The organism is Streptomyces sp. GESEQ-35, from assembly GCF_017948485.1.
GTDB lineage: Bacteria > Actinomycetota > Actinomycetes > Streptomycetales > Streptomycetaceae > Streptomyces.
This window is the reverse complement of sequence record NZ_JAFFSX010000002.1, coordinates 629,383-687,053: the sequence shown is the minus strand read 5'-3', so window position 1 is coordinate 687,053 and position 57,671 is coordinate 629,383. Positions and strand designations below refer to the sequence as shown.

Below are 57,671 nucleotides of genomic sequence, written 5' to 3'. Positions count from 1 at the left end.
GTCAGCGGCACGGACGCTGTCCACGCGCAGTTGCTGGGCGAGTTCCTGGAGTTCACCGGTGTTCATGAGGCTCCTTCCGCGGGGTCGTCGGGGCGCTTGACGGGGCCGGGTGGTTCGGGGTGCGCGGAGCTGTGCGGTGCCTCGATCGCCTCGTCCGGCTTCTCGGGCCCGGCCGGTTCCTCCGCCCGGCCCGGCACCCGCGGCAGTTCGGGTGAGGCCGTGTCCAGGGGCACCGACCAGGACCGTACGAGCCCCAGCTGGACGGCCTGGCGCGGCAGTACGGCGTCGAGCAGCCAGTCGGCGGCGACCCGGACGCGGTTGCCGGGCATCGCCGCGAGGTGGTAGCCGCGGGTGACCGCCCCGGCGAGCGGGCCGGCCAGCGGCACGCCGAGGGGGTTGGCCGCGGCCTGCGCGCCGCCCAGGTCGACGACGAACCCCAGGTCGCGGTGGCGGTAGACGCTCCGTTCGCCGATGCCGAGGGATGCCGCGACATTGCGGCCCGCGGTCCTGCCGTGCCGCCAGGCGTGCTGCGCGGTCATCGGTGTGAAGGAGCCGGGCTTGTTCAGGTCGGGCACGGCGGCCGCGTCACCGCAGGCGAACACCTCGGGCCGGCCCGGCACTTGAAGGTACGGGTCGACGATGAGCCGCCCGCGCTCCAGCGGCTGCCCGACACCCTCGACGAGCGGATCGGGCCGCACGCCCACGCACCACACGAGCGTGCGGGTCTCGACGAACTCCCCGTCGGTGAGCAGGACTCCGTCGTGCGTGGCCTCCTTCACCGAGGTCCCCATGCGCACCTCGACGCCCCGCTGCCGCAGTACACGGTCGGCGGTGCGCGAGAGATGCTCGTCCAGTTCGGGCAGGACGCGCGGCGCGATGTCGAGCAGCAGCCAGCGCGGGCGCATCTCGTCCCGCAGCGGATGCCCCCGCACCTGCGCGTCCGTGTAGCGCTGCCCCTGCGCGGCGACTTCGGTGCCGGTGTATCCGGCGCCGACCACGACGAAGGTGCACCGGGCGGCGCAGCTCTTGGGGTCGTCCGCGCCGGCGGCGAGCTCCACCTGCCGGGTCACGTGGTCGCGCAGGTACAGCGCTTCGGGCAGTCCGCGGAAGCCGTGGGCGTGCTCCGCGACGCCGGGGATGGGCAGCAGTTTGTTGACGCTGCCGACGGCGAGCACCAGCCGGTCGTACGGCAGCGTGCCGCTTCCGCCCTCGGGATCGGAGTAGTGCACGGTGCGCGCGTCGAGGTCGACGCCGTCGGCCTCGCCGAGCACCAGCCGTACCCGGGGCAGGGTGCCCGAGAGGGAGACGGTGACCCGGCGCGGCTCCAGGATTCCGGCGGCGACCTGGGGCAGCAGGGGCAGATACAGAAAGTAGTCGGTCGGGTTCAGCAGGGTGATCTCGGCCCGGTTCCGGGTCAGCCGGGACAGCGTGCGGGCCGCCTGATACCCGGCGAATCCGGCTCCGACGATCACGACGCGGGGTCGACTCACGGTTCGCCTCCGGACGCTGTGGCTCGTGCGAGGTCTTCCGCGTCCCCCTGGTCAGCGCCGCCAAACGTCGTGGGCAAGGTCATGGGCCGACTTGGTGGCAGGAGCGAGGAGATCAGGCAAATCGATCTCCTCTCCCCGACCGTCCCAACTAGGCTCGTGAGCATGGACATTCTGGGAGCCACGCTGCGCGTCTGCGTCGACGACCTGGAGACCGCGGTCCCCTTCTACGAACGCCTCGCGGGCGGCACAGCCCTCCGTTTCGAGCGCGGCGGCGTCCAGGTCGCCGCCATCGGCTGCTTCCTGCTGATGAGCGGACCCGAGGCCGAGCTGGAGGTGCTGCGCAAGGTCGCGGCGACGATCGCCGTCGCGGACGTCGACGAGGCCCACAAGGTGCTCACCGAGCTGGGCGCGTACATCGTCGCGGGCCCGGTGACGACGCCGGTGGGCCGCAACATGATCGTGATGCATCCGGACGGCGCGATCTACGAGTACGTGGACCGCCGCTCCTGACGCCTCACTGTGCCGCGGGCGGCCGCATACGGAAGTCGTGGCGGGCCGGGAGAGGCTCGTCGCTGATCCGGGCCCACAACCGCCCGATGCCTTCGTCGCCTTCGCGCAGGTCGGCGACCTCGAAGCCGGCGTCGAAGACGGCGCGGGCCTCCTCACGCCGCCCTTCCGCGAGCAGCAACTGCGCCTCGATCAGCCGGAACCGCCCGCGCGCCCGGGTCTGAGGACGCAGCCGCTCCCACACGGCACGCGCGTGCGTCGTACGGCGCACGGCGATCAGCGCCTCGACGGCCTCACGGCCCAGCGCGGCGGTGGCGGCCGTCCACCGTTCCCCGTCGTCCCGCCGCTCCCGGCACAGGTCGTCGAAGGCCTCCGCATACCGGTCGGCGGCCCTCTCGGGGTTGCCGCTCTCCTGGTCGGCGACAGCGAGGCAGCGCAGCAACGGCCACAGCGACGGGGCGAGTTCCAGCGCCCGCTCCCAGCTGCGCACCGCCTGCGCCCGGTCCCCGGCATGCCACTGGGCGACCCCGAGGTGGTACTCGGCGAGCGGAGTCGCGGGCGCCGTCTCCAGCATGTCCCGCCAGTGCGGCGCGACCAGCGTCTCTCCGGGCGGCTGCACCCGGCGCGGCTCGGGAAAGGCCCCGGCCCGCAGCAACTCCAGCCACGGCGCCTGGGCGTCCCCGAGCGTCCCCTCGTCGAAGGGCGTGCCCGGCAACTTCCACTCCCCGCGCACCACTTCGAGCGCGCCCCAGCCGGATCCGGCGGCCAGCACCTCACCGGGTTCGGTGTCGGCGCACGGCTTCCAGGCGGCGTAGGCGGCGTCGACGTCGGCGCGCGGCAGTACGGCTTCCAGCCGCTCCTCTGCCGCCGGTACCTCCGCAGACGCGCTCAACGGTCCGTACGCCTCCAGCCACGACACCTCGCTCTCCGCCTCCAGCCGCACATGCTCCAACTGGGTGCGCACCAGACCGGCCTGGATCTCGCAGTAGCCGCCCGTGTCCGGCTCGGTGAGCCACTCCTGCCAGCGCCGCCCGCCGCGCCCCGCGCCCCAGACGAACAGCTTGCGCCCGCGCAGCACATCGGTGGACGTCTGCACCAGCCCCTGCCCGTCGGCGTCGAGCGCGGCGATCCACCGCCTGCGCCCGTCGGGCACCTCGTAGAAGTAGTCGGCGGCGTATGTGCTGTTCAGCGGGTACGTCCGGTCGATCCCGTCGTACGACGGCACGGGCACCCAGCGCAGCCTCCGCTCGTATCCGAAGTGCCACGCCTCTTCGGCGGGCGCGAGCACCCTTCGTTCTTCCGGCACGGCGATGTTGGACCACCAGTACGTCGGTACCGGCCGCCGGTGCGGATTGCGGATGCGGACGCCGACGTACAGGAAGTCGGAGCCCTCCGGCAGCCAGAGGTCCACCTGGAAGGGCAGGTCGCGCAGCCGCTCCCACTCCCACAGGCGGAGCATCTCACCGCCGTCGGGGGCGGGAACGCGGGCGGCGTGCAGGGGCGAGCAGGAGAGCGTCGTATGCCCGGTGGCGCCGATGTTCCATTCGACGCCGCCGGAGTACCACGCGCCGTTGAGGGCGAAGTCGGCGGGCTGGAACACCGGGTTGCGGTAGAGGAGTTCGCGTCCCGTCGGCTTGTGGAAGAGGGAGGCGATACGGCCGCCCAGGCCGGGGAAGACGGTGGCCCTGAGCCGGTCGTTCTCGATCACGAGGGCGCCGATGTCGCGGGGTTCGCGCGTCCGGTCGTAGCCGTCCCGCACCCGCACCGGCAGCAGGCTGCGCAGCGGCTCGTATCCGATCTGCCGGGCCATGTCCCGCGGCAGGTCCTCCCGGTCCCGCTCGTCGACGCGGTGCACTTCATCCAGCGGACGAAGTGGCGGAAGGGGGTTGTCCGGGCCCAGGTCGGCTGCGGGCAGGGTCACTACGTCACGTCGGATCGTCGTCACGATCACCATGGAACCCGTACACAGCGGAGCTGGCCAGGGGCGCTACCGGTCAGGATTCCGCAAAGGCGGCCACGAGGGCATCGGCGTGGGCCCGACCGAAACAGGGGGAGGTGCAGCGCCCCAAGGGGCGCGAGGAACTGCGCGACCAGCCACGACGAAGCCGCAGACAGCCGACAACCTATCGGGGCACGACCCCACTCCCGGCACTTCCCGCGGAGCGCTCCGCGGTGATCGCCCACCGCTCGTGGTCCCGCCAGGCCCCGTCGATGTGGAGAAAGTCCGGCGAGAAGCCTTCCAGGCGGAATCCGCAGGCGCGGGCCAGGGCGATGGACGCGGTGTTGGTGGGCTGGACGTTGATCTCGAGCCGGTGCAGCCGCATCCGGCCGAAGGCGTATCCCACCACCAGGTCGAGCCCCTCGCGCATGAGCCCGCGCCCGGCCGCGTGCACGAAGGCGCCGTAGCCGACGGCGCCGCTCAGGAAGGCCCCCTCGACGATGTTGTTGATGTTGATGTATCCGCCGATGGCCCCGCCGTCCTTCTCGCAGACCAGGAAGCCCGCCTTGGTGGGGTCGTCGATCAGCCGGCCCGCGTAGGCGGCGTAGGCCTGTGTGCTGTCCGGCGGGAAGAGCCACGGATGGTGCAGGTCCTTGCTCTCCCGGGCCCGGCCGGCGAACTCGGCGCCGTCCGCATGGGTGAAGTGGCGTATGCCCACACGAGGGCCTTCGGCGAGATAGCGGGATGCGGTGTGCGGCATCCCGTCAGCGTACGACGGGCCCGGTTGCTCAGGGCTTACCTGCGCCGCCTCATGAAATAGGCACCGAACAGTGCGCCGATGATTCCCACGGCGAGCAGCGCCGTCCACAGCGGCATCGTCACCAAGGGGATCAGTAGCCTGATCTCGGTGGATTGGGTGTTCTCGAAAATGAAGATCAGGGCGAGGACGGCGAGCACCAGGACGGTGGTCCGGGCGGGGGTCAGGACCCCGCGCACGCTGCCGCCCCTCCCGCCGACCTTGCCGCCCTTCTCCGATGTCTTCGTACTCATACCACCAGCATGGTCCGCCCCCGGCCTTCACGCACGGTGAGCGCCCACCGTGCGTGAAGCCGGGCCGGTGAGCGCTCGCTCAGCCGCCCGCGACCGGCAGCTCCAGCACCCCTGTGTTCTCCGGTGCGCTGACCACGGTCACCGGCTTGATCCCCCGGTTCCCGAAGTAGGCGTCGTCACTCGCCGCGATCACGAACTGAAGCCGGTGCCCCTTCTCGTACCGGTGCACGATCCCGGGCAGCGTCACGGTGAAACTCTTGGTGACATCGGGGACACGGACCGGCGCGACCAGCCGGTGCACCAGCGTCTTGGTGCCGTCGGGCGCGACGTCGTACAGCTTGGCGAAGAGGACGAGCTTGTCGGCGGCGTTGCCCGAGCCCTGCGTCCGCTCGGCCTTCGGGGAGACCACCTTGAGCGTGGCCTTCGGCGCCCCGACGACGTCGACCGTGCGCGCCAACGGCTCGCTGGTCCAGCCCAGGTAGGTGCCCGGGGTGTCGTACGGCGCCGGATCGGGCAGCCCGATGATCCCGGTCAGCGAGCTCTCCGAATGGCTCGTGGAGATCAGCCAGTTGGTGTACGCACGGCTGCCGCGGGCCACCTTCTTGCGGTTGTCGACGAGCTTGCCGTCGCCGGAGAGGTACAGCTTCCGGCCGATCGCGGGGAGTTGGCCGGCGGTGGCGTAGGTGCCGCCCGGGTCGGTGATCCAGTCGCGGTAGTAGGCGAAGGCGGGTCCGGTGTCGACGTTCTGCTGGTGGAGGTAGCGGTCGAACCAGGCGAGGATGCGCTTGCCGACGTAGGAGGATTCCAGGTTGCCCTGGCTCAGGTTGAGTTCGCCGGACGCCGGGTCGGTGAGCCCGCCGCTGTGCCCCCAGGACTGCCAGATCATCTTGGTGGGTGTGCCCTGCGCCAGAAGCGTCTTGTACGTCGCCGTCGCCTCGTTGAGGTTGAAGAGGCTGTCGGCCTGTCCCTGGACCAGCAGCGTGGGTGCCTTGACGCGGCTGAGGTACGACACCGGGGACACGCTGTGCGCGTAGTCGAGCATCTCTGCGGTCTTGCCGGCCGGGTAGCTGCCGGAGTTGAGCGTACGGATCGTGTCGCAGGCCCTGGTGACGAAGTGCAGACAGGCGAGGGAGTTGATCCGGGACGGGTCGAGGCTGGGCTCCAGCAGTGGCTGGCCCTCGCCTATGAGGTAGAAGCCGTTGGTCCACTGCCATTTGAAGGCGCCGGGGACGCTGCCGCTGCCGACGGTGTTGTTCGGGTCGAGGGAGTAGGCGAGGTTGTTCCAGGTGATCATCGGGACCAGTGCGTCGACCCGGTGGTCGACGGCGGCCGTCGCCAGCTGGATGGCGCCGCCGTAGGAGCCGCCGATCATGCCGACCCGAGGATCGCCGGGGCCGTCCAGGGTCACGAAGTCGGCGTTCGTCCCGTCGTCGGCGGACCGTTTCCCGGCCAGGAAGTCGACGAGTTGCGAGGCGGCGGCTCCGTCGACGGCCGGGTCGTCCAGCGATATCAGGCAGCCGCTGCGGCCGAAGCCGAGCCCGGAGTAGACGAGGGAGACGTATCCGCGCTCGGCGAAGGCCTTGCCGATGGCGTTGGTGGAGCCGTCGTTCTTGCTGCCGCCGAAGCCGTTCGTGGCGACCACGGCGGGCGCGGGGTGGGCGGAGTCCACGCCGGCAGGCCGGTACAGGTCGGCGTCGATGGTGCAGGCGCGGCCGCCTGCCTGGACGGTGAACTTCAGTGCGGTGACCGTGTACTGGCCGGTCGCGGCGGCGGGTGAGGTGAGTGCGAGGGGTGCGGTGAGGGCGGCGCCGAGAGCGAGGACGAGCGGGACGCGGGATCTGGGCACACGTCGGGACACGTAGACCTCCACACTGAGGACAACCCGGGATACCGACCAGTAAGTACTGGCCGGTAATCATGGTGTGACACGTGTCAGGCGCAGGTCAATCGCCGTGACGGGTGGTTTTTGACAGAAGTTCAGTAGCGGCAGCTCAGCGCAGCGCGGATTCTTCAAACGTCAACGTGCCGGTACCGGCGTCGAGTTCGGCGGCCAGGCCGAAGGGGATGGTCAACGCCCCGTCACAGTGGCCGAACCCGAACTCCTCTACGACGGGGACGCCCAGTCGGCCGAGCCGGTCGGCGAAAACGGCGCGCAGTGCGTCGTAGGGACCGCATCCCTGCCACGATCCGAGCGCGACCCCGGTGACGCCGTCGAGCCGGTCCGCGCGCAGGAGTTGGGTCAGCATCCGGTCGATCCGGTACGCCTGCTCGCCGACGTCCTCGATCATCAGCAGCCCGCCACGGGCATCGGTCCGGGCGTGCGGTGTGCCGAGGTCGGACACGAGCAGGCTCAGGCATCCCCCGTAGGTGACGCCCCGGGCCCGCCCGGGAACCAGGGCGCTGCCGCGGGACGCGATGGAGCGGACCGTCTCGGGAGCGAAGAGGGTGGCCTTCAGGTGGTCCTGGGCCCGGGTGTTCTTGATGAAGTCGACGCCCGCGGCCGCGGGCCCGTACAGCGTGACCAGCCCAAGCCGCGTGGCGAACGCCTCGTGCAGCACGGTGATGTCGCTGAAGCCGACGAACACCTTCGGTCCGGCCGCGCGCATCGCGTCCCAGTCCAGCAGGTCGACCATGCGCTGCACGCCGTAGCCGCCGCGGGCGCACAGCACGGCGGCGACGGACGGATCGCACCACGCGTTCTGGAGATCGGCGGCCCGGTGCGCGTCCGTGCCCGCGAGATAGTCGAACTCGCCGTGCCGGTCGAGGACATGGGGTGCGACGACCGGTTCGAGGTCCCAGCCGCGCAGCACGTCGAGTCCGGCCTGAAGTCGCTCCTCCGCCACGGGCCCGCTGGGCGCGACGACGGCCACGCGGGCGCCGGGGGCGAGCCGGGTCGGACGTACCAGCTGCTTCACTTGGTGAGCTCCAGGGTGCGAATGCCGGACGGGTACAGGCCGAAGGCCTGTGCGTACAGGGAGAGTTCGGCCTCCAGGGCGCGGATCATGGTGTCGGCCCGCCGGAAGCCGTGCCCCTCCCCCTCGAAGGTGAGGTACGCGTGCGGCACCCGGCGGCCCTCCATGCGCGCCAGGAAGCGTTCGCACTGCGCGGGCGGACAGATCACGTCGTCCAGGCCCTGCAACAGCAGGAAGGGCGCGGTGATCCGGTCGGCGTGCTCGGCCGGCGACCTCTCCACGTACCGCGCGGGGACTTCGGCGAGCGGCCCCACCAGGCTCTCCAGGTACTGCGATTCGAAGTCGTGGGTCTCCCCCGATCCCCAGCCGGTCAGGTCGAGGATCGGGTAGACGATCGTGCCGCAGGCGTAGACGTCGGTCGTGGCGAGGGACGCGGCGCTGGTCCAGCCGCCCGCGCTGCCGCCGCGCACGGCGAGCCGGTCCCGGTCCGCGGTGCCCTCGTCGGCGAGGGCGAGCGCGACGGCCGCGCAGTCCTCGACGTCGACCACGCCCCACTGCTCACGCAGCCGCTCCCGGTACTCCCGCCCGTACCCGGTCGAGCCGCCGTAGTTGACCTCGGCGACGCCGATGCCGCGCGAGGTGAAGTAGGCGATCGCCAGGTCGAGCACGAGCGGCGCCCTGCTGGTGGGCCCGCCGTGCGCCCAGACGACATACGGCGGCAGCTCGTCGCCGGGCGCGACGCACGCGGGGTGGTGGGGCGGGTAGATGTGCGCGTGGATCTCACGTCCGGCGGGGCCGGTGAAGGTGCGGATCTGCGGCTCGGGGTAGTAGGCGGGGTCGACCGAGTCCTCGTGCGGGGCGCCGATCACCCGGGCCCGGCCCATGCGCGTGTCCAGCTCCACCACCTCGTACGCGGTGCGCGGGCTCGCCCCGACCGCCACGATTCGCTCGCCGTGTGCCGCCAGCGTGGGCGCGAACTCGGTCCAGGGGCCGGCGGCGTCGACGACCTCGCCGGTCTCCGGGTCGAGTACGCCGAGCGCGGTGGCGCCGCGGCCGTGCACGACGGCGATCAGTCCGCTCTCCAACGGGGCGAACCAGCGGTGGCCCAGCTTCCACAGAGGCCCGCCGAACTCCTCCTCGCGCGGGCAGAGGGGCACTCCGTCGCGGTAGAGGTTCCACCAGCCGGTGCGGTCGCTCGCGTACAGCAGGGAGCCGTCGGGTGCCCAGTCCGCCTGGGCGATGGACTCCTCGGGGCCGCCGGCGACCGTGCGAGCCGCGCGGAAGACACCGTCCACCGCGGCGACGACCAGTTCCGTGCCGTCCCACGGCATCCGCGGATGGTCCCAGGCGAGCCAGGCCGCACGCCGCCCGTCCGGCGAGATCCGCGGGCCGGTCACGAACCGGTGCCGGCCGTCGCTGAGTTCGCGGACGGCGCCCCGGTCCTCGGCGGCCGAGCCGTCCAACGGCACCGCGGCGAGCACCCGGCGCACGTCAGTGGGCGCGTCGCCGGTGAACTCCTCCATCACGCACCACACTTCACCGACGTCCAGGCGCACCTGCGGCTCGGCCCAGCGCAGGCCGGCAGGGGTCAGCGGGCGCGGCTCGGCACCCGGCTCGTACCGGTACAGCCGCTGGTCGGCGAAGTTCACGAACACGACGAGCGGTCCGGCGGCACCGGCCCAGGGCTGTCCGCCGTACTCGATGACACGACTGCGCACGTTCCACGGCGGAGGCAGCATCGACTCCTCGGTGCCGTCGGCGCGGCGCCTCACGAGCGTGCGCCGGCCGCCCTCGGTGGGCCGCGGCTCGGTCCACCAGGCCTCGTCGCCGACGAAGCCGACGTACTCGGGATGCCCGTCGTGCGCGGCGGCGAGGGCGGCGTCGATCGGTGACGGCCACGAGCCGTATGCCAGCTCCATGCCGCTAGGCCGTGCGCAGGAAGCGGTCGAGGACACGGACGCCGAAGTGCAGCGCCTCTACGGGGACCCGCTCGTCGACTCCATGGAAGAGGGCCTGGTAGTCGAAGCCCTCGGGGAGCTTCAGCGGGGCGAAGCCGTAGCCGGTGATACCGAGCCGCGAGAACTGCTTGGCGTCCGTGCCGCCGGACATGCAGTACGGCACCACGTGCCCCTCGGGCGCGAACTCCTCGACGGCGGCACGCATCCCGGCGTACGTCGGCGAGTCCACGGGCGACTGGAGGGCCACCTCACGATGGTGGAACTCCCAGTCCACGTCCGGTCCGGTGAGCCGGTCGAGCGTCGCACGGAACTCGTCCTCGGTGCCGGGAAGATACCGCCCGTCGACATACGCGACGGCCTCCCCCGGGATCACGTTGACCTTGTAACCAGCGTCCAGCATCGTCGGGTTGGCGCTGTTGCGTACGGTGGCCTCGACCAGCTTGGCCGCGGGGCCGAGCTTCGCCAGCAGTCCGTCCACGTCGTCGAGGTCGGCCTCGATGCCGTACAGCGCGGCGAGTTCGGTCAGGGCCGCGCCGACGGTCGGGGTCAGCCGGAGGGGCCATTCGTGGTCGCCGATCCGGGCAATGGCGGCGGCAAGGCGCGTCACCGCGTTCTCCCGGTTCACCTTGGAGCCGTGTCCGGCCCGTCCGCGCGCGGTCAGCTTCAGCCAGCCGGTACCGCGCTCACCCGCGGCGACGGGGTAGATCTGGCGCCCGCTGCCGTCATGGAAGGTGAAGGCCCCCGACTCGCTGATGCCTTCCGTGCAGCCCTCGAAGAGTCCCGGGTGCTCGTCGGCGAGGAACCCGGAGCCGTCCTCGGCGCTCGCCTCCTCGTCGGCCGTGAAGGCGATGACGAGGTCCCGCCGGGGCCGTACGCCCTCCCGTGCCCAGGCCCGCACGACCGCGAGGATCATCGCGTCCATGTTCTTCATGTCGACCGCGCCGCGTCCCCACACGACGCCGTCACGGATCTCCCCGGAGAACGGGTGCACGCTCCAGTCGGCGGCTTCGGCGGGCACGACGTCCAGGTGCCCGTGCACGAGCAGCGCGTCGGCGGAAGGGTCCGTGCCCTCGATGCGGGCGACGACGTTCGTACGGCCCCTGGTCCGCTCCAGGAGCGTGGGCTCCAGGCCCGCCCCGGCCAGCTGCTCCGCCGCGTACTCGGCGGCGGGCCGCTCCTGACAGTCGCCGCCCCCTCGGTTGGTGGTGTCGATGCGGATGAGGTCGGAGGTGAACCGGACGACCTCGTCCAGCGCCTGCCGGTCAGCCATACTGCTCCTCCACTGCGGCCGAGACGATCGTGGTGACCGCCTTGAAGGTACGGATCCCCTCATACATGGTGCCGCTGGTGTACGCCACCTTCCGCTCGCCGATCCGGTCCACGCCCGGCACGACGGTCGCGGCCTGCGCCAGATGCTCGGCGTCGAACTCCAGGGCGACGGTGAAAGGGCCCCCTGCGACGGGTTCATGACGGATCGCCAGCGCCGCCGCCTCCTTGGCCGCCGCCCGGATGTCCGCCGCCGTCCTGCCCGGCGTACGGCACACGGCCGCGTACCGCGACACATGGTCCTTGACGGCGACCTTCAGCGCCTCAGGGGCGTACCCGAGCGCGTCCTCGCAGGCCACGTCGTCACCGGTGACGAGGACGACCGGCACGCCGTACTCGGCGACAACATACGCGTTGAGCAGCCCCTCGCTCGCCCGCACGTCGTTCAGCCACACCCCGGTGATGGAGTTGGCGAGGTAGGTGTGCGCGAGGACGCCCTCCATGCCGGCGCCCGCGTGATAGCCGACGAACGCGATGCCGTCCACGTCGTCGTGCTGCACGCCCTCCACCATGGAGAGGGACTTGTGCCGCCCCGTGAGCATCTGCGCGCGCTCGTCGAGTTGCTCCAGCAGCAGATTGCGCATCGTCCAGTGGGCTTCGTTGATCAGCACTTCATCCGCGCCGCCGTCGAAGAAGCCGAGCAAGGCGGCGTTGACATCCGAGGTGAACATCGACCGGCACCGCTCCCACTGCGGTGTCCCCGGCAGCACATCGGCCGGCCAGGTGACGCCCGTGGCGCCCTCCATGTCGGCGCTGATGAGGATCTTCATGCCGCCCCACGCTACGCGCCGGGTTCCCGGGCGGCCAGCAGCAGCACCGTCGTACTCTCCGGCAGTGACGTCCACACCTTCCGCCACGGATGCCGTGCCGGTGGCCATAGAAGCGGCGGCCGTCTTCGCCGTCGTGGGCGTGGGCTGCGCGGTGGTGCTGTGGGCGTCCGCCTACCACTTGGCCGTACGCGGCTGAACCGCCGCCCCGACGCCCGCACCGTCAGGCCGTACGCCCCGCCAACAGCCACTTCGACGGCAGCTCGATCCGGGTGCCGTCGGGTGCGAGCTCCGTGGTGATCAGGGGAAGGTCACCGCTCGCCAGGACCGTGAGCCCGGCCGCGTGCAGATACACGGGCACCGCGTCGTCGGCGACCTCGCCGGGCGCGATGCCGTGCCGGAAGACCGGGGCCAGCTTGGGCGGCGGGCCCGCGGGGCTCTGCGCGAGGCCCATGAGGACGGGCCGGGCGGCTTCGGAGAGTTCGACGAGGAAGGCCCGGCCGCGCTCCCCGACGAGCGTGGCGAGACCGTCGACCAGCGACTGCCGGTCGTCGGGTTCGGCCTGGTGGAGTACGCCTCGCAGATAGACGTTGGCGTCGCCGAGCTCCGCGTGCAGGGCCCCCGCCTCGGTCTTCTCGCAGGCGTCCAGCAGCCGGTACGTCGCCTGCCCGGCGGGATCGGCGCGCCGGGCGTGGTCGAGGGCCGCCTCGGACAGGTCGGCGCCGATGACGTGCGGGAAGCGGTCGGCGAGGAACCGTGTCTGGCTGCCGTTGCCGCAGCCGAGGTCCACCATCGGCAGGTTGGGGTCGGGCAGCTGCGGCTCGAAGATCGCCAGATGGACGCCCACGGTCAGCGTGGGTTCCGCGTCCCAGAACACGGCCCCCTGCTCCTCGGGGGCCTCCTGCCAAAAGCCCTCCCAGGCCTCCCGATACCGACTCGTCACGCTCATGCCCAACTCCCCAGGATGCAACACGGCTGCCCGCCGCAGTTGACGGGCCAGTACGGTGTATCGCGCCCCGGTCATGACGACAAGCGCGTGGCGCATACCTTCACGGCCCATTCGATGGGCGTGCGCTCGCGCACGCCCTAAAGGGGCGCGGGGCTGCATCTATATGCGGCTCCGCCGCGTGGGCGCGACCAGCCACGACGGCGCCGCAGACGCCCCACGACCCAGCGCGGCACTCACCTCACAGCACTCCCAGCGGAGCGTCGTGGCAGTGTCAGCTCGAACCAGACGGTCTTGCCGGCTTTCGTCCGGCTGGTGCCCCACTCCCGGGCGAGCGTGCTGATCACGCGCAGACCGCGTCCGAACTCGTCCCCGGGACCCGTGTTCAGCAGGGTCGGCAGTTCGTGGTCGTCGTCGTCCACCTCGCACAGCAGGGTGTCGCCGCGGACCAGGCGCAGCTCGATCGGACGGCTGTGGGAGTGCCGTACGGCATTGGTGACCAGCTCACTGACCATCAGCGCGGTGAGGTCGGCGAGCCCCGCGAGGCCCCAGTCGTGGAGCTGTTCGCGCACGGCGGCACGCGCCCGGCCGACCTCGAGCGGGTCGAGGGAGAGCCGCCATTCGGCCACGTCGTCCGGCTCGATGCCGTTGAGGCGGGACATCAGCAGCGCCACGTCGTCCTTGCGGCCGCCACGGGTGTTGAGAGCTCGGATGATGGTGTCGCAGGCGTCGTCCATGGACGCGGCCGGGTGGGCGGCCGACTCGCACAGGGTCGCGAGTCCTACGCCGATGTCCTCGCCGCGTACCTCGACCAGGCCGTCGGTGCACATCACCAGCCGGTCGCCCGGCTCCACGCGCACGCGTACCGACTCGAAGGGCACCCCGCCGACGCCGATGGGCGCGCCGGTCGGCAGGTCGAGCAGCTCGCTGCGCCCGTTCTCGGCGCGCACCAGCACCGGCGGGATGTGGCCCGCGTTGGCGAGGTGCAGCTCGCTCGCGATCGGGTCATAGACCGCGTACAGACAGGTCGCGAGGTAGGTGTCGCCGAGGCGCTGGGCGAGGTCGTCGAGGTTGCGCAGCAGCTGGGCGGGCGGCAGGTCGAGGGCGGCCATGGTCTGTACGGCCGTACGCAACTGGCCCATCATCGCGGCGGAGTTGAGGCCGTGGCCCATGACGTCGCCGACGACGAGGGCGGTGCGGGCGCCGGGCAGTTTCACGGAGTCGAACCAGTCGCCGCCGACCCGGCCGAGGAGGGTTCCCGGCAGATAGCGGGTGGCGATGTCGCAGCCCGCCATGCGCGGCGGGATCTGCGGCAGCATGCTGTCCTGGAGGGTCTCGGCGACGCTCTCCTGGTAGGTGTACATGCGCGCGTTGTCGAGCACCAGGCCCGCGCGGGCGGCGAGTTCGGCGCCGGTGACCCGGTCCATGTCGTTGAACTCGACGCGCTCCGGGTGGCGCAGCAGGATCATGAAGCCGAGGACGACATTGCGGGCCTTCAGCGGTACGACCAGCATGGAGCGGCCGGTGATCAGCGGCCGGATGTCGCGCTTCTCGAACTGCGAGGCGATGGCGTGCCCCAACTGCTCGCTGATACGCGGTACGAGGACGGGCTCACCGCTGGTCATGCACTGGAAGAACGGCGTGTGCGCCGGGAACGGCATGGCCTCCCCGACCGGCACGACGTCGTCCCAGCGGCCGGGTTCGTCGGTGTGCTCCAGGGCGACCCGGTGCCACATGGTCGTCGTGTCCGGCACGCCGTCCGGGAACCCCTCGCCGGCGACGACCTGTTCGCGCAGGTAGGTGCCGGCGACGTCGGTGAAGCGGGGCACGACGGCCCGGCTGACCTCGATGATGGTCTTCGCCAGGTCGAGCGAGGTGCCGATGCGGCCGCTGACCTCGTTGAGGAACTCCAGGCGTTCGCGTACGGCGGTGTACTCGAGGTCCTCGCCCTCGTCGGTGATCTCCTGCGGCACGGGCAGGCCTTCGGCCCGCGCCCGCGCGGCCCGCTCGCGGCGTGCCTTGCGCTCGGCCCGCCGGGGCACGCCCCAGTCGGGGGTGACGGGCACCCGGTCGTTCTGGCTGAACTCCAGGACGGGATAGCCCAGTTCAAGGATCTGCGCGACGATCCGGGCGCCCTCGCCGACGCTCATGCTGGGCAGGATCTCGGGAAGTCGGCGGGCGAGTTCCTCGGCGCCGGGGAAGTCGGTGTGCAGGGCGAAGCCGGGGGCGATCCGCTCGAAGACCGCGTCCTCGTCGTCGTGGTGCAGGCCGGCCGCATCGGCCGCCAGGACCAGCAGCTTCTCCCGTCCCGGGCCCACCAGGGGGTACGCCCACCACAGGACGTCGGCCCGGTCGTCCTGGGTCACCGAGAGGCGGGCGCGGCCCGCGGCCGGGTAGGACAGCCGCCCGTCGAGGGAGGACTCGAGATCGGGTCCGAGTCCGTCGTACGCCGCCACGTAGGCCCCGTACGGCGTGACGTCCTCCTCGTCGGGCAGGGCGCCGGAGACGGGGAGCAGGTCGAGCACGGGACGTCCGATCGCGTCCTCCTTGGCGGCGCCGAACAGCCGCCGTGCGCCCCTGCTCCAGTGCGAGACCAGGCCGTCGCGGTCGACCACGACCACGGCCAGGGGGATACGTCCGGCCGCGGCGGACTCCACCGCGGCGTCCACGACTCCGCGGCTGGGAGGTACGTCCCTCTCGGTGCCACGGTCCATGCCCCAGGCCCTCTCTCCCCACGGCTCCGCAAGATCTGTGCCGCCGTGACCACCGTACGGCGGTGACCGCTCACGATGTGCGGCAATACGGGAATTGGTGCCGCGGGGGCGCTCCGGCGCGCACACGCGCGCCGGGGGGTTGGGGGCTCAGTCCTCGTGCCCCAGCTGGAGGTCCCGCTCCGTCCGTCCGCCGCCCGCCATTTGGAGCACGGTGGCGACGGGCGGATATCCGGCGGCGATGACCGTGTACTCGCCGCTCGACAGATCCACGAACCGGAACGTTCCGTCGGATCCGGTCGTCAGCGTGTCCACGACGTTGCCCGCGGCGTCGAGCAGCGTCACGCGCGCGTCCTCGACGGGCCTCCCGCCGCTCGCGCGCACGGTGCCGCGCAGCACGGCCCCGCCGGCGAGTTCGATGTCCTGGCGGGTCTCCCGGGCGGCCTGGACGGTGACGGGCAGCGCGGTGGGCCGGAACGCGGGCGCGCTGGCCGCGAGGGTGTACTCCCCGGCGACCAGCTCGCCGATGACGTACCCGCCCTCGCGTCCGCTGCGGGTGCTGGCCACCACCTCGCCGTGCACGTTGGTCAGCGTGACGGTGGCGTCCCGCACCGGCGTGCCGTCGGCGGTGAGCACGCTCCCGGCGAGCCGTCCGGCGCCGCCGAGGACGACGTCCAGGTCGACGGGCCGTTCGCCGACGGTCACGGAGACGGCCTGCGGCTGGTGGCCGCCCGCCGCGGCGATCAGGACGTACGACCCCGACCCGGGCGTGGAGAGCGCGTACCGCCCGTCCTCGCCGCTCGCGCCCCGTCCGATCTGCTGTCCGGAGACATCGATGAGCGTGAGTGCCGCACGCGGGACGACGGTCCCGTCGGGGTGCTGCACCGTGCCGCAGACCGGGATGCCGGCGGCGTACGGCGAACGGGCGTGCGGGATGGGGGCGTTCACGTACGAGGGCTCCGTCTCGGTGGCGGGGGCGTTGTGGGACACCAGAGGTTTCTCCTTGAGGAAGAAGGCGATCAGCAGGCCCAGGACGAGCACCGGCACCAGGTAGAGGAAGATCCGCGGCATGGCCTCGGCGTAGGCACCGATGTAGGCGTCGCGCAGCTCCGGCGGCAACGCGTGGACGAGCTGCGGGGTGATCGACTCGGGGTCGGGCAGCCCGGCGCCCGCGTGTGCGGGGACGCGCTCGGCCAGGGAGTCGGTGAGCCGGTCCGCGAAGAGCGTGCCGAAGACGGCGGCGCCGACGCTGCCGCCGATCTGCCGGAAGTAGTTGTTGGCGCTGGTCGCGGTGCCGAGGTCGGCGGGGCGCACGGAGTTCTGCACGGCGAGGATCAGGACGGGCATCACCATGCCGATGCCGGCGCCGAGGACGGCCATCGAGATGCTGTAGTGCAGTCGGGGCGTGTCGATGTCGAGCCGGGACAGCAGCCACATGCCGACGACGGAGAGGGCGCCGCCGAGGACCGGGTGGATCTTGTAGCGGCCGGTGTGGCTGATGAGCTGTCCGGAGACGATCGAGGCGATGACGATGCCGCCCATCATGGGCAGCATCAGCAGCCCGGACTCGGTGGCACTCGCCCCGTCGACCATCTGAAGGAAGGTCGGCAGATAGCTGGCCGCGCCGAACAGCGCGACACCGACCACGAGGCCCACCAGGCCGGTGACGTTGAAGACGGAGTCCTTGAACAGCCGCAGGGGGATGAGGGGTTCGGCCGCGAAGTGCTCGGCGACCACGAAGAGCAGCGCGGCGGCCCCCGCGCCCGCGCCGAGGCCGATGATGACCCGGGAGTCCCAGGCGTACTCGGTGCCGCCCCAACTGGTCAGCAGCACAAGGCAGGTGGAGGCCGCCGCCAGCAGCAGGGAGCCGAGGACGTCCAGCCGGGGCTTGACCTGGGGCTTCGGCAGTTTCAGTACGACGGCGACGACGGCCATGGTGACCAGCCCGAAGGGCACGTTGATGTAGAAGCACCAGCGCCAGGAGAGGTGGTCGGTGAAGTAACCGCCCAGCAGCGGGCCCGCGACCGAGGCGAGGCCGAACGCGGCGCCGATCAGGCCCATGTACCGGCCGCGCTGCCGGGGCGGCACGATGTCGGCGATGATCGCCTGCACGCCGATCATGAGTCCGCCCGCGCCGACGCCCTGGACCGCGCGGTAGGCGATCAGCTGGTCCATGGTCTGGGCCCGGCCCGCGAGCGCGGAGCCGACGACGAAGACGACGATCGCGAACTGGAAGACGCTCTTGCGGCCGAGGAGGTCGCCGAGCTTGCCGTAGATCGGCAGTACGACGGTGGAGGTGAGCAGGTAGGCGGTGATCGCCCAGGACATCTTGTCCAGGCCGTGCAGCTCGCCGACGATCTTCGGGAGCGCGGTGGCGACGATCATCTGCTCCAGGGCGGCCAGGAGCAGGGCCAGCATCAGCCCGAAGAAGACCAACCGCACGCGGCGCGGGCCGAGTTCAAGGGCCTGGGCCGGTGGAGGAGCGGGGGTCCGCGGGGGCGCCACAGCCGGTTCGTGCTGCACCAGAGTCGTCCCGCCCACGTACCGCTCCCCTCGTCGCGCTGCTACACAATTCCCGCGTAAAGGCGACAACTAGGAGCAAGCGCGACGAGTTACGGCATCATGCCGGCCGATCAGGAGATCCACTCGAACCGGTGAGGCACCAACGGCCTTTGCAGACCGGCTTCTTGAGTTGCCTCTCGGCACTCGGGCTACTTCTCGACCTCGGTGGCGAGCTTGACGAGCACCGCGTCGTAGATCCGGCCGAGGCCCTTGGGCGCGAAGGTCTTCTCGAAGAAGCCGCCGACACCGCCGGCACCCTTCCAGGTGGTGGTCACGACGACCCGGGAGCTGCCCTCGCCTGCCGGGGTGACCCGCCAGGTGGTGACCATCGTGGAGTTGCGGTCCTTCTCGACGAGTTCACCGTCGGTGGGCTCGCTGACCTCCAGGAGGCAGTCGCGCACGCGCTTGCTGGTGGCCTGGAGCTTCCAGTGCACGAGGGTGCCCTCGCCGTCGCCGCCCTCACGTACCTCGTACTCGCTGAAGTGCTCGGGCAGGAGCTTCGCGCGCGTGCCGCTGTAGTCGGCGAGGGCGTCGAACACCTTCTCCGCGTCCGCCGCGACGACCCGCTCAGTAGTGGCCTCGACCTGCGCCATTGACTTCCTCCATGACCTGGTTCTTCGGGGGCGGGAGCAAGCCAACCACCCCGCTCCCCGGCCGCCCAAATCGGGGTACCCCCGGGCGTCCGAAGCGATCAGAAACTGCCCTTGCACGGTAATTCGAACACGTGTTTCAATCGGGGGGCAGTGCTACCGAGGAGGCGTCATGCGCTGGGAGAACCTCACAGTGAAGTCCGGCGGCAGCCAGACCGACGCCGCGCTGTTCGGCGCGGACTCTGTGGTCACCCGCACCTTCGACACGCCCGAGTTCCGCGGGATCACCTTCCACGAGGTGCGGGCCCGCTCGATCATCAACCGGGTGCCGGGGGTCTCCCGCATGTCCTTCGACTGGACGGTCAACCCCTACCGGGGGTGCACGCACGCGTGCGTCTACTGCTTCGCGCGCAAGACGCACAGCTATCTCGACCTCGACACGGGGATCGACTTCGACTCCCAGATCGTGGTCAAGGTGAACGCCCCGGAGCTGCTGCGCCGCCAGCTCGGCTCACGCCGCTGGCAGGGCGAGCACATCGCGATGGGCACGAACGTCGACTGCTACCAGCGGGCCGAGGGCCGGTACGGCCTGATGCCGGGCATCCTCGCCGCCCTGCGCGACCACGCGAACCCCTTCTCGATCCTGACCAAGGGCACGCTGATCCTGCGCGACCTCGAAGTGCTGAAGCAGGCTTCACAGGTGACGGACGTCGGCATCTCCGTGTCGGTCGGGTTCACCGACCCCGAACTGTGGCGCACGGTCGAGCCGGGCACGCCCGCGCCGGAGCGCCGGCTGGATGTCGTACGGACGCTGAGCGAGCACGGCATCGGGTGCGGGGTCCTGATGGCGCCGGTGCTGCCGTTCCTGAGTGACCACCCGGCCCAACTCCGGGCCACCGTACGGGCGATCGCAGCCGCCGGAGCGACCTCGGTGACGCCGCTGGTGCTGCATCTGCGGCCCGGCGCGCGCGAGTGGTTCATGGCCTGGCTGGGCCATCACCACCCGTATCTGGTGCGCCGATACGAGCGGCTGTACGCGGACGGCGCCTATGCGCCCAAGTGGTACCAGCGCCGGATCACCCGTCAGGTCCATGAACTGGCCCAGGAGTACGGCATCGGTCCCGCGGGCGGGGGCATGCCGCGGCGGATCCGGGAACCGGAGCCGGTGGGGCCGGATCTGTCCGAACCGACCCAACTTTCGCTGATTTGAGAGCGTTCTAGCGCATTCCAAGACCCTATTGGGTCAAGTCTTGCCAGAACGCGTTCTTCCGGGGGCGCTTTCCGGGACGATGCGGCGTGGACCGTGACCCTCGCGGTCCGAAAACCCTCCGTCCTGGGAGGACTCCATGAGAAAACGCGCAGCCGTGCTGTGCGGTGCCGCCGTCGTCGTGGCCGGGACCGTCACGGCCGTCCCCGCCGACGCGAGTGCCTCACGAACCGCTGACACCGCTGCCACCGCTCACGCCGCGAGACTCACGTGGAAGAAGTGCGGCACCACCGACTATCCGACGCTCCAGTGCGCGTCCCTCAAGGTGCCGCTCGACCATGCGAACCCGCACGGGCGGCAGATCACCCTCGCCCTGTCCCGCGTCCCGCACACCGCGAAGAAGTACCAGGGCCCGCTGCTGGTCAACCCCGGCGGCCCCGGCGGCAGCGGTCTGACGCTCGCCGGGTTCGTCGCTTCGTCGCTCCCCAAGGCGGTCGCGGCACAGTACGACGTCATCGGCTTCGACCCGCGCGGGGTGGGCGCGAGCAAGCCCGCCCTCGACTGCCAGCCCGGCTACTTCAACCCCGTGCGCCCGGACTCGGTGCCGAGCACACGGGCGATCGAGAAGGCCAACCTCGTCCGCGCGAAGTCCTTCGCCAAGGCCTGTGGCGAGAAGTACGCGGATGTACTGCCGTACATCAACACGATCAGCGCCGTACAGGACATGGACGCGATCCGCGGCGCCCTGGGCGCGAAGCAGATCAACTACTTCGGCTACTCCTACGGCACCTATCTGGGCGCGGTCTACGGAAAGCTCTACCCGGAGCGGGTACGGCGCCTGGTCCTGGACTCGATCGTCGACCCCACGGGCGTCTGGTACGAGGACAACATCGCCCAGGACTACGCCTTCAACGACCGTCACCAGGCGTTCATGGCGTGGGTCGCCAAGTACGACTCGACGTACAAGCTCGGCACCGACCCGGCCAGGATCGAGGCCAAGTGGTACGCGATGCGGGCCGCGCTGGCCAAGAAGCCGGCCGGCGGCAAGGTGGGCGCCTCCGAACTCGAGGACACCTTCCTCCCGGGCGGCTACTACAACGGCTACTGGCCCTACCTCGCCGAGGCGTTCGCGGCCTACGTGAACGACAAGAACGCCGACCCGTTGGTCGAGGCGTACGAGAACTTCGCCGCGATCGACCCCGCGGGAGACAACGGCTACAGCATCTACACCTCGGTGCAGTGCCGTGACGCCGACTGGCCGGGCGACTGGAACCAGTGGCGCAAGGACAACTGGGCGGTGTACGAGAAGGCGCCGTTCATGACCTGGAACAACGCCTGGTACAACGCGCCGTGCGCATTCTGGCCGACGGACTCGCTGGACCCGGTGAACGTCGCCAACGGCAAGCTGCCGCCGGCGCTGCTGTTCCAGGCGACCGACGACGCCGCCACCCCGTACGAGGGCGGCGCCACGGTCCACCGTCTGCTGCGCGGCTCCAGCCTGGTGGTCGAGCAGGGTGGCGGGAACCACGGCATCTCGCTGAGCGGGAACGCCTGTCTGGACAAGTACCTGGCGGCGTATCTGACCGACGGCACGGTGCCGCGCGGCAGCGGTGAGGCCGACGCGGTGTGCGCCGCGCTGCCCGATCCGGAACCGCTGAGCTCGACGGCGTCGACATCGTCGTCTTCACGCGGCTCGACACTGCACGGCTTGGTCGGCTTCCGCGGCTGAGTACACCGTCGGGGGCGGGGAGTTGTCAGACCCATGGTCCACCATGGACGCATGACCGATCTGACCAGGATTCCCGCCCCCGACGGGGTCGCCGCCGCCGCGCAGTACTCGCACGTCGTCATGGGCACCGGCCGTTTCGTCGCGGTCTCCGGCCAACTCGCCCTGGACGAGGACGGCAAGCTGATCGGCGAGGGCGCCCCGGCCGCCCAGGCCCACCAGATCTTCGAGAACCTCCGCCGCTGCCTGGCCGCCGCCTCCGCCGTACAGGTCGCCTCCCTGGTCCGACCCGAATTCCTGATGGAAATCGAGGCGTTCGCGGTACTCCCCTCGTGACCGACCTGCACATACGGGAGATGGGGCTCACCGACTGCGACCGCGTGGCGGAGATCCGGATCCGTGGCTGGCAGACCGCGTACCGGGGACTGATGCCCCAGTCGTACCTCGACGGGCTGAGCGCCGAAGAGGACGCCGAGCGCCGCCGCACGCGCTTCACGCAGAGCGAGGCCGGTGTGGTGAACCTCGTCGCCGACCGCGCCGGCGAGACCGCGGGCTGGGCCTGCCACGGCCCCTACCGGAACGGTGAAGTCCGCACCGAGGACGTCGAGTTGTACGCGCTCTACGTGGACTCCGAGTCCTTCGGCCACGGCATCGGGCAGGCCCTGCTCCAGGAGTCGGTGCGGCGGTGCGCGGCCGCCGGGCACCGGCGCATGCTTCTCTGGGTCCTCAAGGGCAACGCCCGTGCGCGGCACTTCTACGAGCGGGCGGGGTTTCGCGCGGACGGTGCCGAGGAGTCCTTCGTGGTGGCCGGCGTCGTGGTCCCCGAGGTGCGGTACGCAAGGGAGTTGGCGTGATCTGCTGACCGCTCACCCCTGCTCGGGAATCCGCGTCAGCGCCCGCATCGCCGCTTCCGCGAGTGCCGGATGTGCGAGGGCCTCCTTGAGGACGGGTCTCGCTCGGGTGTCGCCGAGCGCGCCGAGGCCCTCCACGCAGGCGAGGGCGACCTTGCGGTAGGGGTCGTGCGGGCGGAGCCGTCGCTCCAGGGTGGTGATGAGCGCGGGTGCGGACTCGGGTGCGCGCAGCTCGACCAGGAGCCGGACGGGGTGCAGGGCGTAGGCCACGCGCAGTTCGTTGGTGGCCAGGGCCGCGGCCGCCCGGGCCGTACGGGGATCGCCGAGACGGGCGAGGGCGTGCGCGGCCGCGGCGCAACGCTGCGGGTCACGGTGGTTGAGGAGGAGGACAAGAGCCTCGAAAGCCCGGCAGTCACCGGCCAGCCCCAGCCGGAAGGCCGCCAACTCCCTGGCCCACAGCGGCTGCCCCGGCGCGGTGAGGACACCCGCCAGTTCATCGAGGTCCTCGGTCGCCACGACATGCTCGTACGCCGCCGACGCCCCCGACTCCCGCCGTAAGCGCTCCGTGACTGATCGCAACTCTTCGTCCATGAGGCCGAGAGTAGACGGGCCGCCACCGGGCCGGGACCTACATCACAAACTCGGGGGCTGGCGCGCTCGTTACCCGCGAGTTAAGCTCAATCGAGCGAGTTACCACTCGTGGACTTGCTTACGACGGCCTGGTGACGCAGCCGTCGAAGGGGGTCCCTCCCACGCCTTTAAGGCAGTGGGGGCGCTGGTCGGTTCGGTACTTCGCGTACCTCAGTACGACTCGGCTCCGGGACAGAGCCGGTCGATCCGCCGTTCTCCGGGCGTGTGCACGCCCGCGGTGACGGCACCGGGCGTGTGCGCTCGCAGCCCGGCAACACCCGCACTCCTCACCCGGCAACCGGCGTGCGCCTCCTGGCGCACCCGGTCGCGCTCCCAGTCGTCACCCTCATTCCTGGAGTCCCGCGATGGCCACTCCCCTGTCCGACACCCCTCTGTCCCCGCTCAAGACCATTGCCGTCGTCGGCCTCGGCACGATGGGCACCGGCATCGCCGAGGTCCTCGCCAAGGCCGGCCGCGAGGTCGTCGGTATCGACATCAGCGAGGCCGCGGCGGCCCGTTCCGTCGCCGCCCTGGAGTCCTCGACCGCCCGTGCCCTGGAGCGCGGCCGGCTGACCGAGCAGGAGCGCACCGGCATTCTGGCCCGCGTCCGCACCTCCACCGACCTACGGGCCGCGGCCGACGCGGACCTGGTCATCGAGGTGGCTCCGGAGTCGTACGAGATCAAGCAGCAGATCTTCCGCGAGCTGGACGGGATCGTCCGGCCCGAGACGATCCTGGCGACCGGCACCAACGCCCTCTCCGTCACCCGGCTGGCCGCCGACTCGGCCCACCCGGAGCGCGTGCTGGGCCTGCACTTCTTCAACCCGGCCCCGGCCATGCGCTTGGTCGAGGTCGTCTCGTCCGTGCTGACCGCGCCCACCGCCGTCACCGCGGTCACGCACCTGGCCCTGGACCTCGGCAAGGAGCCCGTCGCGGTCGGCGACCGTCCCGGATTCGTCGCGGACGGGCTGCTGTTCGGCTACCTCAACCAGGCCGCCGCGATGTACGAGGCCAAGTACGCCTCCCGCGAGGACATCGACGCCGCGATGAAGCTCGGCTGCGGGCTGCCGATGGGCCCGCTCGCCCTGCTCGACCTGATCGGCATCGACACCGCCCGCACGGTGATGGAAGCCATGTACGCCGCCTCCCACGACCGGCTGCACGCCCCCGCCCCGATCCTCAAGCAGCTGAGCGAGGCGGGCCTGACGGGCCGCAAGACGGGCCGCGGCTTCTACACCTACGAGGCTCCGGGCAGCGCGACCGTCGTGCGGGACGCGCTCACCCCGCCGGCCGGCGGTCCGGACACCCCCGGCCGCCCCGTCCGCTCCGTCGGTGTCGCGGGCTCCGGCACCATGGCGTCCGGTATCGCGGAGGTCTTCGCGAAGGCCGGGTACGAGGTCGTCCTCGCCGCCCGCAGCGAGGAGAAGGCGCAGGTCGCCAAGGCCCGTATCGGCAAGTCGCTTTCGCGGTCTGTCGACAAGGGCCGGATGACCGCGGAGGTGGCCGCGCAGACCCTGGACCGGATCACCGCCGTCGGCTCCTACGACTCCTTCGCCGACGTCGATCTGGCCGTCGAGGCGATCGCCGAGGACCTGGAGATCAAGCAGCAGCTGTTCGCGACGCTGGACAAGGTGTGCAAGCCGGGCGCGGTCCTCGCGACGACGACGTCCTCGCTGCCGGTCGTCGCCTGCGCCCGCGCGACCTCGCGTCCGCAGGACGTGATCGGCATGCACTTCTTCAACCCGGCACCGGCGATGAAGCTGGTCGAGGTGGTCCGTACGGTGTTGACGGCCGAGGACGTCCACTCAACGGTTCACGAGGTCTGCGTCAAGATCAAGAAGCATGCCGTGGACTGTGGCGACCGAGCTGGATTCATCGTCAATGCGTTGCTTTTCCCGTACCTCAACAACGCGATCAAGATGGTGCAGGAGCACTATGCATCTCTTGACGACATTGACGCGGCGATGAAGCTGGGCGGTGGCTACCCCATGGGCCCCTTCGAGCTGCTCGACGTCGTCGGCCTGGATGTCTCGCTGGCCATCGAGAAGGTCCTGCACCGCGAGTTCCGCGACCCGGGGCTCGCGCCGGCACCCCTCCTGGAGCACCTGGTGGCCGCGGGCTGCCTCGGCCGCAAGACGGGCCGCGGCTTCCGCGAATATGCCCGGCGCTGATCGTCCCGGCGACTGGTTCAGGGACGCCGAGGACTGGGGCGGCCTGCTCGATCCCGCCGCGGTTCCCCCGCCCGTCCAGGGCGGGGGAACCGCGGGCGGGACGGGCGGGGGAAACCAGGGCCGGGCGGGCGGGAGAAACCAGGGACATGCGCATCGAGCTGCGCACATGCAGTACGTTCGGGTCATGTCCCAGCCCGCCAAGTCCTCACGTACACCAGCTACGCCCGAAGCGCCGGAGAGTGCAGCAGGCAGCCGCGCGGCCGCCCAGCGGCTCAAGATGCGCCGTGAATTGGCGGCCGCGGCGATGGAGCTGTTCGCGACCAAGGGGTACGAGGCGACCACCGTCGACGAGATCGCGGCGCAGGCCGGGGTCGCCCGACGTACGTTCTTCCGGCACTTCCGCTCCAAGGAAGAGGCGATCTTCCCCGACCACGACGACACGTTGATCCGGGCCGAGGCGGTACTCAACGCCGCCCCGGCGCACGAGCATCCGCTCGACACGGTGTGCCGCGGGATCAAGGAAGTCATGCGGATGTACGCGGCCCGGCCGGAGATCTCGGTCGCCCGCTACAAGCTGACGCGCGAGGTGCCGACGCTGCGCGAGGCGGAGATCGCGTCGGTGGCCCGCTACGAGCGGCTGTTCACCCGCTATCTCCTCGGCCACTTCGACGAGCACGCGCACGACGACGACGCCAACGACGACCCGCTGCTGGCGGAGGTCGCCGCGTCCGCCGTGGTCACCGCGCACAACCATGTGCTGCGGCGCTGGCTGCGGGCCGGGGCCCAGGGAGACGTCGAGGCACAGCTGGACCACGCCTTCGCGATCGTACGGAAGACGTTCGGCACGGGCATCGGGGCGGGGCGCACCACGACCCCGCAGGCGGCCGCGGCGACGGTCTCCACGCAGGGCGAGGTACTGGTGACGGTCGCCCGTACGGACGCTCCGCTGGACGAGGTCATGCGCACCATCGAACAGGCCCTCAAGGAGCGCTGAGCCCCTTCACCACTGTGATGACGGCCACCCCACGGGGTGGCCGTTTTGGCATGTCAGAGCCCTTTTTCGAGCAGATTTCATGGGCCATTCGATCGATCATCGCTCATTTGTTACGTAAAGATTTCACCTGAGAGCAACTTCTGGCACTCAGTGCCTTGCGGGGTGACACGCGGTGTCATACGTTGAATAAGTCCGGGCGGCCGGCGTGCAGAGACCATTCGTACGTCGGCTGTCCCCGCAAGCCTCTCCGGCCTGCGCGCCCGGACGCCTGCGTCACAGGCAACCTCCCGCGCCACAAAGCGCTGCCGAAGCACCACCGCCGAACCGACGGCATTCCTCACCCAACCCTCAGCAGCACCGACGTAACCCTCAGCGTCCCTCCCTCAGGACGCGTATCGCCGGAGGCAACACCGTGACCGTGAAGGACATCCTGGAAGCGATCCAGTCGCCGGACTCGACTCCGGCCGACTTCGCCGCTCTGCCGCTCCCCGAGTCGTACCGTGCGATCACCGTGCACAAGGACGAGACGGAGATGTTCGCCGGGCTCACCACCCGCGACAAGGACCCCCGTAAGTCGATCCACCTGGACGACGTTCCGGTGCCGGAGCTCGGCCCGGGCGAGGCCCTGGTGGCCGTCATGGCCTCCTCGGTCAACTACAACTCGGTCTGGACCTCGATCTTCGAGCCGCTGTCGACCTTCGGGTTCCTGGAGCGCTACGGCAGGCTCAGCGAGCTCACCAAGCGCCACGACCTGCCGTACCACGTCATCGGCTCCGACCTCGCGGGCGTCGTCCTGCGCACCGGCCCGGGCGTGAACGCCTGGCAGCCCGGTGACGAGGTCGTCGCGCACTGTCTCTCCGTCGAGCTGGAGTCCAGCGACGGCCACAACGACACCATGCTCGACCCGGAGCAGCGCATCTGGGGCTTCGAGACCAACTTCGGCGGGCTCGCCGAGATCGCGCTCGTCAAGTCCAACCAGCTGATGCCGAAGCCGGACCACCTGAGCTGGGAGGAGGCCGCCGCTCCGGGGCTCGTGAACTCGACCGCGTACCGGCAGTTGGTCTCCCGCAACGGTGCCGGGATGAAGCAGGGCGACAACGTGCTCATCTGGGGCGCGAGTGGTGGACTCGGCTCGTACGCCACGCAGTTCGCGCTGGCCGGTGGCGCCAACCCGATCTGTGTCGTCTCCAGCGAGCAGAAGGCCGACATCTGCCGGGCCATGGGCGCCGAGGCGATCATCGACCGCACCGCCGAGGACTACAAGTTCTGGAAGGACGAGCACAACCAGGACCCGCGCGAGTGGAAGCGCTTCGGCAAGCGCATCCGTGAACTGACCGGCGGCGAGGACGTCGACATCGTCTTCGAGCACCCCGGCCGCGAGACCTTCGGCGCCTCCGTCTACGTCACCCGCAAGGGCGGCACCATCGTCACCTGCGCCTCCACCTCGGGGTACAACCACGAGTACGACAACCGCTACCTGTGGATGTCCCTGAAGCGGATCATCGGCTCGCACTTCGCCAACTACCGCGAGGCCTGGGAGGCCAACCGGCTCATCGCCAAGGGCAAGATCCACCCCACCCTGTCCAAGGTCTACTCCCTGGAGGAGACCGGGCAGGCCGCCTACGACGTGCACCGCAACCTCCACCAGGGCAAGGTCGGCGTCCTGTGCCTGGCCCCCGAGGAAGGCCTCGGCGTACGCAACCACGAGAAGCGGGCTCAGCACGTCGACGCGATCAACCGCTTCCGGAACATCTGAGGAGCCGTTGCATGACTGAGCGTCAGAAGGACCGGCCGTGGTTGATGCGGACCTACGCCGGTCACTCCACCGCCGAGGCGTCCAACGAGCTGTACCGGCGCAACCTCGCCAAGGGCCAGACGGGTCTGTCGGTGGCGTTCGACCTGCCGACGCAGACCGGCTACGACCCGGACCACATCCTCGCCCGCGGCGAGGTCGGCCGGGTCGGGGTACCCGTCTCGCACCTGGGTGACATGCGCCGGCTGTTCCAGGACATCCCCCTGGAGCAGATGAACACCTCGATGACGATCAACGCCACCGCCATGTGGCTGCTGGCGCTCTATCAGGTCGTCGCGGAGGAGCAGGGTGACGACATCACCAAGCTCCAGGGGACGACCCAGAACGACATCGTCAAGGAGTACCTGTCGCGGGGGACCCATGTCTTCCCGCCGGGGCCCTCACTCCGGCTGACGACGGACATGATCGCGTACACGGTCTCCCACATCCCCAAGTGGAACCCGATCAACATCTGTAGCTACCACCTCCAGGAGGCGGGCGCCACGCCGGTCCAGGAGATCGCGTACGCGATGTCGACGGCCATCGCGGTGCTGGACGCCGTGCGCGACAGCGGCCAGGTGCCTGCGGAGCGGATGGGCGATGTCGTCGCCCGTATCTCCTTCTTCGTCAACGCGGGCGTCCGCTTCGTCGAGGAGATGTGCAAGATGCGGGCGTTCGGGCGGATCTGGGAAGAGATCACGCGCGAGCGGTACGGCATCGAGAACCCCAAGCAGCGCCGATTCCGGTACGGCGTCCAGGTCAACTCCCTCGGGCTGACCGAGGCGCAGCCGGAGAACAACGTCCAGCGGATCGTCCTGGAGATGCTGGCCGTCACCCTCTCCAAGGACGCACGCGCGCGTGCCGTCCAACTCCCGGCCTGGAACGAGGCGTTGGGTCTCCCCCGGCCCTGGGACCAGCAGTGGTCGCTGCGCATCCAGCAGGTGCTCGCGCACGAGAGCGACCTGCTGGAGTACGAGGACATCTTCGAGGGCTCGCACGTCATCGAGGAGAAGGTCGGCCGGCTCGTCGAGGAGTCCCTTGCCGAGATCGACCGGATCCAGGAGATGGGCGGCGCGATGGCCGCCGTCGAGTCGGGCTACCTCAAGTCGCAGCTCGTGGCGTCCCACGCCGAACGCCGCGCTCGTATCGAGTCCGGCCAGGAGAAGATCGTCGGCGTCAACATCTACGAGTCGACCGAGCCGAACCCGCTCACGGCCGACCTGGACGCCGCGATCCAGACGGTCGACCCGGCCGTCGAGGCCCGTGTCGTCGCGTCCTTGCAGCACTGGCGCGACACCCGCTATCAGCCGCCCTTCAACCACCCGCGCCCCTGCAAGGCCCTGGAGCGGCTGAAGGAGGCCGCGAAGGGCACCGCCAACCTCATGGAGGCCACCCTGGAGTGCGCCCGCGCCGGGGTCACGACCGGCGAGTGGGCCGGGGCGCTGCGCGAGGTGTTCGGCGAGTTCCGGGCGCCGACGGGCGTGTCCTCCGCGCCGGTCGCGGTGACCGCCGAGGAGGGCACCGCGATGGCGCTCGTCCGCCGCCGGGTGGAGGAGACCGCCCGTGACCTCGGCGTGGGCAAGCTGCGCTTCCTGGTCGGCAAGCCGGGCCTGGACGGGCACTCCAACGGCGCCGAGCAGATCGCCGTACGCGCGCGTGACGCCGGCTTCGAGGTGGTCTACCAGGGCATCCGGCTCACGCCCGAGGAGATCGTGGACGCGGCCGTCGCCGAGGACGTGCACGCGGTGGGCCTGTCGATCCTGTCCGGCTCGCACGCGCAACTGGTGCCGGACGTGCTGGAACGGCTCCGTGTGGCCGGTGCCACAGATATACCCGTCATCGCCGGTGGGATCATCCCCAATGGCGACGCCGAGCAGCTGAGGGCCGCGGGTGTGGCCGCCGTCTTCACCCCGAAGGACTTCGACATCACCGGAATCATCGGCCGCATCGTCGAGGAGATCCGGAAAGCGAACAAGCTCGACCCCCTGGAGGTCCCCGCATGACCACGCCCGTCAACCGTCTGCGTCCGAGGCGCTCCTGCCTGGCCGTACCGGGCTCGAACCCGCGCTTCCTGGAGAAGGCACAGGGCCTCCCCGCCGACCAGGTCTTCCTCGACCTCGAGGACGCGTGCGCGCCGCTCGCCAAGCCCGAGGCCCGGCACACCATCGTCAAGTTCCTCAACGAGGGTGACTGGACGGGCAAGACGAGGGTCGTGCGCGTCAACGACTGGACGACCGAGTGGACGTACCGCGATGTCGTGACGGTGGTCGAGGGCGCGGGCCCGAACCTGGACTGCATCATGCTGCCGAAGGTGCAGGACGCCCAGCAGATCGTCGCCCTGGACCTGCTCCTCACCCAGATCGAGAAGACGATGGGCTTCGAGGTCGGGAAGATCGGCATCGAGGCGCAGATCGAGAACGCCCAGGGCCTCAACAACGTCAACGAGATCGCCACGGCCTCCCAGCGCGTCGAGACGATCATCTTCGGCCCGGCCGACTTCATGGCGTCGATCAACATGAAGTCGCTGGTCGTGGGCGAGCAGCCGCCCGGCTACCCGGCGGACGCCTACCACTACATCCTGATGAAGATCCTGATGGCCGCCCGCGCCAACAACCTCCAGGCGATCGACGGCCCCTACCTCCAGATCCGCAACATCGACGGCTACCGCGAGGTCGCCCAGCGCGCCGCCGCGCTCGGCTTCGACGGCAAGTGGGTACTGCACCCCGGCCAGGTCGAGGCGTCCAACGAGATCTTCTCGCCCTCCCAGGAGGACTACGACCACGCCGAGCTGATCCTGGACGCGTACGACTACTACACCTCCGAGGCGGGCGGCAAGAAGGGCTCCGCGATGCTCGGCGACGAGATGATCGACGAGGCCAGCCGCAAGATGGCACTGGTCGTCTCCGGCAAGGGACGCGCGGCCGGCATGCAGCGCACCAGCAAGTTCGAAATCCCGGAGGCGTGAGCGCGATGCAGTTCGGACGCACCTACGAGGAGTTCGAGGTCGGCGCGACGTACAAGCACTGGCCGGGCAAGACGGTCACGGAGTACGACGACCACCTGTTCTGTCTCCTCACCATGAACCACCACCCCCTCCACATGGACAGCAACTATGCGGAGCAGACGACGGACTTCGGCAAGAACGTCGTCGTCGGGAACTACATCTATTCGCTGCTCCTCGGCATGTCCGTCCCGGACATCTCCGGCAAGGCCATCGCCAACCTGGAGATCGAGTCGCTGAAGCACGTGGCGCCGACCTTCCACGGCGACACGCTCTACGGCCAGACGACCGTGCTCGACAAGTGGCCGTCCAAGTCGAAGAACGACCGCGGCATCGTCTACGTCGAGACCAAGGGCTACAAGCAGGACGGCACCCTGGTGTGCGTGTTCCGCCGCAAGGTGATGGTGCCCACCGAGACGTACATCAAGGAGCGCGGCGGCGAGCAGCCGGGCCGTCCCGAACTGAAGCAGCAGGAGAAGTAGCCATGGCGCGCCTCGCCCAGACCGCCGGTCTGACCGACATCCAGCAGGAGATCCTCTCCACCGTCCGCGACTTCGTGGACAAGGAGATCATCCCGGTCGCGACCGAGCTGGAGCACCGCGACGAGTACCCGCAGCAGATCGTCGACGGCCTGAAGGAGCTGGGCCTGTTCGGCCTGATGATCCCGGAGGAGTACGGCGGCCTGGGCGAGTCCCTCCTGACGTACGCCCTGTGTGTCGAGGAGATCGCGCGCGGCTGGATGTCGGTGTCCGGCATCATCAACACGCACTTCATCGTGGCGTACATGCTCAAGCAGCACGGCACCGACGAGCAGAAGGACCACTTCCTGCCGAGGATGGCGGCCGGTGACATCCGGGGCGCCTTCTCGATGTCGGAGCCTGCTCTGGGCTCCGATGTGTCGGCGATCACCTCGAAGGCGGTCAAGGACGGCGACGAATACGTCCTGAACGGCCAGAAGATGTGGCTGACGAACGGCGGAACGTCGAACCTGGTGGCCGTCCTCGTGAAGAGTGACGAAGGACACCCGGAGGGCACGGCCCCCCACAAGTCGATGACGACCTTCCTGGTCGAGAAGGAGCCCGGCTTCGGAGAGGTCCGCCCGGGCCTCACCATCCCCGGGAAGATCGACAAGATGGGGTACAAGGGGGTGGACACGACCGAGCTCATCATGGACGGCCTGCGCATTCCGGCCAATCGGGTGCTCGGCGGTGTCACCGGCCGCGGTTTTTACCAAATGATGGACGGTGTGGAGGTCGGCCGCGTCAACGTGGCGGCGCGTGGCTGCGGGGTCGCTCAGCGTGCTTTCGAACTCGGCGTCCAGTACGCCCAGCAGCGTCACACTTTCGGTAAGCCGATCGCCCAGCACCAGGCGATCCAGTTCAAGCTCGCCGAGATGGCTACCAAGGTCGAGGCCGCGCATGCGATGATGGTGAACGCGGCACGCAAAAAGGACTCCGGGGAACGAAACGACCTCGAAGCAGGGATGGCGAAGTACCTCGCCTCCGAGTACTGCAAGGAGGTCGTCGAGGACGCCTTCCGGATCCACGGCGGCTACGGCTTCTCCAAGGAGTACGAGATCGAGCGCCTCTACCGGGAGGCTCCGATGCTGCTGATCGGTGAAGGTACCGCCGAGATCCAGAAAATGATCATCGGTCGCAGGCTGCTCGAAGAGTATCGACTCCAGGGCTAGATGTCCTGGTTCGGGGTGTTTTCTTCGCGAAGAAGATCACACCCCGTCAACACTCTTCGGCCGTCGACTCGGCTGCCTGGCTTGCCCAGTTGCGGCCCGCGCCCGGTACGATCGCGTGAAAGCCGCCGTCCCCCTCACGCAGCGCGGCATCATCCGCTACGAAGGTCATCCATGCCCCACAGCCAAACCTCTGCACCACGCGACAGCCTGGCAGGCGTACGCCTCGCGCGCGGAGCATCGCCGTGGCTTCTCCCGACCGTCGCCACCGCAGCCCTCAGCCTGGCCCGCGCGCGCCGCTCCGGTGCCGCCAGGGCCGTGGCCGTACCCGCCACCGCGCTCGCGGCGGGCATGCTGTGGTTCTTCCGCGACCCCGAGCGCGAGATCGCCACGGGCCGCGTCATCTCGCCGGCCGACGGTGTGGTGCAGAGCATCATGCCGTGGAAGGACGGACGCACCCGCGTCGCGATCTTCATGAGCCCGCTCAACGTCCACGTCAACCGCGCTCCGCTCGCCGGTACCGTGGCGTCGGTCGAGCACATCCCCGGCGGGTTCGTTCCGGCGTTCAACAAGGAGAGCGAGAACAACGAGCGCGTAGTCTGGCATTTCGATACCGAACTCGGTGACATCGAGATGATCCAGATCGCCGGCGCGGTCGCCCGTCGCATCGTCCCGTACGTGCCCCAGGGCACGAAGGTCGAGCAGGGTGACCGGATCGGTCTGATCCGTTTCGGTTCGCGTGTCGACATCTACCTGCCCGAGGGCGTGGAGGTCGCGGTCGAGGTCGGGCAGAAGACCGTGGCTGGGGTGACTCGCATTGACCGTGATTGATCCTGAGACACAGACGGGCTGGGTGCCCGATGCGGACGAGGTGGTGGACGAAGAGGAGGAAATGCCTCTTTCTCTCCGCCTGTCCATAGCCGACACCCTCACCCTCGGTAACGCCACCTGCGGCTTCATGGCGGTGTACTTCACCACCACCGGCATCCTGATCCCGCACCTCACCGGCAGCCAGGAAACCGGCATGGCCCGCCACAGCGCGGCCACGGCGGTCATCCTGATGCTGTGCGCGGCGGTCTTCGACCTGTTCGACGGGCTGGTGGCCCGCAAGTTCCGCTCCTCCCCCATGGGTGCCGAACTGGACAACCTGTCGGACCTGATCAGCTTCGGTCTGGCTCCGGCGTACTTCGTCCTCGTCTACGGCATGGTCGCGGACGACGCGCACCAGAGAGTGGCGGCGGTCGGCGCGATCGTGGTCCTGCTGGCGGTGGTGCTCAGGCTTGCGCGCTTCTCCTGCGTGACACCGCCGAACGGCATGTTCCAGGGCATGCCGAGTCCCTTCGGGGCGCTGACGGTGGTCTCGATCGTGCTGCTGGAGCTGCCCTTCGTGGCGACCCTCCTGGCGATCCTCGGCACCGCGTGGCTGATGGTCAGCCGGGTCGAGTACCCCAAGCCGCGTGGTCGCCTCGCGGTGGCGATGCTGGCCTGGATCGTCGTCTCGATGGGCCTCCTGGCCGCCTGGGCCTTCGACGCCCCCAGCGGCCAGCTCCTCCTCCAGACCGGCTGTGCCCTACAGCTCGTCATGGGCGCGGTGATTCCCCTGTTCGCCACGGCCCGCCGGGTGAACAACTTCCGCGGCAACCGTCGTGAGGCGCGGGCGGCGCAGCTGCCGTAACAGCAGACAACACGGAGGGCCCGAACCACATGGTTCGGGCCCTCTGCGTAGCGCTCGTTCAGGCGCCCGGCGTGTAGGCCTCGGCGACCGACGACGCCTCAGCCTCCCGTACGACCTTCATGCCTCCCGTGACCGACTTGTCCGGCTGAAGGATCACGCTCTGCCGGGACGACGCGGCCTTCGGGTCGGTGAAGTTCTGTGCGATGCCGAAGCCGACGTCGAAGGCGTCCAGCGTCAGCAGCGCCTTGTCCACGCCCTCGCGCGTGAGGTCCTTGCTCGCGCAGGCCTTCTTCAGGGCCTCGCCGAAAACGGAGACCGCCGTCCAGCCGGCCACCACGCCGTTGTCCAGGGCGTCCTTCGGATACGCCGCTTCGTAGTCCGCGACGAGTTGCTTCGCCTCCGGGGTGTCGGCCCCGATGGGCAGCGACGGGGAGGCCACCCAGTAGTTCTTCGCCAGGGCCGGGCCCGCCTCGGTGGCCAGCAGCTGCGGGGCGAAGGCCGAGTTGTTGCCGATGACCGGGACGCCGAAGCCGCCCGCCGCCGCGACGCCGACGAGCGAGGCCGCCTGGCGCGGTCCCGCGCTGATCACGATCGCCTTGACACCCGCCTTCTTCAGGGCGGCGACCTGTGCGGTCATGTCGTTGTCCGTCGGCTTGATCTTCTGCTCGACGACCGTCAGCCCGGACTCCTTCGCCATGTGCTTCGCACCGGTCAGGGCGCTCTCCCCGTAGTCGCCCTCGAAGTAGACATGCCCGATCTTGTCGCCCTTCTTGATCCCTTTCTCCTGCATCAGGAAGTCGATGGCGTTGATGGTCTCGATGTCGTACGTCGCTCCGATGACGCGGATGTACGGGCTGCCGAGCAGCGAGTGCGCCCACGCCTGCGGCAGCACCAGGCCCTTGTCCTGGCCGTCCACGCGCTGCTTGACCGCGGCGACGAACGGCGAGCCGATGAACTGGGCGAAGCCCAGCACCTTCGGCGCCAGCTCCGTGTATCCGGACACCGCCTTCTGCGGGTCGTAGCCATGGTCGCGGACGGAGAGGGACACCTTGTAGCCGCAGACGCCGCCCTTGGCGTTCAGCTGCTTCACGTACAGCTGCTGGGCCTGGGTGACGCTCTTGCCGAGCGTCGCGTAGACGCCGGTCATGTCGGTCAGCGCGCCGAGCGTGATCGTCTTGCCGGAGACTCCCTCGCCGGTCTTCACACCGCCCGCGGCGCCCTCGCCGTCGCCGTCGTCCTTGGCCTTGGAGCTACAGCCGGCCAGCACGAGCAGCGCGGCGAGCGCGCCCGCGGCGGCCCTGGCCGCATACGTCGTGGTCATCGTTCCTCCCCTGGATTGCGTGCGACGCGATACCGGGCGGCCACCCTGACCAGGCCGCCCGGCAGAAAGAGCACCACCGCCACCACGGCGGCGCCGTACAGGTACCGGGACGCCTCACCCGGTGCGATCCCGCCCGTGCCCGGGTCGGAGACCAGCGGCAGCGCGTCGCTGTAGCGGGTCAGCAACTGCGGCAGCAGGGAGACGAACGCCGCCCCGAGCACCGCTCCCCGGACCGAGCCGAGCCCGCCGATGACGATCATGGCGAGGTACTCCAGCGAGAGCGTGATCCCGAAGTAGTCGGGCACCGTCCGCTGGAAGACAAGCGCCAGCAGCACTCCGGCGAGGCCCGCGTACATCGAGGACAGGACGAAGACGGCGGCCCGGTAGCGGGCGACGGGCACGCCGATCACCCCGGCCGCGATGCGGTGGTCGCGGATCGCGTTCATGGCCCGGCCCGGCCTGCCGCGCAGCACTCCGCGGGCGAACAGTGCGCAGCCGAGCAGGACGACGAGTCCGGCGTACCAGAGCTTCTCGGCGGAGCCGAACGGCACGTTGGCGACGAGGAGTTCGCGGTCGTCGAAGGTGAGGCCGAAGAGGTTGAGGGCGGGGACGTCGCGGCCGTTGAAGCCGCCGGTGAGGTCGCGGGCGTTGAACAGCACATGCTGGCCGATGAAGATCAGTGCGAGGGTCGCGATGCCGAGGTAGGCGCCGCGCAGCCGGCCCGCGATGGGGCTGAAGAGTCCGCCCGCGGCCCCGGCGACCAGCGTGGCGAGCACGGCGGCGAGCCAGGTCGGCAGGCCGAGCCCGGTGAGGCCGTCCCGCCCGTCACCGGCGAACACGCAGTAGCCGTAGGCGCCGACGGCCAGGAAGAAGGCGTGGCCCATGGAGAGCTGGCCGGTGGCGCCGGTGAGGAGGTTGATGCCGATGGCGCCGATCGCGGCGGCCATGGCGAACAGGCCGGCCTGGAGCCAGAAGCGGTCCAGGTAGAAGGGCAGGGCGAGCAGCAGGACGGTGCCCCCGGCCCAGGCGTAGGTACGTGTACGGGTGAACCACATCGGCCGGGTGCCGCCCGCGAGCGCTTCAGACACGGGCCAGCTCCTTCGTGCCGAACAGCCCGGCGGGCCGGATGAGCAGGATCGCGAGCATGACCAGATAGGGCGCGAGGTCGCCGAGGCCCCGGCCCAGGAAGGTCAGGTCGCTCTGGTAGCCGGTGGCGAGGGATTCCGTCACGCCGATGAGCAGTCCGCCGACCAGGGCGCCCGTCGTCGAGTCGAGGCCGCCGAGGATCGCCGCCGGGAAGGCCTTGAGGGCGGCGAGGGAGGTGGCCCGTTCCAGGCCGGGGGTCGGGAAGACGGTGAGGAAGAGGGCGGCCACTGCCGCGAGTCCGCCCGCGACGGCCCACGCCCCGAGCGAGACACGGCCGAGCCTGACTCCCATGAGGGCGGCGGTCTCCGGGCTCTCGGCGGCCGCGCGCATCGCCACGCCCCAGGTCGTGTAGCGGAAGGCGAGCAGGAACGCCGTGATGAGCAGGGCGGCGGCGACGAAGGCGGCGATCCGGGTGTGGGCGATCGAGATCGGCCCGACGGTGAGGACGGCGTCACCCCACGGGTCGCCCAGCGTCAGGACGTCCGTGCCGATGCGCCGGGTGAGTTCGGTGGTGAGCAGGATGTCGACGCCGATGGTCACGATGGCCAGCACGCTCTGGTCGCTGCCCCGGTAGCGCCGCATCACCAGGAACTCGACGGCCGCTCCGACCAGCGCGGCGCCCGCGATGCCGGCCAGCAGAGCGGGCCAGAACCCGATGTCGTCGTGGAGGATCGCGGTGACGTATCCGCCGGCCAGCAGCAGTGAGGCGTGCGCGAAGTTGACGACCTCCGTGGCCCGGAAGATCACCACGAAGCCGAGGGCGATGAGGGCGTAGACGGAACCGAGCGAGACGCCGTTGAGGAGGAGTTCGGCGAAGGTGCTCACGACGCGGCCTCCTCGCCGAGGTAGGCACGGACGACCGCCGGGTCGTTCTGTACGTCGGCCGGTGCGCCGTCCGCGATCAGCCGCCCGAAGTCGAGCACGGTCACCGTGTCGGCGAGCCTCATCACCACTCCCATGTCGTGCTCCACCAGGACGATGGAGATGCCGAGGCTGTCGCGGACCCCGGCGATGACGGCCGCGACCCCGCGCCGCTCCTCGGCCGTCATCCCGGCCACCGGTTCGTCGAGGAGCAGCAGCCGGGGTTCCATGCACAGCGCACGGGCCAGCTCCGCGAGCTTCTGCTGCCCGTACGGCAGGGAGCCCGCGGGCCGGCCGAGGTGGTCCTCGAGTCCCACGAACGCGGCGATCTCCCGGACGCGTTCACGGTGCCGCCGCTCCTCGCGCCCCGCCGACGGCAGCCGCAGCCCGGCGGCGACGAACCCGGTCCTGGTCAGCCGGTGTCTGCCCAGCAGCAGGCTGTCCTCGACGGTGGTGTGCGGCGGCAGGGCGAGGTTCTGGAAGATGCGGGCGACGCCGAGCTCGGCGATACGGTGCGCGGGCATGCCGGTCAGCTCGTGGCCGCCGAAGCGGACGCTGCCCGAAGCGGCCCGGACGACCCCGGACAGGACGTTGAAGCAGGTCGACTTGCCCGCCCCGTTGGGGCCGATCAGGGCGTGGACGGTGCCGGGCCGCACGGTGAAGGTGACGTCGTCCAGGGCGAGGAGGCCCGCGAAGCGGACGGTGAGGTGGTCGACGTGCAGGGTCTCCGTGTCACCGTGCGGGGCCTCCATGTCACCGTGTGGGGCCTCCATGTTCACCCCTCCCATCTGGGCAGCGCCGGGTGGGATCGCGTGGCGCTCGCCGCGTCGGCGGCCGCGTCCTCGTCGACCACGCCCAGATAGCGGCGGCGTACCTCGTCGGAGGCGGCCAGTTCGGCGGTCGGGCCGGAGAGCGTGACCTCGCCGACCTCCAGGACGTGGGCATGGGTGGCGAGGCGCAGGGCGAGCGCCGCGTTCTGCTCGACCAGCAGGACGGAGGTGCCCTGTTCGTTGATCTCCCGCACGGTGTCGGCGATCCGCGCGGCCATCAGCGGGGCCAGGCCCAGCGACGGCTCGTCGAGCAGCAGCACCTTCGGTACGGCCATCAGGGCTCGGGCGACGGCGAGCATCTGCTGCTCACCGCCCGACAGCAGCCCGGCCCGCTGCTGGGCCCGCTCGGCGAGGACGGGGAACAGCTCGTGGACGCGGCGCAGGGCGACGGCCCGGTCCGCCCGGCCGCCGGCGGCGCCGAGCGCCCCGGCCCGCAGATTGTCCGCGACGGTCATCCGGGCGAACACCCGCCGCCCCTCCGGCACTTGGGACACCCCGGCGGCCACCACCCGGTCGGGGCCGATCCCGTCGATACGGCGTCCGCCGAGCGTCACGGTGCCGCCGGTCGTCGCCCCGCCGTGGAACGAGAGGGTACGGCTGACCGCCCGCAACAGCGTCGACTTGCCGGCGCCGTTCCCGCCCAGGACCGTCACCACGGCCGCTTCCGGCACCTCCAGCGACACCCGGCGCAGTGCGCGCACCGGGCCGTACCCCACCGACAGGTCCTGTACGACCAGATCGGAGCCCCCCATGGCACCGCCCCCCTTCCTCCGCCCTGTGTGGCGCTCACCCCAGCACCGGGTGGGACGTCCGTCCACGGGTCGCGGCCGAATCGCTGCCGGTGACCAGCGGATACGACCGCCCGTTGTGCACGCGCACAAGACTGCGTGTCAGGGGCCTGCCCAAGCCGGGCCGGCGGTGGCATCCTCCGGCCATGGGAGCGCGCAGAAGGCGTACCGGTCATGACTGGAAAGTGCTCGCCGAGTCCTGCACTGCGCTCCTGGAGCGGCTGCCGGAGCTGGTCGACGAGCACCTGCGGCAGCTCGCGGAGCACTCCCCCGTCTACGACCAGGTCCTGCCGTACGACCAGCAGTGGCGGGAGGCGGAGGAGGCGATGCGTATCGGCATCGAGACCATCTCCGCGCCCCGCGACGCACCGCGCCGTGACCTGGAATACGCGGAGGAGGCGGGTCAGCGCCGCGCCCAGCAGGGGATGCCGCTGGAGCTGCTGGTGCACGCGTACCGGAGCGCCGGCTATCTGGTGTGGGACGCCTTGCTGGAGGGCGCCGGGGGTCAGGAGCCCGAGCGGGTCGGGGTGCTGGTGCGCTCGGCGACGCTCGTGTGGGCGGCGATCGACGCCCAGGCGGCCGTGGCGTCGGAGGCCTACCGGGCGACCGAGATGGAACTGCGCCGTCGAACCGACGAACAGCTGCACGCGCTGCTGGACGCGCTCCTGGAAGAACCCGCGGGTCAGGAGACGCCGGGCCTCGCCGCCAGGGCCGCGGCGGGGCTCGATCTGCCGGAGCGGGGCGCGTACGCCGTGGTGGTGCTGCGGACCGAGCGCCGGGACGCGCGGGAAGCCTTCCACCGGCCGCTGCCGGCCGCCGGGTACCGGTTCGTCTGGCGGATGCGGGCGGACCGCGAGGTGGGCGTGGTGCTGCTGGGCCCCGGCCAGGGCCTGGACGCGGTGGCCCGGCTGCTGAGCGGGCGTTGCTCGGGGCCGGGCGGTATCAGTCCCGTCGTACCGGGTCTGGCCGAGCTGGGCCGGGCGCGACGGCTCGCCGAGCTGGCGCTGCGCACCTGTGCGCCGGACGCGCACGAGGTCGTACGCCTCGACCAGCGCATGCCCACCGCCCTGGTGGTGAGCCAGCCGGAGCTCGCGGGCCGGCTGGTCTCGGACGTCTTCGGCGCGCTCATCGGTCTGGAGCCGCCCGACCGCGCGGTGCTGCTCGAGACGCTGGACGTGTGGCTGGCCTGCGAGGGGTCGGCGGGCCGTGCCGCCGGCCGGCTGTACTGCCACCGCAACACGGTCTTCAACCGGCTGCGGCGGCTGGAACAGCTGACGTCCAGATCACTGGCCCGCCCCCGGGACCTGATCGAACTGACGCTGGCGCTGGACGCGTACCGACTGTCGGCTACGCCGGCTGCGGACCGACTGGCCTGAGCAAATCGCCCCGTAAGGGGCGCGGGGAACTGCGCGACCAGCCACAACGGCGCCGCAGCCGACCAACAACACCTCGCGGCACCTCCCAGCGGAGCGCCTAGCTCAGGAAGTCCCGGGCGATGCTCTCCGCGACCCGTTCCAGGATCGGCCCGGCATCGGCGATGCACTTCGCCACGTCCGGCTCGGCGTCCGTCAGCGGGTACGCGCGGCGGATCCCGGCCCGGCCCAGGGCCTCCGGCTGGAGGGCGAGACGGCCGCACACGGCGACGACCTCCTTGCCCTCGGCCCGTGCCGCCGCGGCGACGCCGGCCGGGGCCTTGCCGTGCAGGGTCTGCTCGTCGAGGGAGCCCTCGCCGGTGATCACCAGGTCGGCGCGGTCCAGGGCGGCGGCGAAGCCGAGGACGTCGAGCATGACCTCGATGCCGGGGCGGAAGCGGGCGCCGACGATCAGCGCGCCGTAGCCGATGCCGCCGGCCGCGCCCGCGCCGGGCGACGCGGCGTACTCGGCCGCCTTCGGGCCGATCGCCGACTCCAGGGTCTTGGCATAGTTCGCGAGGGCCTCGTCCAGCGCCTCCACGTCGTCCGGGGCGGCGCCCTTCTGCGGGCCGTACACGGCCGGTGCGCCCTTCGGGCCGGTCAGCGGATTGTCGACGTCGCTGGCGAGCACCAGCTCGACCTGGGCAAGGCGCGGGTCCAGGTCCGAGAGGTCGGCCGACGCCAGGTCGGCCAGTCCGCCGCCGCCCGGAGACACGGGCTCCCCGTCCGCGTCCAGGAAGCGCGCGCCGAGCGCGGACAGCATCCCGGCGCCGCCGTCGGTGGTCGCGCTGCCGCCGACACCGAACACGATCGTCCGGGCGCCCGCGTCCAGCGCGGCCCTCAGTAGTTCGCCGGAGCCGTACGTCGATGCCGTCAGCGGTGCGAAGACGCCCGCCGGCAACCGCTGTAGCCCGCTGGCCTCCGCCATCTCCACGACCGCGGTGTCATCGCGCAACGCGAACGCGGCCGTCACCTCGTTTCCGAGGGGGCCCGCGACCCGTACCTCACGCCGCTCGAACCCGGCGGCGACCGCCGCGTCCACCGTCCCGTCGCCGCCGTCGGCGACCGGCAGTGCCTCGACCTCGACGCTCGGCGCAACCCGGCGCAGCCCGGCCGTCACCCGCTCGGCGACCTGCACGGCCGTCAGCGACCCCTTGAATTTGTCCGCGGCGATGAGGACCCTCTGGGTCCTTTTGCCTACAGCGTTCGCCACCTTTGCATCCCCTTGCTCTACGGGCCTCGCACATGTCAAGACCAGTCGCGCCGCTGTGACCTTAACCGGAGGAACCCCCCGCCGTCATTCGCCGACCGGAGCCTGGGACGCCGCTGGGAACCCGCTGTGCGAGTGGCCCGAAACCCCGCGCGGCCGACCACGGAATTGGGTAGACCGGTGCTATGACCCCTGTGGGCACTGAGCAAGAGCTCGCGGACCGCATCCTCGGGGGCTGGCTGGGCCGGATCGCGGGCAACATGCTGGGCAAGCCGGTCGAGCAGGGCGACCTGTGGACGCGGGACCGTATCGACCGATATCTGCGGCAGGCCGCCGCCCTGCCCCTCACCGACTATCTGCCCGCGCCCGTGGACGAGAACGACGGCTTCGAGCTTCGGCCCGAATGGCGCCAGTGCGTCCGCGGCCGCATCCACGGCAGCTGCCGGGACGACGACGTCGACTACGCGATCCTCGGCCTCGACCTCCTGGAGACCCACGGCTTCGGCTTCAGCACCGAGCAGGTCGGCGACCTGTGGCTGCTGCGACTGCCGTACCTCCAGACCTTCACCGCCGAGCGGGCGGCGTACCGGAACCTCGCCAACGGACTCAAGCCGCCGCTGACCGCGACCTACGACAACCCGTACCAGGAGTGGATCGGCGCCCTCATCCGTGCCGACATCTACGGCTGGACCTGCCCCGGTGTCCCCCGCCGGGCCTCCGCCCTCGCCCGCCGGGACGCGGTGCTGTCCCATACCGGCAACGGCGTGTACGGCGCGATGTGGGCGGCCGCGCTGATCTCGGCGGCGTTCACGGCGTCCACGGTGCGGCACGCCGTGGACGAGGCGCTGGCCATGATCCCCGGCAGCTGCCGGCTGGCGCGCACCGTGCGCCGGGTCGTCTCGCTGCACGACACCCGGATGACCTGGGAGGACACGCTCACGACCGTGTCCGAGGAGACCGCGGGGCTGGGCTGGATCCACACCGTCCCGAACGCCGCCGTGCTCACGGCCGGGCTCCTGTACGGCGACGGCGACTTCACCCGCACCATCACCCTCACCGTCCGCGGCGGCCTGGACACCGACTCCAACGGCGCGACCGCGGGCTCGGTGGCCGGGGTGCTGACCGGGGCGGACGCGATCCCGGACCAGTGGAAGGACCCGTTGGAGGACACCGTCCGCAGTGCGGTGTTCGGCTTCGACGGGGTGCGGATCAGTGAACTGGCGGAGCGGACGGTGCGGCTGGCCGACAGCGAGTGAGGAGCAGGGCGCTCGAATTGATCGATTCGATCGTTCAACTCGCCCCGGTCGGTCCGGAGTTGTCCCGATGAACTACGGGAGACTGCGGGAGACTGTGGGAGACCACCCCGCGCAGATCCCTGTTCGCACCGGCCCGCGCTCCCCGAGTCGGCAGCGAATCCGCGGCGCGGCTCGGGCAGCTGGTTACCCTTCCTTGGTGACCACTCCAGACTTCGCCACGTACATCGCGGGCCTGCCCCGCGTCCTCGCCGGGGCCGCCGCCCTCTTCCGCGACGCCGAGGGCCGGGTGCTGCTGGTCGAGCCCAACTACCGTGAGGGCTGGGCGCTTCCGGGCGGCACGATCGAGTCCGACGACGGCGAGACCCCACGGCAGGGCGCGCGCCGCGAGACGGCCGAGGAGATCGGCCTCGACATCGAACTCGGCCGTCTGCTCGCGGTGGACTGGGTACACGGCACGGCCCGCCCGCCGCTGGTGTCCTATCTCTACGACGGCGGCGTCCTCGACGAGGACGCCATCAAGTCGATCCGACTCCAGGAGGAGGAACTCCTGTCCTGGCGCCTCGTCCCCCGCGAGGAACTCACCGACTACCTACCGGGTTCATTGGGCCGCCGCGTCCTGGCCGCCCTGGACGTCCTGACGGACGGCTCGGGCACGGCGGAGCTGGAGAACGGCGACCGGGTGGGCTGACGCCACCAGTGGGCCGAGCGCCCAGTCCTCGACATCCCGCGGTAACTGCGCTCTCGCCAGGACCGCCAACGTCGAGGCGACCTCTAATTGGCTTGCCGCCGGCCGGCCCGGTCGGATAGGAAGCTTGCATGCTGAGGGGCACTAAGGTCGGGCTCAGGGCCCGGCACGAGGACGACATCCCGATCTTGCAGGCCGAGCTGTACGACGACGTGGTCAACTACTCGCGTTCGGACGCCCGGCCGTGGCGGCCGATCACGCCGGGCTCGAAGGACTCGCAGCTCCTGGTGGACGACACGGAGCAGAGGCACATTCCGTTCTCGGTGGTGGAGCTGGACGGCGGCACGCTGGTCGGCACCACCACGCTGTGGAACATCGACAATCACAACCGGTCCGCGCACATCGGTCTTGGGCTGCTGCCGTCCGCCCGCGGCAAGGGCTACGGCACCGACGTGGTCGCGGTGCAGTGCCACTACGGCTTCGTCGTACGCGGCCTTCAGCGGCTACAGATCGAGACGCTGTCGGACAACGCCGCGATGCTGCGCTCCGCCGAGCGCAACGGCTTCGTCCGCGAGGGCGTACTGCGCTCCGCGGCCTGGGTGATGGGCGAGTTCCTCGACGAGGTACTCCTCGGGCTCCTCGTCCAGGACTGGAAGCCGGACTCCAAGGGCTAGGCCGCCGCCGGGCGGTCATGGGCGGGCCGCGGAGCCGACAGGACGGCCGCCCCAATACCCGTTCGCTCCAGGTTGGCAGGCGTCCTACCCTCGGCCCATGGACAGGCCTCTCGTAGCGATCCTCAGTGGCGCAGGTATCTCCACCGACTCCGGGATCCCGGACTATCGCGGCCCCAACGGCCTGTGGCGCCGGGACCCGGAGGCCGAGAAGCTCGTGACGTACGAGTACTACATGGGCGATCGCGAGATCCGGCGACGGTCATGGCAGATGCGGCGGAAGAACCGGACCCTCAAGGCCGAGCCCAACGCGGCGCACCGGGCCGTCGCCGAGCTGGAGAAGTCGGGGATCCCGGTGCGGGTCATCACCCAGAACGTGGACGGGCTGCACCAGCTCGCCGGGATGCCCGCCCGCAAGGTGCTGGAACTGCACGGCAGCGCGCGCAGGTTCGTGTGCACCAAGTGCCATACCCGGGGCCCGATGGAGGACGCGATCGCCCGCGTCGAGGCCGGTGAAGCAGACCCGCCGTGCCTGGAGTGCGGCGGCATCCTCAAGTCGGCGACCGTCATGTTCGGCGAACGGCTGGACCCCGTCGTCCTCGGCGAGGCCCTCGCCATCAGCAAGGCCAGCCAGCTGTTCATCGCCGTCGGCACCAGCCTCCAGGTGCAGCCCGCCGCCGGACTCGCCGGCATCGCCGCCGACCACGGCGCACGCCTCGTCATCGTCAACGCCGAGTCCACGCCCTACGACGACCGTGCCGACGAGGTCATCCGGGAACCCATCGGCACCGCACTGCCCGAGCTGCTGCGCACCCTCGGTGATGAATAGCCGGTGCTCAGAACAGCGCCGCCCCGCCCTCGAAGTCCAGCAACCGCTGCTTGCGTTGCAGGCCGCCGCCGTATCCCGTGAGGCTGCCGTCGGCGCCGACGACGCGGTGGCAGGGGACGATGATGCCGATGGGGTTCTTGCCGTTGGCGAGGCCTACCGCGCGGGAGGCGCCGGGGTTGCCGAGGGCGTCGGCCAGGTCGCCGTAGGAGCGGGTCTCGCCGTAGGGGATCTTGCGGAGCTGGTCCCAGACGGTGCGCTGGAACGGTGTGCCGTGCAGGCGTAGTTCGAGGGTGAACTCCTTCAGCTCGCCTGCGAAATACGCGTCGAGTTGTTCCTCGGTGTCGGCGAAGAGCGTGCCGTCTCGGGGGCCGAAGGACTCCTCCGGTGGGCGGTGGCGCTGGTCTGTCATGTAGAGGCCGCAGAGGGTGCCGTGGTCGGCTACGAGGGTCAGCGGGCCGTAGGGGCTGTCGATGACGGTGTGCTGTTTCACTACAAGGTCCTTATACAGGAAGGAAGTTGATCGGGTGGCTGTCCGTCGCCCACAGGTACTGGACCGCGTACGCCCGCCAGGGCGCCCACGCGGCCGCACGTCTCGTGAGGGCCGCTGGGGTGGAGGGCAGGCCCAACTCCTGGGCCGCGCGGCGGATTCCGAGGTCCGTGGGGAGGAACGCGTCGGGGTCGCCGAGGGCGCGCATCGCGATGACGTCGACCGTCCAGGGGCCGAAGCCCGGGAGGGAGAGCAGGCGTGAACGGGTTTCCGCCCAGTCGCTTTCCACTCCCAAGTGCAGTGTGCCGTCCGCCAGTTGGCTCACCAAGGTGGTGAAGGTCGCCCGGCGCGTGCGCGGCATCGCCAGCGACTCCGGGTCCAGGGCCGCCAGCGCCTCCGGTGACGGGAACAGGTGGGTCAGGCCGCCCTCCGCGTCGTCGACCTGCTCGCCGTGCGCGGTGACCAGGCGGGCCGCGTGGGTGCGGGCCGCCGCCGTGGAGACCTGTTGGCCGAGGACCGCGCGGATCGCGAACTCGGCCTCGTCCACCGTGCGCGGGACGCGGCGGCCGGGGGCCTTGTCGACGAGGGGCGCGAGGACCGGGTCCAGGCGGAGTTGCTCGTCGACCGCCACCGGGTCGGCGTCCAGGTCCAGCATGCGCCGGCAGCGGCTGATCGCGACGGGCAGATCGCGCAGGTCGCTGAGGGTGAGGCGGCAGGCGACATGGTCCGGCTCGGGCGTCAGGGACACGATTGCATGGCCGTACGGCAGCCTGAGCGTCCGGCGGTACGCGCCGTCCCGCCATTCCTCCACCCCGGGTACGGCGGTGGCCGCGAGGTGGCCGAAGAGGTTGTCGGGGTTGAGGGGGGCGCGGAAGGGGAGGCGCAGGGCCAGCACGCCCGGCGTGCCCTGGGCGCCGCGAGACGCGGGCACGCGGGCGCGCAGCTCGCTCGGGGACAGGGCGAAGACCTCGCGCACGGTGTCGTTGAAGGTGCGGATGGAGGAGAAGCCTGCCGCGAAGGCGATCTCCGCCATCGGAAGCGGGGTCGTCTCGATCAACAGCCTTGCCGTTTGGGCGCGTTGGGCGCGGGCGATGGCGAGGGGGCCCGCGCCCAGTTCGGCGAGGAGCTGGCGCTCGACCTGGCGGGTGCTGTAGCCGAGGCGGGCGGCGAGGCCGGGGACGCCCTCGCGGTCCACGATGCCGTCGGCGATCAGCCGCATCGCGCGGGCGACGAGGTCGGCGCGCTGGTTCCACTCCGGCGAGCCGGGGCTGGTGTCGGGGCGGCAGCGCTTGCAGGCTGGAAGCCGGCCTGCTGGCAGGCGGCCGCGCTCGAGTAGAAGGTCATGTTCTCCGGCTTGGGCGGCACGACGGGGCAGCTGGGCCGGCAGTAGATGCGGGTGGTGGTGACGGCCGTGAAGAACCAGCCGTCGAAGCGCGCGTCCTTGGACTGGACGGCGCGCACGCACCGCTCCCAGTCGGTGTGCATCGCGTTCTGCATACGTCCAGCATGGGTGACCGCCCGACCCCTTGCTGGCGAGAATCCGACATGAACCTCGCGTGCCCTGGGGCCGGGCGGATCACCTGCCTCCGGAGTGGGCTCGGGAACCGAGATCGTCGGGCTGCGCGTCGTACGAGACCTATGAGTCCTACGCGACCCACCGTGAGCACCTGGTTCCGCCCCCGCAGCGCATGGCTGGCGAGCGTCCTCGTCGCCGGCGTGCTGACGTTTCACGCCGTCGTGCCCAACCGGGTCGGCAGACTGGGCAGTCTGCTGGAGACCTTCCTGCCCTGGCTCGGACTGGCCGTCCCGGTCCTGGCGGGCGTGGCGCTGGTGCGGCGCTCACCCATCGTGCTCACCACGGTGTTGCCACCCCTGGCGGCCTGGCTGGCCCTCTTCGGCGGGCTGCTGCTCCCCCGGTCGGACGGGGCGTACGACCTCACGGCCGTGCAGCACAACGTCAGCGACACGAACCCGGACCCGGCCGGAACCGCGCGCACCCTGCTGGGTGCCGACGCCGACCTGATAGCACTCGAAGAGGTGACGCCGTCCCACGCAAGGGAGTTCACGGCCGCCCTCGACTACCCGCACCACGCCGTCATGGGCACGGTCGGCCTGTGGTCCCGGTACCCGCTCACCGGCGTACGGGCCGTCGACATCAGACCGACCGGCGTCGGGACGGACTGGAACCGCGGTCTGCGGGCCACCGCCGCGACCCCGTCGGGCGCTGTCGCGGTGTACGTCGCGCACCTCCCCTCCGTCCGCCTGGGCCCCGGGTTCGGCACCGCTCGCCGCGACGAGAGCGCGGCCCTGCTCGGACGCGCACTGGACGCGGAACGACTGCCGGACGTGATCCTGCTCGGCGACCTCAACAGCACGGTCGACGACCGCGGGCTGGACCCGGTGCGCGCGCACCTGAGTGCCCCACGTGAGGGACTGGCCTTCAGCTGGCCCGCGTCCTTCCCGCTGGCCAGAATCGACCAGATCCTGGCCCGGGACGCCACCGTGACCCGCATCTGGACACTGCCGGACACGGGCAGCGACCATGTGCCGGTCGCCGCCCGCATCCGGTTGTGACGGCTACTAAGCGGTCCTGGTGACGTCCGATGCGGTACGCGCCCCAAAGGGGCGCGGGGAACTGCGCGACCAGCCCCCACCGGCCCGCAGCCGATCGACGGCCCCCACCGGCCCGCAGCCGAACGAGCCGCCCACCCAGCGGAGCGCTTAGGTCGCCGTCGGACGCCGTGAGGCCGCCGTCGCCTCGGCCACGTCGGTGAGCGGTCGCAGCCGGTAGGTGTACGAGTAGTCCCGGTCGGCGAACAGCTTGTACTCGTCGTGCGTGTGCGCGCCCCAGCTGTTGTCGCCGCCCACGCCCATCTGCCGGTGGTTCACGCGCAGGACGACCTCCTCGCGCGGGGTGAGCTGGTAGTCGTGGCGCGCCCCGACCGACAGGTCCTCCGGGGTGAGGTGCGAGGCGTTCACCTCAAGGAGGGGTTCGCCGCTGACGAGGAGTCCGTTGCCGCGTCGGTCGGTGAGGGCGACCCAGCGCACGTCGGTCTTGTTGCCGTTCTCCTGCGGTCGGATGTACGGGGTCCACTGCCCGTCGACGGTCCCGGAGTACAGGCCCACGTCGGTGCCGTCGTTGCGGTCCCAGTGGTTCTCCTCGGGGCCGCGGCCGTAGTAGTGAACGCGGTCCAGGCCGCCCGGCAGGAACAGCAGCGTCCCGACCTCCGGGATGTACGGCAGGCTCGACGCGCCCGGGTGCAGGCTGTTGTCGACCTTGATCTCGCCGTTTCCGAAAACGGTGTAGGTGGTGGTGTACGTCGACTCGACCGTGGTCGGCAGTGTGCCGGCGACCTTGATCTCGACGGCTCTGCCCTGGAGTTCGCGCACGCCGACGTCCGTGACCTTGCGGCGCGCGCCCGCGTCCCGCCAGGTCTGGTTGCGGGTGTGCTGGCCGTTGCCCTTGTCGTTGTCGGTCGGCGCCCGCCAGAAGTTCGGCACGGGCCCGGAGCTGATGAGCGGGGTGCCCTGGGCCTCGTACGACGTGATGACGCCGCTGCCCTTGTCGACGGTGACCGAGAAGCCCTCGCCGGTCACCTTCACCGAGTCGGAGCCGTCCTGGTGGGTCAGCACGGGCACCCGCTCCAGCGGCACCGCTGTCACCGCGGGGCTGCCCGCGTCGACGGAGAGCTGCTGCTTCGCCACCTCGAAGCCGGCCTTGGCCCACTTCGTGGCTTCCTTGGTGGTGAAGGACAGCTGGAGGAAGTACTCCGCGCCCGGCGCCGGATCCGCCGGCAGCCGTACCGGCACGGTGATCTCCTTCTCCGACTGTGGCGGTACGTCCAGCTGTGCGCGGGTCAGCTTTCCGCGCTGGACGACCTTGCCGTCGGCGAGGAGGGACCAACTTCCGTCGAATTCACGGAGGTTGGTGAACAGATACTCGTTGGTAAGCGATACCACGCCTGTTTCGCCGCTCGATACGGCGTTGATCGCCTGGTAGGCCTGCTTGACCTCGGCGGCCTTGCCGGTGTGGCCGCGGTCGGCGGTGACGATACCGTCCGCGACGAAGTTCCCGTCGTTGGGGTTGTCGCCCCAGTCGCCGCCGTACGCGAAGAAGGCCTTCTCCCGCGACCGCTTCTCGGTGAAGGCGACCGTGGCCGCGTCGAACCAGAACCGTACGCCGTCGTCGCCGGGACCACGGCTGCCGGAGGCCAGTTCGGCGGCCGTGAGGGCGCGGGCGTAGACATGGGCCCGGCGGATCGTGCCGCTGAACTCCCGGGTCCAGTTGTCGACGTCGGTGGCGAGCGAGAGCGGTGCGGTGTTGCTGCCGGGCTTGCGGGTGGTGGTCCGGGTGGCCCGCTCCTCGCCGTCGACGTAGAGGGTCAGCGTGCCCGCGTCGGCGTCGAAAACGCCTGCGACGTGGTGTTCCTTACCGGTCCAGTCCGCCGGTACCGCCCAACTGGCCGTGATCCACTGGCCGCCGCCGTGGATGAAGAACTCGATGTTCTTGTTCGTCTGTTTCAGCGCGTACTGAGTGTCGCCCTTGGCGAGGATCGGCTGGTGGTAACCGGTTACGTGCGGGGTGATCCACGCCTCCAGCGTCAGCGAGCCGGTGAGGTCAACGGCGGAGTCGCGGGCGAAAACGGTTCCGCCGTTCACGCCCTTGTCGCGGTCGAACGTCCCGCTGGGGGCGAGGATTTCGCCCTTGAGCCGTCCCGGCCCGGACTCGGTCAACACCTTGCGCGTGGGGGTGGGCCAGCTCACGGACTGGTCCATGAAGTCCCAGATCCAGCCGCCCTGGAGGACGTCGTAACGGCGGATGATGTCCCAGTACTTCTTGAAGTTGCCGTTCGAGTTCCCCATCGCGTGCGAGTACTCGATCATGACGTACGGCCGGGTGTCGGCGGTGTCCTTCGCGCGGGCCTCCACGCGCGCGGGGCTCTCGTACATCTCGGAGCGGATGTCGCTGACGCCCGGGCTGTCGTCGCCCTCGTACTGGATGACACGAGTCGGGTCGTAGGAGCGGATCCAGTCGTGCATGTTCACGAACGTGCTGCCCGCGCCCGCCTCGTTGCCGAGCGACCAGATGACGACCGAGGCGTGGTTCTTGTCCCGGTGGACCATGTTCTGCGCGCGGGCCACGCAGGCCTCGCTCCAGTCGGCGTGGTTGCCCGGGTACTCGCCGCGGATGGCGTGGGTCTCGACGTTGGCCTCGTCAACGAGGTACAGGCCGTATTCGTCGGCGAGTTCGAGCCAGAGCGGGTTGTCCGGGTAGTGCGAGGTCCGGACGGTGTTCATGTTCATCCGCTTGATGACCCCGATGTCCAGGACCATGTCCGCGCGGGTGAGCGCGGTGCCGCGGGCCGGGTGCATCTCGTGCCGGTTGGTGCCGCGGAAGGAGACGGGCTTGCCGTTGATGCGCATCAGCCCGTCCTTGAGCGCGAACTCGCGGAGGCCCACCCGGTGGGAGAGGGTTTCGATCACCTTTCCGCCAGGGTCCCGCAGCCGTAGGACGGCGGTGTACAGGTTCGGATGCTCGGCCGACCACAACCTCGGTGCCGGTACGGCCTTTTGACTCTGTACGGTCACGTCCGTGCCTGGCGCTCCGGCATCGACGGCCTGTTGCAGGGGCCGCGACCAGACGGCATGACCCCGGTCGTCATAGAGCTGCGTCTCGACGGTGTACCGCCCCTCCCCCACGATGCCGTACGCCCGCACGCTCGCCGTCACCGACAGCTCGGCGGCCGTGTGGTCGTCGCTCAGCGGGGTGTCCAGCTTGAAGTCGCGCAGGTGCACGGCCGGAGTCGAGTACAGGTAGACCGAGCGGAAGATGCCGCTCAGCCGGATCATGTCCTGGTCCTCCAGCCAGTCGCCGTCGGAGTAGCGGTACACCTCCACGGCGATCTGGTTGGTGCCGGGCTTGAGACGCTCGGTGATGTCGTACTCGGCGGGGGTGTAGGAGTCCTCGTGGTAGCCGACCAGTTCGCCGTTGATCCACACATAGTGGGCCGACTTGACGCCCTCGAAGTGCAGGAAGGTGCGCCGGCCCGACCAGTCCTCCGGGACCGTGAAGGTACGCCGGTACTGGCCGACGGGGTTGTAGCGCGTCGGGGCGGCCGGGGGCTGGGGCTCCTCCCCCAGGCCGTTGGGACCCCACCAGGGGTAGGTGATGTTGACGTAGATCGGGAAGTCGTAGCCGTGCAGCTGCCAGACGGCCGGGACGGGGAGGGTGTCCCAGTCCTTGTCGTCGACGTCCGTGCGATAGAAGTCGGGGTCCCGGTCGTCGGGACGGTCGGCGTACGCGAACTTCCAGGTGCCGTCGAGGCTCTGCCGGTACGGCGAGCGGGTGCGGTCGGCGGCCAGGGCCTGTCTCACGTCCGCGTACGGCATGAGGGTGGTGTGCGGGGGCTCGGTGCCCACCTGGAAGAGGGCGATGTTGCCGTTCCACTCCGGCGTGGCGGTCGGCGCCGCGCGTCTCGACGAGGCCTGCGCCGGCGTGGACAGGGCGAGGGCGCCGAGGACGGCGGCCGAGGACTCGAGGAGACGGCGGCGACTGATGACCGGCCGTTCGGCGGGAGAGGCGGGCGAGGAGTGCGAGGAGTGCTGGTGCGCGTGCGGGTGCGGCATGACCGAGACCTTCCTCAGAACGACAGTGCGCTGCACCCCGTGGGTGCGTGCGTCGGATCCTGTTCCATATCACTAGGTTCCGAACACACCAGAAGCAACAATCCTGTCGGACTTTGTTGGGTCCTGATCGGCCATCAGTCACTCACGGCGACGCCGGAGTTGACGATCCGGGCCGCCTTCAGTACCGCTGCGCCTTGGCGATCTCCGCGGTCAGCACCGGCTCCGGGGGCTTGCGGCTGATGGCGAGCGGCTGCGCCCGGCCTCCCGCCTCCAGGTCCTCGGCGCCTACGTAACGGGTTTCGACGACCTTGCCGTCGGGGTCGCGGAAGTCGACCTGGACGGCGTAGGAGGCGGAGTCGTCGGTGCTGTTGCGGATGTTCACGACGACGGCGAGCAGACCGCCCGTCTCGGACCGCGGCTTTCCCGTGAGGGAGACGTCAGAGGTCGCGTTGCCCCGCCCCTCTACGTCCTTCAGCTCCCCCTCGGCGGCCCGGTTGGCGCGCTCGACCTCCGCCGAGACCGACGCCTCGAACTCCGACGCACGCGCGGAGGCGGAGGAGGCCACGGCCGACGCCGCGGCGCGGGCGGACTCGGCCAGGGACTCGACGGCGCTGGGGAGGGTGCCCGAGAACGAGGCGGTGTCGGGTGCCGAGGGACGTGCGCTGACCGTCGTACCGCTGCCGGCGTCGTCGTTGTCGTCGCCGCACGAGGCGAGCGTGGCGGCGCAGGCCGCGGCGACGACCAGCGCGGTGAGGCTGGTCGCGACGCGGCGCCGCTGTACGGATCGATGGCCCATGGCTCCACATGCTGGCTTCGCCTCACCGGGGCCGCAAATCGGGCTCAAGCACCCGTTTCCGCCTCCAGCCGTGCCGTCGTCTCCATCAGCGAGACGGTGAACGGGTGCTCCGGCGCGGTCAGGACCCGCTCGGCCGGACCCTGCTCGACCAGCTCGCCCGCGTCCAGCACCGCGATGCGGTGGGCCAGACGTGCGGTGTCCAGGTCATGGGTGATGAGCATCAGGGACAGGTCGTCGCGCTCGTGCAGGAGCCGTTCGAGAACGTCGAGGATGCCACGTCGGGTGACCGTGTCCAGGCCCGAGGTGATCTCGTCGCAGATCAGGACCCTGGGGTGGGCGAGCAGCGCCCGGGCCAGGGCCGCGCGCTGGAGTTCGCCGCCGGACAGCCGCGGTGGGCGGCGCCGGGCCTGGTCGGGCGCCAGGCCGAGTCCGGTGAGTGTCGCCAGGGCCTCCTCCTCGGCCGCCTGCCGGTCGATGCCGCGCAGACGTACGGCCGTCCGGGCGACCTGGTCGAGGACCGGCCGGTACTCGTCGAAGGCGGCCCGCGCGTCCTGGAAGACGTACTGCACCGCCCTGAGCCCGGCACGGTCGCGGTGCCGGAGGCTGCGCGGCAGTGGGGTGCCGTCGAGGGCGACCTCGCCTGCGTGGTCGCGGTGGAGCCCGGCGAGGCAGCGGGCGAGGGTCGTCTTCCCGCTGCCGGAGCGGCCGACGACGGCCAGGCACTCACCGGGGTGCAGGGTGAGCCGGGGTGTGCGCACGACGACGCTTTGGCCGTGGCGGGCGGTGAGGTCGCGGATCCGGAGGACGGGCACCGTCGTGTCCTCGGCGGGATGCTCCTGCGGGGACGGCGGCCGGGTGTCGAGCAGTTGGCGGGTCCACTCGTGCCGGGGTGCGAGCCACAGCCGTTCGGGCGGGCCCGACTCCACGACCCGGCCCGCCTTCATGACCAGCACCTCGTCGGCGAGCGAGCGCACCACGTCCAGATCGTGGCTGAGCAGCACGACCGCGATGCCGCGCGCCGCGACCGCCGCCAGTTCGTCGACGATCCTGGTCTTGGTCAACGCGTCCTGCCCGGTGGTGGGTTCGTCCGCGACGATCACTCGGGCGCCGAGCAGGAGGGCCTGCGCGATGACGACGCGTTGCTGCTGGCCGCCGGAGAGCTGGTGCGGGTAGCGCCGCAACATCGCCTCCGGATCCGTGAGTTGGGCGTCGGACAGGGCACGCAGGACGCGTTCGCGGGCGGCGGTCCTGCGCTGCTCGCGAGGGAGGTCGCGTACCTGGGTGCGGGCGATGTCGGTCAGGAGCGCCGAGACCCGGCGGGCCGGGTTGAGGACGGCGGCCGGGTGCTGCGGTATGTAGCCGACGTTCCCCGATACGCGTACGTCGCCGGTGACGCGGGCCGCGGGCGGGTACTCCCTGAGCAGCGCGAGCCCGGTCGTGGTCTTGCCGCTGCCCGAGGCGCCGACCAGCGCGGTCACCTGTCCGGGCAGGACCCGCAGGTTCACCCCGTCCACGATCGCCCGGCCGTCGATCTCCACGCGCAGGTCGCGGATTTCGGCGACGGGTGTGTCGGTTTCGTTCACGGCCGTCGTTCCCTCTCTCCCCGGTCCCGGCTGGGCTTCTCTGATCGGCTGCGGTTCAGCGCCCCGAAGGGGCGCGGGGAACTGCGCAACCAGCCACGACGGCGCCGCAGCCGACCGACGACACATCGCGGCACACCCAGCGGAGCGCTTAGCGCCGCGTCGAAGAGCAGGTTGCTGCCCATCGTCAGCGCGACGATCAGCAGCGCCGGCACCACCACGGCCCAGGGCTGCACGAACAGTCCGGTGCGGTTGCGGTCGACCATGACCGCCCAGTCCGCCGCGTCCGGCGCCACACCGACGCCGAGGAACGCGGCCGTGGCGACCAGATACAGCACGCCGGTGAGCCGGATACCCGCGTCGGCGGCGAGGGTGCGCAGCATCGACCGGCCGACATATCCGACGGCCGTACGCCACCACGTCTCTCCCTGCATCCGCAGCGCCTCCACCGCGGGACGCGCGGCGGCCTCCCCGGCGGCGGCCCGGACGATCCTCGCCGCGTCGGGCACGTTGACCAGCGCGACCAGCAGCGCGAGCCCGGCCGCGCCCGGCGTGAACACGGACGCCACCAGCAGGATCAGCAGCAGCGACGGCACCGCGAGGAGCACGTCCAGCGGCCGCATCAGCGTCTCCTCCAGCCAGCGGCGGTGGGTGAGCGCACTGACGAGCCCGACCGGCAGCGCGACCAGATAGGCGAGGGCGGTGGCGGCGAGCGCGGTCAGGACGACAGGGCGTCCGCCGTGCAGCACCTGCTGCCATACGTCCCGGCCCACGAAGTCCGTGCCCAGCCAGTGTCCGTCGCCGAGCGTGAAGGACGCGGCGCGCGTTCCCGGTTCGCCCGCGAACAGCGGTCCCAGGAGGGCGAGGACGAGGGGTACGGCGATGACCGCGATGCCGAGGACGTAGCGCCGGACCCTCACGCCGCCACCCCCGCCCGGGGCGTCAGCCGTTGGGCCACCAGGTCCGCACCCAGGTTCAGTACGACGGTCAGGACGCCGAAGACGACGGCGAGCCCCTGCACGACGGGCACGTCGCGTTCGGCGACGGCGTTGAGCAGGACGGTGCCGAGTCCGGGGATCACGTACAGGGCCTCCACGACGATGACGCCGCACAGCAGCCAGTCGACGGTGCGGGCGAGTTGCTGCGCGGCCGGGGCGAGGGCGTTGGGCAGGGCGTGCGTGTACCGGATGCGGGCGCCCGGGATGCCGTAGCGGCGTGCGTGGGCCGCGTACGGGGAGGCCAGCGCGTCGACCATGCCCGCGCGTACCAGACGGGCGATGGAGCACACCGGCCGGGACAGCAGGACAAGGACGGGCAGGACCAGTGCGGCCGGGTGGGCGAGCAGGTCGGTGCCGTAGCCGACGGCGGTCGGCGGCAGCCAGCCCAGCTGGAGCGCGAAAACGGTTACCAGGAGTACTCCGAGGGCGAATTCGGGGACGGCGTACACCGCGAGCGTCACCGAGCTGACCAGCCGGTCGACGAGCCGCCCCTCGTGGCGGGCGGCCAGCACACCGAGCCCGAAGCCGATCGGCACCAGCAGCGCGAGCGTGAGCGTGGCCAGCAGCAGGGTGGGCCCGAAGCCGTCCGAGATGTACTGCCCGACCGGCCGCCCGGAGGTGAGGGACGTGCCGAAGTCGCCGTGCGGCAGCCCGGACGCCCAGTCGACCAGCCGCTCGTACGCCGGCCGGTCGAGGTCCATCGCCTCACGGATCGCGGCGATGCGCGCCGGGTCGGGCTGGTCGCCGGCGAGGGCGACCGCGGCATCGCCCGGCAGCGCCTCGGTGAGCGCGAAGACCAGCAGCACGACGGCCACGGTTTGGGCTCCGCCGAGGACAAGGCGCCGGGCGACGAAGGATGTGCCGCTGTATGCCGCCTGTCGGCTGCTGCGCCGTCGTGGCTTGTCGCGCCCCGCGGCGGAGCCGCATATTGATACAGCCCCGCGCCCCTTCGGGGCGCTGCCTGACCGCAATCGACTCAGCCCGCCCTGCTTGGTCCTCACGCCAGCCAGACCTTGTCGAAGCGGGCCCAGTCGAGCGAGTTGGCGGGCGCGTTCTTCTCAACCCCCTTGACCTTGTTGGCCGTTCCGAGGATCCAGTCGGCGAAGCCCCAGATCAGGAAGCCGCCCTCGGAGTACAGCCGACGCTGCATGCGCTCGTACACGGCGGCCCGCTCGGTCTTGTCCCGCGTGGACTGCGCCTGCTGGTAGAGGGCGTCGAAGTCCTTGTGCTGCCACTTGGTCGCATTGGTGCTGGAGTCGGTGAGCAGCCGCTGCGAGATATGCGCCTCGATGGGCATGGCGCCGGAGCGGTAGCAGCACAGGGAGCCGGAGTCGAGGATGTCGGCCCAATAGGTGTCCTTGCTGCCCATCTTGACGTCGATCGTGACGCCGGCCTTGGCGGCCTGGTCGCGGAAGATGCTGGCGGCCTCGGTGAATCCGGCGGCGACGGCGGAGGTGTCCAGGCCGACCTTCAGCTTCTCGGCGCCGGCCTGCTTCAGCAGGGCACGGGCCTTGTCGAGGTCCTGCTCGCGCTGCGGGAGGCCGTCGGCGTAGTACTCGTAGCCTTTGCCGAACAGGTCGTTGCCGATCTCGCCCGCGCCGGACAGCGCCCCGTCGACGAGTTCCTGCCGGTCGGCGATGAGGAAGAAGGCCTGCCGCACCCGCTTGTCGTCGAACGGCGGC

49 protein-coding genes and 1 pseudogene (2 of these 50 only partly in view) are annotated in these 57,671 nt (G+C 70.7%); 21 read left to right on the top strand and 29 right to left on the bottom strand.

Annotated features, from left to right (window positions below; translation table 11 throughout):
• A protein-coding gene (locus KCH87_RS06530; protein WP_210584893.1) for a transketolase crosses the window boundary here: on the bottom strand, positions 1-66 show its 5' portion. Its footprint begins 1,782 nt before the window's first position; 66 of the gene's 1,848 nt are visible here — the first part of the coding sequence; the start codon lies at positions 64-66; its stop codon lies beyond the left edge, outside the window.
• Positions 63-1,490 carry an NAD(P)/FAD-dependent oxidoreductase gene (locus KCH87_RS06525; protein ID WP_210584892.1) on the bottom strand — a complete coding sequence of 476 codons (1,428 nt, stop codon included), beginning with the start codon at positions 1,488-1,490 and terminating at the stop codon, positions 63-65. Before KCH87_RS06525 ends, KCH87_RS06530 begins: the two co-directional genes overlap by 4 nt.
• Positions 1,491-1,652: 162 nt before the next feature.
• On the opposite strand from KCH87_RS06525, the gene KCH87_RS06520 reads away from it, so the two are divergent.
• Positions 1,653-2,000 (top strand): VOC family protein, encoded by a 348-nt coding sequence (locus KCH87_RS06520; protein WP_210584891.1) that lies wholly within the window; start codon positions 1,653-1,655, stop codon positions 1,998-2,000.
• A gap of 4 nt (positions 2,001-2,004) precedes the next feature.
• Here KCH87_RS06520 and KCH87_RS06515 read toward each other — a convergent pair whose 3' ends face one another.
• From KCH87_RS06515 to KCH87_RS06480, 8 genes are all read right to left on the bottom strand, one after another.
• Positions 2,005-3,951 (bottom strand): DUF5107 domain-containing protein, encoded by a 1,947-nt coding sequence (locus KCH87_RS06515; RefSeq protein WP_210584890.1) that lies wholly within the window; start codon positions 3,949-3,951, stop codon positions 2,005-2,007.
• 169 nt (positions 3,952-4,120) lie between these two features.
• The gene (locus tag KCH87_RS06510) at positions 4,121-4,696 is read right to left on the bottom strand and encodes a GNAT family N-acetyltransferase (protein ID WP_210584889.1); all 576 of its coding nucleotides are present in this window, start codon (positions 4,694-4,696) and stop codon (positions 4,121-4,123) included.
• A 35-nt stretch (positions 4,697-4,731) separates the two neighbouring features.
• Entirely contained in the window at positions 4,732-4,986 is a 255-nt protein-coding gene (locus KCH87_RS06505) for a lipopolysaccharide assembly protein LapA domain-containing protein (RefSeq protein WP_210584888.1), read from the bottom strand.
• A gap of 79 nt (positions 4,987-5,065) precedes the next feature.
• The gene (locus tag KCH87_RS06500; RefSeq protein ID WP_210584887.1) at positions 5,066-6,844 is read right to left on the bottom strand and encodes a CocE/NonD family hydrolase; all 1,779 of its coding nucleotides are present in this window, start codon (positions 6,842-6,844) and stop codon (positions 5,066-5,068) included.
• Positions 6,845-6,977: 133 nt separating this feature from the next.
• Positions 6,978-7,901 carry an LD-carboxypeptidase gene (locus KCH87_RS06495; RefSeq protein WP_210584886.1) on the bottom strand — a complete coding sequence of 308 codons (924 nt, stop codon included), beginning with the start codon at positions 7,899-7,901 and terminating at the stop codon, positions 6,978-6,980.
• Complete coding sequence (locus tag KCH87_RS06490) at positions 7,898-9,817, bottom strand: prolyl oligopeptidase family serine peptidase (protein ID WP_210584884.1); 1,920 nt, start codon at positions 9,815-9,817, stop codon at positions 7,898-7,900. Before KCH87_RS06490 ends, KCH87_RS06495 begins: the two co-directional genes overlap by 4 nt.
• Positions 9,818-9,821: 4 nt before the next feature.
• Complete coding sequence (locus KCH87_RS06485; RefSeq protein ID WP_210584882.1) at positions 9,822-11,126, bottom strand: M20/M25/M40 family metallo-hydrolase; 1,305 nt, start codon at positions 11,124-11,126, stop codon at positions 9,822-9,824.
• Positions 11,119-11,952, bottom strand: coding sequence for a M55 family metallopeptidase (locus KCH87_RS06480; RefSeq protein WP_210584880.1), 834 nt, complete (start codon positions 11,950-11,952; stop codon positions 11,119-11,121). The genes KCH87_RS06485 and KCH87_RS06480 overlap by 8 nt, the downstream gene beginning before the upstream one ends.
• Before the next feature lie 64 nt (positions 11,953-12,016).
• Here KCH87_RS06480 and KCH87_RS50030 point away from each other — a divergent pair, with 64 nt between their 5' ends.
• Complete coding sequence (locus KCH87_RS50030; RefSeq protein ID WP_282612917.1) at positions 12,017-12,148, top strand: hypothetical protein; 132 nt, start codon at positions 12,017-12,019, stop codon at positions 12,146-12,148.
• 24 nt (positions 12,149-12,172) lie between these two features.
• Here KCH87_RS50030 and KCH87_RS06475 read toward each other — a convergent pair whose 3' ends face one another.
• The 4 genes from KCH87_RS06475 to KCH87_RS06460 form a co-directional block, all read right to left on the bottom strand.
• Entirely contained in the window at positions 12,173-12,898 is a 726-nt protein-coding gene (locus tag KCH87_RS06475) for a class I SAM-dependent methyltransferase (protein WP_210584878.1), read from the bottom strand.
• A gap of 233 nt (positions 12,899-13,131) precedes the next feature.
• Entirely contained in the window at positions 13,132-15,609 is a 2,478-nt protein-coding gene (locus tag KCH87_RS06470; RefSeq protein ID WP_210584877.1) for a SpoIIE family protein phosphatase, read from the bottom strand.
• 147 nt (positions 15,610-15,756) lie between these two features.
• A complete protein-coding gene (locus tag KCH87_RS06465; protein WP_210584874.1) occupies positions 15,757-18,147 on the bottom strand; it encodes an MFS transporter in 2,391 nt (796 codons plus the stop codon).
• Between the two features lie 170 nt (positions 18,148-18,317).
• Positions 18,318-18,761, bottom strand: a complete 444-nt coding sequence (locus KCH87_RS06460) for an SRPBCC family protein (protein ID WP_210584872.1) — start codon at positions 18,759-18,761, stop codon at positions 18,318-18,320.
• Positions 18,762-18,930: 169 nt separating this feature from the next.
• Here KCH87_RS06460 and KCH87_RS06455 point away from each other — a divergent pair, with 169 nt between their 5' ends.
• The 4 genes from KCH87_RS06455 (at position 18,931) to KCH87_RS06440 (ending at position 22,545) form a co-directional block, all read left to right on the top strand.
• On the top strand, positions 18,931-19,968 hold the full coding sequence (locus tag KCH87_RS06455) for an Rv2578c family radical SAM protein (protein WP_210584869.1): 1,038 nt from the start codon (positions 18,931-18,933) through the stop codon (positions 19,966-19,968).
• A gap of 136 nt (positions 19,969-20,104) precedes the next feature.
• Positions 20,105-21,694, top strand: coding sequence for an alpha/beta hydrolase (locus KCH87_RS06450; protein ID WP_210584868.1), 1,590 nt, complete (start codon positions 20,105-20,107; stop codon positions 21,692-21,694).
• Between the two features lie 51 nt (positions 21,695-21,745).
• Complete coding sequence (locus KCH87_RS06445; protein WP_210584866.1) at positions 21,746-22,027, top strand: Rid family hydrolase; 282 nt, start codon at positions 21,746-21,748, stop codon at positions 22,025-22,027.
• Between the two features lie 20 nt (positions 22,028-22,047).
• Positions 22,048-22,545 (top strand): GNAT family N-acetyltransferase, encoded by a 498-nt coding sequence (locus KCH87_RS06440; protein ID WP_210585021.1) that lies wholly within the window; start codon positions 22,048-22,050, stop codon positions 22,543-22,545.
• A gap of 12 nt (positions 22,546-22,557) precedes the next feature.
• On the opposite strand, the gene KCH87_RS06435 is transcribed toward KCH87_RS06440, so the two are convergent.
• Positions 22,558-23,133 carry an adenylosuccinate lyase gene (locus tag KCH87_RS06435; protein ID WP_210584863.1) on the bottom strand — a complete coding sequence of 192 codons (576 nt, stop codon included), beginning with the start codon at positions 23,131-23,133 and terminating at the stop codon, positions 22,558-22,560.
• Positions 23,134-23,537: 404 nt separating this feature from the next.
• Here KCH87_RS06435 and KCH87_RS06430 point away from each other — a divergent pair, with 404 nt between their 5' ends.
• The 9 genes from KCH87_RS06430 (at position 23,538) to pssA (ending at position 34,492) form a co-directional block, all read left to right on the top strand.
• Positions 23,538-25,343, top strand: a complete 1,806-nt coding sequence (locus KCH87_RS06430; protein ID WP_210584861.1) for a 3-hydroxyacyl-CoA dehydrogenase family protein — start codon at positions 23,538-23,540, stop codon at positions 25,341-25,343.
• Between the two features lie 184 nt (positions 25,344-25,527).
• Positions 25,528-26,337, top strand: coding sequence for a TetR family transcriptional regulator (locus tag KCH87_RS06425; RefSeq protein WP_210584860.1), 810 nt, complete (start codon positions 25,528-25,530; stop codon positions 26,335-26,337).
• 418 nt (positions 26,338-26,755) lie between these two features.
• Positions 26,756-28,093, top strand: coding sequence for a crotonyl-CoA carboxylase/reductase (gene ccrA / locus KCH87_RS06420; protein WP_210585020.1), 1,338 nt, complete (start codon positions 26,756-26,758; stop codon positions 28,091-28,093).
• A gap of 11 nt (positions 28,094-28,104) precedes the next feature.
• The gene (locus tag KCH87_RS06415) at positions 28,105-30,132 is read left to right on the top strand and encodes a protein meaA (protein WP_210584859.1); all 2,028 of its coding nucleotides are present in this window, start codon (positions 28,105-28,107) and stop codon (positions 30,130-30,132) included.
• The gene (locus KCH87_RS06410) at positions 30,129-31,094 is read left to right on the top strand and encodes a CoA ester lyase (protein ID WP_210584858.1); all 966 of its coding nucleotides are present in this window, start codon (positions 30,129-30,131) and stop codon (positions 31,092-31,094) included. The genes KCH87_RS06415 and KCH87_RS06410 overlap by 4 nt, the downstream gene beginning before the upstream one ends.
• Positions 31,095-31,099: 5 nt before the next feature.
• The gene (locus KCH87_RS06405) at positions 31,100-31,612 is read left to right on the top strand and encodes a MaoC family dehydratase (RefSeq protein ID WP_210585019.1); all 513 of its coding nucleotides are present in this window, start codon (positions 31,100-31,102) and stop codon (positions 31,610-31,612) included.
• 2 nt (positions 31,613-31,614) lie between these two features.
• On the top strand, positions 31,615-32,820 hold the full coding sequence (locus KCH87_RS06400; protein WP_210584857.1) for an acyl-CoA dehydrogenase family protein: 1,206 nt from the start codon (positions 31,615-31,617) through the stop codon (positions 32,818-32,820).
• 171 nt (positions 32,821-32,991) lie between these two features.
• Positions 32,992-33,648 carry a phosphatidylserine decarboxylase gene (locus tag KCH87_RS06395; protein ID WP_210584856.1) on the top strand — a complete coding sequence of 219 codons (657 nt, stop codon included), beginning with the start codon at positions 32,992-32,994 and terminating at the stop codon, positions 33,646-33,648.
• A 22-nt stretch (positions 33,649-33,670) separates the two neighbouring features.
• Entirely contained in the window at positions 33,671-34,492 is an 822-nt protein-coding gene (pssA, locus tag KCH87_RS06390) for a CDP-diacylglycerol--serine O-phosphatidyltransferase (RefSeq protein WP_210585018.1), read from the top strand.
• Positions 34,493-34,550: 58 nt separating this feature from the next.
• Here the strand turns inward: pssA and KCH87_RS06385 are convergent, their stop codons facing one another.
• The 5 genes from KCH87_RS06385 to KCH87_RS06365 are packed head-to-tail and all read right to left on the bottom strand — an operon-like array spanning position 34,551 to position 39,402.
• Positions 34,551-35,813 carry an ABC transporter substrate-binding protein gene (locus KCH87_RS06385; RefSeq protein WP_210584855.1) on the bottom strand — a complete coding sequence of 421 codons (1,263 nt, stop codon included), beginning with the start codon at positions 35,811-35,813 and terminating at the stop codon, positions 34,551-34,553.
• On the bottom strand, positions 35,810-36,901 hold the full coding sequence (locus tag KCH87_RS06380) for a branched-chain amino acid ABC transporter permease (protein WP_210584853.1): 1,092 nt from the start codon (positions 36,899-36,901) through the stop codon (positions 35,810-35,812). Before KCH87_RS06380 ends, KCH87_RS06385 begins: the two co-directional genes overlap by 4 nt.
• Entirely contained in the window at positions 36,894-37,784 is an 891-nt protein-coding gene (locus KCH87_RS06375) for a branched-chain amino acid ABC transporter permease (protein ID WP_210584852.1), read from the bottom strand. Before KCH87_RS06375 ends, KCH87_RS06380 begins: the two co-directional genes overlap by 8 nt.
• Entirely contained in the window at positions 37,781-38,593 is an 813-nt protein-coding gene (locus KCH87_RS06370; protein ID WP_374198963.1) for an ABC transporter ATP-binding protein, read from the bottom strand. The genes KCH87_RS06375 and KCH87_RS06370 overlap by 4 nt, the downstream gene beginning before the upstream one ends.
• Before the next feature lie 2 nt (positions 38,594-38,595).
• Positions 38,596-39,402 (bottom strand): ABC transporter ATP-binding protein, encoded by an 807-nt coding sequence (locus tag KCH87_RS06365; RefSeq protein WP_210584851.1) that lies wholly within the window; start codon positions 39,400-39,402, stop codon positions 38,596-38,598.
• A 182-nt stretch (positions 39,403-39,584) separates the two neighbouring features.
• On the opposite strand from KCH87_RS06365, the gene KCH87_RS06360 reads away from it, so the two are divergent.
• Positions 39,585-40,814, top strand: coding sequence for a CdaR family transcriptional regulator (locus KCH87_RS06360; protein WP_210584850.1), 1,230 nt, complete (start codon positions 39,585-39,587; stop codon positions 40,812-40,814).
• Positions 40,815-40,911: 97 nt separating this feature from the next.
• Here KCH87_RS06360 and KCH87_RS06355 read toward each other — a convergent pair whose 3' ends face one another.
• Positions 40,912-42,063, bottom strand: coding sequence for a glycerate kinase (locus tag KCH87_RS06355; RefSeq protein WP_210584849.1), 1,152 nt, complete (start codon positions 42,061-42,063; stop codon positions 40,912-40,914).
• 182 nt (positions 42,064-42,245) lie between these two features.
• Here KCH87_RS06355 and KCH87_RS06350 point away from each other — a divergent pair, with 182 nt between their 5' ends.
• The 4 genes from KCH87_RS06350 to KCH87_RS06335 all read left to right on the top strand — a co-directional run bounded on the left by KCH87_RS06350 (position 42,246) and on the right by KCH87_RS06335 (position 45,501).
• Positions 42,246-43,316 carry an ADP-ribosylglycohydrolase family protein gene (locus KCH87_RS06350; RefSeq protein WP_210584848.1) on the top strand — a complete coding sequence of 357 codons (1,071 nt, stop codon included), beginning with the start codon at positions 42,246-42,248 and terminating at the stop codon, positions 43,314-43,316.
• A gap of 193 nt (positions 43,317-43,509) precedes the next feature.
• On the top strand, positions 43,510-44,004 hold the full coding sequence (locus tag KCH87_RS06345; protein WP_210584847.1) for an NUDIX hydrolase: 495 nt from the start codon (positions 43,510-43,512) through the stop codon (positions 44,002-44,004).
• A gap of 128 nt (positions 44,005-44,132) precedes the next feature.
• Positions 44,133-44,675 carry a GNAT family N-acetyltransferase gene (locus tag KCH87_RS06340; protein ID WP_210584845.1) on the top strand — a complete coding sequence of 181 codons (543 nt, stop codon included), beginning with the start codon at positions 44,133-44,135 and terminating at the stop codon, positions 44,673-44,675.
• 97 nt (positions 44,676-44,772) lie between these two features.
• The gene (locus KCH87_RS06335; protein WP_210584844.1) at positions 44,773-45,501 is read left to right on the top strand and encodes a Sir2 family NAD-dependent protein deacetylase; all 729 of its coding nucleotides are present in this window, start codon (positions 44,773-44,775) and stop codon (positions 45,499-45,501) included.
• A 7-nt stretch (positions 45,502-45,508) separates the two neighbouring features.
• On the opposite strand, the gene KCH87_RS06330 is transcribed toward KCH87_RS06335, so the two are convergent.
• Together KCH87_RS06330 and KCH87_RS06325 are read right to left on the bottom strand one after the other, a co-directional pair.
• Positions 45,509-45,991, bottom strand: a complete 483-nt coding sequence (locus tag KCH87_RS06330) for a methylated-DNA--[protein]-cysteine S-methyltransferase (RefSeq protein WP_210584843.1) — start codon at positions 45,989-45,991, stop codon at positions 45,509-45,511.
• 10 nt (positions 45,992-46,001) lie between these two features.
• A pseudogene (locus KCH87_RS06325) lies at positions 46,002-47,473 on the bottom strand (AlkA N-terminal domain-containing protein).
• Positions 47,474-47,626: 153 nt separating this feature from the next.
• Here KCH87_RS06325 and KCH87_RS06320 point away from each other — a divergent pair.
• Positions 47,627-48,562 (top strand): endonuclease/exonuclease/phosphatase family protein, encoded by a 936-nt coding sequence (locus tag KCH87_RS06320; RefSeq protein ID WP_210584842.1) that lies wholly within the window; start codon positions 47,627-47,629, stop codon positions 48,560-48,562.
• A gap of 147 nt (positions 48,563-48,709) precedes the next feature.
• Here KCH87_RS06320 and KCH87_RS06315 read toward each other — a convergent pair whose 3' ends face one another.
• From KCH87_RS06315 to KCH87_RS06290, 6 genes are all read right to left on the bottom strand, one after another.
• Positions 48,710-52,615, bottom strand: coding sequence for a glycoside hydrolase family 2 TIM barrel-domain containing protein (locus KCH87_RS06315; RefSeq protein ID WP_210584841.1), 3,906 nt, complete (start codon positions 52,613-52,615; stop codon positions 48,710-48,712).
• Positions 52,616-52,793: 178 nt separating this feature from the next.
• Entirely contained in the window at positions 52,794-53,411 is a 618-nt protein-coding gene (locus tag KCH87_RS06310; RefSeq protein ID WP_210584840.1) for a hypothetical protein, read from the bottom strand.
• Between the two features lie 44 nt (positions 53,412-53,455).
• Positions 53,456-54,994: an ATP-binding cassette domain-containing protein gene (locus KCH87_RS06305; protein WP_308298761.1), complete on the bottom strand. Its 1,539-nt coding sequence runs from the start codon at positions 54,992-54,994 to the stop codon at positions 53,456-53,458.
• Positions 54,991-55,911 carry an ABC transporter permease subunit gene (locus tag KCH87_RS06300; protein ID WP_308298760.1) on the bottom strand — a complete coding sequence of 307 codons (921 nt, stop codon included), beginning with the start codon at positions 55,909-55,911 and terminating at the stop codon, positions 54,991-54,993. Before KCH87_RS06300 ends, KCH87_RS06305 begins: the two co-directional genes overlap by 4 nt.
• Positions 55,908-56,804, bottom strand: a complete 897-nt coding sequence (locus tag KCH87_RS06295; RefSeq protein ID WP_210584838.1) for an ABC transporter permease — start codon at positions 56,802-56,804, stop codon at positions 55,908-55,910. Before KCH87_RS06295 ends, KCH87_RS06300 begins: the two co-directional genes overlap by 4 nt.
• A 182-nt stretch (positions 56,805-56,986) precedes the next feature.
• A protein-coding gene (locus tag KCH87_RS06290; protein WP_210584837.1) for an ABC transporter substrate-binding protein crosses the window boundary here: on the bottom strand, positions 56,987-57,671 show its final stretch. It continues 890 nt past the right edge of the window; the window shows 685 of its 1,575 coding nt (coding positions 891-1,575); the start codon falls outside the window, past its right edge; the stop codon is at positions 56,987-56,989.

Bases quoted from the DNA above. Each gene is read 5' to 3' on its own strand.
- KCH87_RS06485 (WP_210584882.1), bottom strand. From the start codon at position 11,126: ATGGCTGACCGGCAGGCGCTGGACGAGGTCGTCCGGTTCACCTCCGAC.
- KCH87_RS06435 (WP_210584863.1), bottom strand. From the start codon at position 23,133: ATGGACGAAGAGTTGCGATCAGTCACGGAGCGCTTACGGCGGGAGTCG.
- KCH87_RS06505 (WP_210584888.1), bottom strand. From the start codon at position 4,986: ATGAGTACGAAGACATCGGAGAAGGGCGGCAAGGTCGGCGGGAGGGGC.
- KCH87_RS06520 (WP_210584891.1), top strand. From the start codon at position 1,653: ATGGACATTCTGGGAGCCACGCTGCGCGTCTGCGTCGACGACCTGGAG.
- KCH87_RS06460 (WP_210584872.1), bottom strand. From the start codon at position 18,761: ATGGCGCAGGTCGAGGCCACTACTGAGCGGGTCGTCGCGGCGGACGCG.
- KCH87_RS06475 (WP_210584878.1), bottom strand. From the start codon at position 12,898: ATGAGCGTGACGAGTCGGTATCGGGAGGCCTGGGAGGGCTTTTGGCAG.
- KCH87_RS06490 (WP_210584884.1), bottom strand. From the start codon at position 9,817: ATGGAGCTGGCATACGGCTCGTGGCCGTCACCGATCGACGCCGCCCTC.
- KCH87_RS06445 (WP_210584866.1), top strand. From the start codon at position 21,746: ATGACCGATCTGACCAGGATTCCCGCCCCCGACGGGGTCGCCGCCGCC.
- KCH87_RS06430 (WP_210584861.1), top strand. From the start codon at position 23,538: ATGGCCACTCCCCTGTCCGACACCCCTCTGTCCCCGCTCAAGACCATT.
- KCH87_RS06480 (WP_210584880.1), bottom strand. From the start codon at position 11,952: ATGAAGATCCTCATCAGCGCCGACATGGAGGGCGCCACGGGCGTCACC.
- KCH87_RS06385 (WP_210584855.1), bottom strand. From the start codon at position 35,813: ATGACCACGACGTATGCGGCCAGGGCCGCCGCGGGCGCGCTCGCCGCG.
- KCH87_RS06450 (WP_210584868.1), top strand. From the start codon at position 20,105: ATGAGAAAACGCGCAGCCGTGCTGTGCGGTGCCGCCGTCGTCGTGGCC.
- KCH87_RS06415 (WP_210584859.1), top strand. From the start codon at position 28,105: ATGACTGAGCGTCAGAAGGACCGGCCGTGGTTGATGCGGACCTACGCC.
- KCH87_RS06400 (WP_210584857.1), top strand. From the start codon at position 31,615: ATGGCGCGCCTCGCCCAGACCGCCGGTCTGACCGACATCCAGCAGGAG.
- KCH87_RS06365 (WP_210584851.1), bottom strand. From the start codon at position 39,402: ATGGGGGGCTCCGATCTGGTCGTACAGGACCTGTCGGTGGGGTACGGC.
- KCH87_RS06335 (WP_210584844.1), top strand. From the start codon at position 44,773: ATGGACAGGCCTCTCGTAGCGATCCTCAGTGGCGCAGGTATCTCCACC.
- KCH87_RS06410 (WP_210584858.1), top strand. From the start codon at position 30,129: ATGACCACGCCCGTCAACCGTCTGCGTCCGAGGCGCTCCTGCCTGGCC.
- KCH87_RS06310 (WP_210584840.1), bottom strand. From the start codon at position 53,411: ATGGGCCATCGATCCGTACAGCGGCGCCGCGTCGCGACCAGCCTCACC.
- KCH87_RS06455 (WP_210584869.1), top strand. From the start codon at position 18,931: ATGCGCTGGGAGAACCTCACAGTGAAGTCCGGCGGCAGCCAGACCGAC.
- KCH87_RS06405 (WP_210585019.1), top strand. From the start codon at position 31,100: ATGCAGTTCGGACGCACCTACGAGGAGTTCGAGGTCGGCGCGACGTAC.
- KCH87_RS06360 (WP_210584850.1), top strand. From the start codon at position 39,585: ATGGGAGCGCGCAGAAGGCGTACCGGTCATGACTGGAAAGTGCTCGCC.
- KCH87_RS06440 (WP_210585021.1), top strand. From the start codon at position 22,048: ATGGGGCTCACCGACTGCGACCGCGTGGCGGAGATCCGGATCCGTGGC.
- KCH87_RS06340 (WP_210584845.1), top strand. From the start codon at position 44,133: ATGCTGAGGGGCACTAAGGTCGGGCTCAGGGCCCGGCACGAGGACGAC.
- KCH87_RS06350 (WP_210584848.1), top strand. From the start codon at position 42,246: ATGACCCCTGTGGGCACTGAGCAAGAGCTCGCGGACCGCATCCTCGGG.
- KCH87_RS06370 (WP_374198963.1), bottom strand. From the start codon at position 38,593: ATGGAGGCCCCACACGGTGACATGGAGGCCCCGCACGGTGACACGGAG.
- KCH87_RS06515 (WP_210584890.1), bottom strand. From the start codon at position 3,951: ATGGTGATCGTGACGACGATCCGACGTGACGTAGTGACCCTGCCCGCA.
- KCH87_RS06320 (WP_210584842.1), top strand. From the start codon at position 47,627: ATGAGTCCTACGCGACCCACCGTGAGCACCTGGTTCCGCCCCCGCAGC.
- KCH87_RS06395 (WP_210584856.1), top strand. From the start codon at position 32,992: ATGCCCCACAGCCAAACCTCTGCACCACGCGACAGCCTGGCAGGCGTA.
- KCH87_RS06315 (WP_210584841.1), bottom strand. From the start codon at position 52,615: ATGCCGCACCCGCACGCGCACCAGCACTCCTCGCACTCCTCGCCCGCC.
- KCH87_RS06510 (WP_210584889.1), bottom strand. From the start codon at position 4,696: ATGCCGCACACCGCATCCCGCTATCTCGCCGAAGGCCCTCGTGTGGGC.
- KCH87_RS06470 (WP_210584877.1), bottom strand. From the start codon at position 15,609: ATGGACCGTGGCACCGAGAGGGACGTACCTCCCAGCCGCGGAGTCGTG.
- KCH87_RS06425 (WP_210584860.1), top strand. From the start codon at position 25,528: ATGTCCCAGCCCGCCAAGTCCTCACGTACACCAGCTACGCCCGAAGCG.